The sequence below is a fragment of the Streptomyces sp. NBC_00376 genome, from assembly GCF_036077095.1.
Lineage (GTDB): Bacteria > Actinomycetota > Actinomycetes > Streptomycetales > Streptomycetaceae > Streptomyces.
Genome location: NZ_CP107960.1, coordinates 1,376,561 through 1,434,231, shown reverse-complemented (window position 1 = coordinate 1,434,231; position 57,671 = coordinate 1,376,561). Strand labels below are relative to the sequence as shown.

General features: G+C 71.1%; 49 protein-coding genes and 1 tRNA gene (2 of these 50 running past the window's edge). 39 read left to right on the top strand and 11 right to left on the bottom strand.

Annotated elements, in window-relative coordinates:
* The 10 genes from OG842_RS06525 to OG842_RS06480 all read left to right on the top strand — a co-directional run.
* Positions 1-786 carry the 3' portion of a purine-cytosine permease family protein gene (locus tag OG842_RS06525; RefSeq protein WP_266728307.1) on the top strand. It extends 753 nt beyond the left edge of the window, so the window shows 786 of its 1,539 coding nt (coding positions 754-1,539); its start codon lies off the left edge, out of view; it ends in the stop codon at positions 784-786.
* 32 nt (positions 787-818) lie between these two features.
* Positions 819-1,229 (top strand): YybH family protein, encoded by a 411-nt coding sequence (locus OG842_RS06520; RefSeq protein ID WP_266728305.1) that lies wholly within the window; start codon positions 819-821, stop codon positions 1,227-1,229.
* A 90-nt stretch (positions 1,230-1,319) separates the two neighbouring features.
* Positions 1,320-2,759, top strand: coding sequence for a gamma-aminobutyraldehyde dehydrogenase (locus OG842_RS06515; protein WP_266728303.1), 1,440 nt, complete (start codon positions 1,320-1,322; stop codon positions 2,757-2,759).
* A 140-nt stretch (positions 2,760-2,899) separates the two neighbouring features.
* Positions 2,900-3,313, top strand: a complete 414-nt coding sequence (locus tag OG842_RS06510) for a hypothetical protein (RefSeq protein WP_266728301.1) — start codon at positions 2,900-2,902, stop codon at positions 3,311-3,313.
* A 90-nt stretch (positions 3,314-3,403) separates the two neighbouring features.
* The gene (locus OG842_RS06505; RefSeq protein WP_266728299.1) at positions 3,404-5,503 is read left to right on the top strand and encodes a phage holin family protein; all 2,100 of its coding nucleotides are present in this window, start codon (positions 3,404-3,406) and stop codon (positions 5,501-5,503) included.
* A 27-nt stretch (positions 5,504-5,530) separates the two neighbouring features.
* Positions 5,531-7,639 (top strand): NAD-dependent DNA ligase LigA, encoded by a 2,109-nt coding sequence (gene ligA / locus OG842_RS06500; RefSeq protein WP_266728297.1) that lies wholly within the window; start codon positions 5,531-5,533, stop codon positions 7,637-7,639.
* Between the two features lie 148 nt (positions 7,640-7,787).
* Entirely contained in the window at positions 7,788-8,612 is an 825-nt protein-coding gene (locus tag OG842_RS06495; protein ID WP_266728295.1) for a rod shape-determining protein, read from the top strand.
* Positions 8,613-8,641: 29 nt separating this feature from the next.
* The gene (locus OG842_RS06490) at positions 8,642-9,241 is read left to right on the top strand and encodes a hypothetical protein (RefSeq protein WP_266728293.1); all 600 of its coding nucleotides are present in this window, start codon (positions 8,642-8,644) and stop codon (positions 9,239-9,241) included.
* A 57-nt stretch (positions 9,242-9,298) separates the two neighbouring features.
* Complete coding sequence (gene secD, locus OG842_RS06485; RefSeq protein WP_266728291.1) at positions 9,299-11,635, top strand: protein translocase subunit SecD; 2,337 nt, start codon at positions 9,299-9,301, stop codon at positions 11,633-11,635.
* Between the two features lie 116 nt (positions 11,636-11,751).
* Positions 11,752-12,495, top strand: coding sequence for a DUF1275 family protein (locus tag OG842_RS06480; protein ID WP_266728289.1), 744 nt, complete (start codon positions 11,752-11,754; stop codon positions 12,493-12,495).
* On the opposite strand, the gene OG842_RS06475 is transcribed toward OG842_RS06480, so the two are convergent.
* The gene (locus tag OG842_RS06475; protein ID WP_266728287.1) at positions 12,485-13,288 is read right to left on the bottom strand and encodes a helix-turn-helix domain-containing protein; all 804 of its coding nucleotides are present in this window, start codon (positions 13,286-13,288) and stop codon (positions 12,485-12,487) included. The genes OG842_RS06480 and OG842_RS06475 overlap by 11 nt on opposite strands.
* Before the next feature lie 62 nt (positions 13,289-13,350).
* Between OG842_RS06475 and OG842_RS06470 the strand changes: the two genes are divergently transcribed.
* On the top strand, positions 13,351-13,656 hold the full coding sequence (locus OG842_RS06470; RefSeq protein ID WP_266728285.1) for a 4a-hydroxytetrahydrobiopterin dehydratase: 306 nt from the start codon (positions 13,351-13,353) through the stop codon (positions 13,654-13,656).
* Between the two features lie 30 nt (positions 13,657-13,686).
* Here the strand turns inward: OG842_RS06470 and OG842_RS06465 are convergent, their stop codons facing one another.
* From OG842_RS06465 to OG842_RS06455, 3 genes are all read right to left on the bottom strand, one after another.
* The gene (locus tag OG842_RS06465; RefSeq protein WP_266728283.1) at positions 13,687-14,649 is read right to left on the bottom strand and encodes a LysR family transcriptional regulator; all 963 of its coding nucleotides are present in this window, start codon (positions 14,647-14,649) and stop codon (positions 13,687-13,689) included.
* 102 nt (positions 14,650-14,751) lie between these two features.
* Complete coding sequence (locus tag OG842_RS06460) at positions 14,752-14,892, bottom strand: hypothetical protein (RefSeq protein WP_266728282.1); 141 nt, start codon at positions 14,890-14,892, stop codon at positions 14,752-14,754.
* Positions 14,889-15,233 (bottom strand): hypothetical protein, encoded by a 345-nt coding sequence (locus tag OG842_RS06455; protein ID WP_266728280.1) that lies wholly within the window; start codon positions 15,231-15,233, stop codon positions 14,889-14,891. Before OG842_RS06455 ends, OG842_RS06460 begins: the two co-directional genes overlap by 4 nt.
* A gap of 177 nt (positions 15,234-15,410) precedes the next feature.
* Between OG842_RS06455 and OG842_RS06450 the strand changes: the two genes are divergently transcribed.
* From OG842_RS06450 to OG842_RS06440, 3 genes are all read left to right on the top strand, one after another.
* Entirely contained in the window at positions 15,411-16,361 is a 951-nt protein-coding gene (locus tag OG842_RS06450; RefSeq protein ID WP_266728278.1) for a class I SAM-dependent methyltransferase, read from the top strand.
* Positions 16,362-16,532: 171 nt separating this feature from the next.
* Positions 16,533-17,774 carry a CaiB/BaiF CoA transferase family protein gene (locus OG842_RS06445; RefSeq protein WP_266728277.1) on the top strand — a complete coding sequence of 414 codons (1,242 nt, stop codon included), beginning with the start codon at positions 16,533-16,535 and terminating at the stop codon, positions 17,772-17,774.
* A 303-nt stretch (positions 17,775-18,077) separates the two neighbouring features.
* Positions 18,078-18,632, top strand: coding sequence for a hypothetical protein (locus tag OG842_RS06440; RefSeq protein ID WP_266728276.1), 555 nt, complete (start codon positions 18,078-18,080; stop codon positions 18,630-18,632).
* A 384-nt stretch (positions 18,633-19,016) separates the two neighbouring features.
* On the opposite strand, the gene OG842_RS06435 is transcribed toward OG842_RS06440, so the two are convergent.
* Positions 19,017-19,499: an RICIN domain-containing protein gene (locus OG842_RS06435; RefSeq protein WP_328512114.1), complete on the bottom strand. Its 483-nt coding sequence runs from the start codon at positions 19,497-19,499 to the stop codon at positions 19,017-19,019.
* 86 nt (positions 19,500-19,585) lie between these two features.
* A complete protein-coding gene (locus OG842_RS06430; RefSeq protein ID WP_266728274.1) occupies positions 19,586-20,419 on the bottom strand; it encodes an aldo/keto reductase in 834 nt (277 codons plus the stop codon).
* A 297-nt stretch (positions 20,420-20,716) separates the two neighbouring features.
* Here OG842_RS06430 and OG842_RS06425 point away from each other — a divergent pair, with 297 nt between their 5' ends.
* The 3 genes from OG842_RS06425 (at position 20,717) to OG842_RS06415 (ending at position 24,993) form a co-directional block, all read left to right on the top strand.
* Positions 20,717-21,502: a Tat pathway signal sequence domain protein gene (locus OG842_RS06425; protein WP_328512113.1), complete on the top strand. Its 786-nt coding sequence runs from the start codon at positions 20,717-20,719 to the stop codon at positions 21,500-21,502.
* Between the two features lie 313 nt (positions 21,503-21,815).
* Positions 21,816-22,919 (top strand): glycosyl hydrolase family 8, encoded by a 1,104-nt coding sequence (locus tag OG842_RS06420; protein ID WP_328512112.1) that lies wholly within the window; start codon positions 21,816-21,818, stop codon positions 22,917-22,919.
* Between the two features lie 10 nt (positions 22,920-22,929).
* Positions 22,930-24,993 (top strand): PQQ-dependent sugar dehydrogenase, encoded by a 2,064-nt coding sequence (locus tag OG842_RS06415; RefSeq protein ID WP_328512111.1) that lies wholly within the window; start codon positions 22,930-22,932, stop codon positions 24,991-24,993.
* 43 nt (positions 24,994-25,036) lie between these two features.
* Here the strand turns inward: OG842_RS06415 and OG842_RS06410 are convergent, their stop codons facing one another.
* Positions 25,037-26,836, bottom strand: coding sequence for an AMP-dependent synthetase/ligase (locus OG842_RS06410; protein WP_266728266.1), 1,800 nt, complete (start codon positions 26,834-26,836; stop codon positions 25,037-25,039).
* A 336-nt stretch (positions 26,837-27,172) separates the two neighbouring features.
* Positions 27,173-28,075 carry a LysR substrate-binding domain-containing protein gene (locus OG842_RS06405; protein ID WP_328512110.1) on the bottom strand — a complete coding sequence of 301 codons (903 nt, stop codon included), beginning with the start codon at positions 28,073-28,075 and terminating at the stop codon, positions 27,173-27,175.
* 118 nt (positions 28,076-28,193) lie between these two features.
* Between OG842_RS06405 and OG842_RS06400 the strand changes: the two genes are divergently transcribed.
* Complete coding sequence (locus OG842_RS06400; RefSeq protein ID WP_266728262.1) at positions 28,194-29,222, top strand: bile acid:sodium symporter family protein; 1,029 nt, start codon at positions 28,194-28,196, stop codon at positions 29,220-29,222.
* 45 nt (positions 29,223-29,267) lie between these two features.
* On the opposite strand, the gene fdhD is transcribed toward OG842_RS06400, so the two are convergent.
* Complete coding sequence (gene fdhD, locus OG842_RS06395; protein WP_266728260.1) at positions 29,268-30,116, bottom strand: formate dehydrogenase accessory sulfurtransferase FdhD; 849 nt, start codon at positions 30,114-30,116, stop codon at positions 29,268-29,270.
* 320 nt (positions 30,117-30,436) lie between these two features.
* Between fdhD and OG842_RS06390 the strand changes: the two genes are divergently transcribed.
* From OG842_RS06390 to OG842_RS06290, 21 genes are all read left to right on the top strand, one after another.
* On the top strand, positions 30,437-31,387 hold the full coding sequence (locus tag OG842_RS06390; RefSeq protein ID WP_266728258.1) for a beta-ketoacyl-ACP synthase III: 951 nt from the start codon (positions 30,437-30,439) through the stop codon (positions 31,385-31,387).
* 67 nt (positions 31,388-31,454) lie between these two features.
* Positions 31,455-32,132 (top strand): GntR family transcriptional regulator, encoded by a 678-nt coding sequence (locus OG842_RS06385; protein ID WP_266728256.1) that lies wholly within the window; start codon positions 31,455-31,457, stop codon positions 32,130-32,132.
* A 51-nt stretch (positions 32,133-32,183) separates the two neighbouring features.
* Positions 32,184-33,596, top strand: a complete 1,413-nt coding sequence (locus OG842_RS06380) for a VWA domain-containing protein (RefSeq protein ID WP_328512109.1) — start codon at positions 32,184-32,186, stop codon at positions 33,594-33,596.
* Positions 33,597-33,769: 173 nt separating this feature from the next.
* A complete protein-coding gene (locus OG842_RS06375) occupies positions 33,770-34,951 on the top strand; it encodes an ROK family transcriptional regulator (protein WP_266728252.1) in 1,182 nt (393 codons plus the stop codon).
* Positions 34,952-35,122: 171 nt separating this feature from the next.
* Positions 35,123-36,649 carry a sugar ABC transporter ATP-binding protein gene (locus tag OG842_RS06370; protein WP_266728250.1) on the top strand — a complete coding sequence of 509 codons (1,527 nt, stop codon included), beginning with the start codon at positions 35,123-35,125 and terminating at the stop codon, positions 36,647-36,649.
* The gene (locus OG842_RS06365) at positions 36,646-37,692 is read left to right on the top strand and encodes an ABC transporter permease (RefSeq protein WP_266728248.1); all 1,047 of its coding nucleotides are present in this window, start codon (positions 36,646-36,648) and stop codon (positions 37,690-37,692) included. Before OG842_RS06370 ends, OG842_RS06365 begins: the two co-directional genes overlap by 4 nt.
* A gap of 68 nt (positions 37,693-37,760) precedes the next feature.
* Positions 37,761-38,798, top strand: a complete 1,038-nt coding sequence (locus tag OG842_RS06360) for a substrate-binding domain-containing protein (protein WP_266728246.1) — start codon at positions 37,761-37,763, stop codon at positions 38,796-38,798.
* 72 nt (positions 38,799-38,870) lie between these two features.
* Positions 38,871-40,109: a Gfo/Idh/MocA family protein gene (locus OG842_RS06355; protein WP_266728245.1), complete on the top strand. Its 1,239-nt coding sequence runs from the start codon at positions 38,871-38,873 to the stop codon at positions 40,107-40,109.
* Between the two features lie 11 nt (positions 40,110-40,120).
* The gene (locus tag OG842_RS06350; RefSeq protein ID WP_266728243.1) at positions 40,121-41,125 is read left to right on the top strand and encodes a sugar phosphate isomerase/epimerase family protein; all 1,005 of its coding nucleotides are present in this window, start codon (positions 40,121-40,123) and stop codon (positions 41,123-41,125) included.
* A 299-nt stretch (positions 41,126-41,424) separates the two neighbouring features.
* On the top strand, positions 41,425-45,150 hold the full coding sequence (locus OG842_RS06345) for a ThuA domain-containing protein (RefSeq protein WP_266728241.1): 3,726 nt from the start codon (positions 41,425-41,427) through the stop codon (positions 45,148-45,150).
* Between the two features lie 165 nt (positions 45,151-45,315).
* Positions 45,316-46,434 (top strand): inositol-3-phosphate synthase, encoded by a 1,119-nt coding sequence (locus OG842_RS06340; protein WP_266728239.1) that lies wholly within the window; start codon positions 45,316-45,318, stop codon positions 46,432-46,434.
* Entirely contained in the window at positions 46,431-47,546 is a 1,116-nt protein-coding gene (locus OG842_RS06335; protein ID WP_266728237.1) for an SCO3242 family prenyltransferase, read from the top strand. Before OG842_RS06340 ends, OG842_RS06335 begins: the two co-directional genes overlap by 4 nt.
* A complete protein-coding gene (locus OG842_RS06330; protein ID WP_266728235.1) occupies positions 47,543-48,430 on the top strand; it encodes a sugar phosphate isomerase/epimerase family protein in 888 nt (295 codons plus the stop codon). The genes OG842_RS06335 and OG842_RS06330 overlap by 4 nt, the downstream gene beginning before the upstream one ends.
* Positions 48,431-48,479: 49 nt before the next feature.
* Positions 48,480-49,118 (top strand): EboA domain-containing protein, encoded by a 639-nt coding sequence (locus tag OG842_RS06325; protein WP_266733458.1) that lies wholly within the window; start codon positions 48,480-48,482, stop codon positions 49,116-49,118.
* Positions 49,118-49,966: a TatD family hydrolase gene (locus OG842_RS06320; RefSeq protein WP_266728234.1), complete on the top strand. Its 849-nt coding sequence runs from the start codon at positions 49,118-49,120 to the stop codon at positions 49,964-49,966. The genes OG842_RS06325 and OG842_RS06320 overlap by 1 nt, the downstream gene beginning before the upstream one ends.
* 4 nt (positions 49,967-49,970) lie before the next feature.
* Positions 49,971-51,146, top strand: coding sequence for a metabolite traffic protein EboE (gene eboE, locus OG842_RS06315; protein WP_266728233.1), 1,176 nt, complete (start codon positions 49,971-49,973; stop codon positions 51,144-51,146).
* A complete protein-coding gene (locus tag OG842_RS06310; RefSeq protein ID WP_266728231.1) occupies positions 51,143-52,549 on the top strand; it encodes a nucleotide pyrophosphatase/phosphodiesterase family protein in 1,407 nt (468 codons plus the stop codon). Before eboE ends, OG842_RS06310 begins: the two co-directional genes overlap by 4 nt.
* Before the next feature lie 30 nt (positions 52,550-52,579).
* Positions 52,580-53,611 (top strand): sugar phosphate isomerase/epimerase family protein, encoded by a 1,032-nt coding sequence (locus OG842_RS06305; RefSeq protein WP_266728229.1) that lies wholly within the window; start codon positions 52,580-52,582, stop codon positions 53,609-53,611.
* Between the two features lie 259 nt (positions 53,612-53,870).
* A tRNA-Leu gene (locus OG842_RS06300) sits at positions 53,871-53,958 on the top strand.
* Between the two features lie 325 nt (positions 53,959-54,283).
* Positions 54,284-55,765 carry an HNH endonuclease gene (locus OG842_RS06295; RefSeq protein ID WP_266728227.1) on the top strand — a complete coding sequence of 494 codons (1,482 nt, stop codon included), beginning with the start codon at positions 54,284-54,286 and terminating at the stop codon, positions 55,763-55,765.
* An 82-nt stretch (positions 55,766-55,847) separates the two neighbouring features.
* Positions 55,848-56,171 carry a hypothetical protein gene (locus OG842_RS06290; RefSeq protein ID WP_266728225.1) on the top strand — a complete coding sequence of 108 codons (324 nt, stop codon included), beginning with the start codon at positions 55,848-55,850 and terminating at the stop codon, positions 56,169-56,171.
* A 213-nt stretch (positions 56,172-56,384) separates the two neighbouring features.
* Here the strand turns inward: OG842_RS06290 and OG842_RS06285 are convergent, their stop codons facing one another.
* Both OG842_RS06285 and OG842_RS06280 read right to left on the bottom strand, forming a co-directional pair.
* Positions 56,385-56,777, bottom strand: a complete 393-nt coding sequence (locus tag OG842_RS06285; RefSeq protein ID WP_266728223.1) for a DUF4267 domain-containing protein — start codon at positions 56,775-56,777, stop codon at positions 56,385-56,387.
* Positions 56,778-56,855: 78 nt separating this feature from the next.
* Positions 56,856-57,671: the 3' portion of an NADP-dependent oxidoreductase gene (locus OG842_RS06280; protein ID WP_266728221.1), read on the bottom strand. 102 nt of this gene lie beyond the right edge of the window; only the last 816 of its 918 coding nucleotides appear in the window; the start codon falls outside the window, past its right edge; the stop codon is at positions 56,856-56,858.

The window sequence follows — 57,671 nt, the reverse complement described above, 5'->3', positions numbered from 1 at the left end:
GCCCAGGTCGCCACCCTGCTGCCGTTCCTCTTCGGCCTGGCCACTGCCTCGATCATCGCCACCGAGGCCGCGAAGTACGTCGACCCGGCCGCTCCCAACTACGTCGGTGGCCTGCTCGCCATCTCGCCCGGCTGGTACTTCCTGCCGCTCTGCCTGATCGCCCTGATCGGTGGCCTCTCCACCGGCACGACCGCGCTGTACGGCACCGGGCTCGACGTCTCCAGCGTGTTCACGCGCTTCAGCCGGGTCCAGTCGACGTTCTTCATCGGGGCTCTGTCGATCGCCTTCATCTTCGTCGGCCGGTTCGCACTCAATCTCGCGCAGTCCATCTCCACCTTCGCCACTCTGATCATCACGTGCACGGCCCCGTGGATGATCGTGATGGCCCTCGGCTACTTCACCCGGCGCGGCTGGTACGACGCGGACGCCCTCCAGGTCTTCAACCGCCGCCAGACCGGTGGACGCTACTGGTTCAACCACGGCTGGAACTGGCGCGCCCTGTCCACCTGGGTCATCTCGGCCGTCGTGGCGCTCCTCTTCACCAACCTGCCCGGCCAGTTCGTCGGCCCGCTCGGCGACCTCGCGAACGGCGCGGACATCTCCCTGCCGGTCGGCCTCGTCCTGGCGGCCGTGCTCTACCTCGTCCTGCTCACCGTGTTCCCGGAGCCGCGCGGGGTGTACGGGCCGGACGGACCCCGACTCGTCCGGGCGTCGGACACCGAGGTCCCGCCGATCATCGGCGGTACGGACGAGCCCCTCGTCGCCGAACCCGCCGCCGCTCGCTGAGCGCCCACCCCGCCCGTCACCAGGAGCCACCCATGAGCACGACCGAGAACACCCCCGTCCAGGAGATCCGGGCAGCCGCCGACGCGCTCGTCGCCGCCTTCGCCGAGGGACGCCTCGACGACTACTTCGGCGCCTTCGCGCCGGACGCCACCTTCGTCTTCCACTCCACCCCGCAGCGGCTCGCCTCCACGGCCGAGTACCGAGCGCTGTGGCAGCAGTGGGTGGCCGAGGACGACTTCCGGATCCTGGCCTGCACCTCCACCGGACAGCTGATCCAGCACCTCGGCTCCACCGGGGTCTTCAGCCACGACGTCGAGACCAGGATCGCCACCCGGGCCGGCGAGGAGACCGTCCACGAGCGGGAGACGATCGTCTTCGCCCGCGCCGAGGACGGCAGCTGGCCCGCCGTCCACGAGCACCTCTCCGCCCGCACCGCCGGCTGACGGCACCGCCGCGCCGGACGTTCGCCCGCACCGACGGGTGACGACGAGAACCACCCGTACCGCCGCCCGACCATGAGGAAGACCGGTTCCATGAGCATCACGTTCCGCAACTACATCGACGGCGCCTTCGCGGACGCCACTGACGGCCGCACGCTCGATGTCGTGGACCCCAGCACCGGCGCGGTCTACGCCACCTCCCCGCTCTCCGGCGCCGCGGACGTCGACGCGGCGATGGCGGCCGCCGCTGCCGCGTTCCCCGTCTGGCGCGACACCACCCCGTCCGTGCGCCAGCTGGCCCTGCTGAAGATCGCCGACGCGATGGAGGCGCGCGCCGACGAGATCGTCGCCGCGGAGAGCCGGGACACCGGCAAGCCGCTCCACCTCACCCGCAGCGAGGAACTGGCCCCCGCCATCGACCAGGTCCGCTTCTTCGCGGGTGCGGCGCGGCTGCTCGAAGGCCGCTCGGCCGGTGAGTACATGGAGGGGATGACCTCGATCATCCGCCGCGAGCCGGTCGGCGTCTGCGCCCAGGTAGCACCCTGGAACTACCCGCTCCTCATGGCGGTCTGGAAGTTCGCGCCCGCGCTCGCCGCGGGCAACGCCGTGGTCCTCAAGCCCTCGGACACCACCCCGGCCTCCACCGTGCTCATCGCCGAGATCATCGGGGGCGTCCTGGAGGAGCTGGAGCTGCCCCGCGGCATCTTCAACGTGATCTGCGGCGACCGTGAGACCGGCCGGATGATGGTCGAGCACCCCACCCCGGCGATGGCGTCCATCACCGGTTCGGTCCGGGCCGGCATCCAGGTCGCGCAGAGCGCCGCCAAGGACGTCAAGCGGGTCCACCTGGAGCTCGGCGGCAAGGCCCCGGCCGTCGTCTTCGAGGACGCCGACCTGGAGAAGGCGGTCGAGGACCTGATCGTCGGCGGCTTCTTCAACGCCGGCCAGGACTGCACCGCCGCGACCCGCGTCCTGGTCCACGAGTCCGTCCACGACGAGTTCGTCGCCGCCCTCGCCAAGGCCGCCGCCGACACCAGGACCGGGCAGCCGGACGACGAGGACGTGCTCTACGGCCCGCTCAACAACGCGGGCCAGCTCGCCCAGGTCAGCGGCTTCATCGACCGCCTCCCCGCCCACGCCAGGGTCGAGGCGGGCGGCCACCGGGTCGGCGACAGGGGCTACTTCTACGCCCCGACCGTCGTCTCCGGCCTCGAGCAGGACGACGAGATCGTCCAGAACGAGGTCTTCGGACCCGTCATGACCGTCCAGTCGTTCACGGACGAGGCCCAGGCCGTGGAGTACGCGAACGGCGTCGACTACGCCCTCGCCTCTTCCGTATGGACCAAGGACCACGCACGGGCGATGCGGATGTCCAAGAACCTCGACTTCGGCTGCGTCTGGATCAACACGCACATGGCGCTCGTCGCCGAGATGCCGCACGGCGGCTTCAAGAAGTCCGGCTACGGCAAGGACCTCTCCGCGTACGGCTTCGAGGACTACACACGCATCAAGCACGTCATGACCTCGCTCTGACGCCCGCCCCGCACATGCGCCCCCGGCGCCCGGGGGCGCATTGTGTGCCGACACGTAGTTCCTCCGCCCCGGCATACGCCTTTTTGCACGGGAGCAGGAGGGGTAGGGTCGCCCGTACGCCAAGCACGGGGGGAACGCCCATGGGGGACGTGACGGACGTACGGGTGGCGGCCATCGCCAGCCTCACACCGCTGGAGGAGCTCGACAGCGACCCGTTCCTCGTGGACACCCGCGGTCAGCAGGACATGTGCGCCCGCTGGGCCGCGGACAAGGGCTACGTCGTCACCCGGCAGCTGCGGCTCTACGGACTGCGCCCCGACCACCACGCCCTGTGGACCGACGTCGAGAGCGGCGACGTCGAACTGTTCGTCGCCGCCAACGACCGCGTGCTGGCGCGCGCACTCACCTCGGTGCCGGAGTTCGCCGCGGAGTGCGAGCGGCGCGGCGTACGCCTGGAGCTCGCCGGACTCGACGAGCCGCCGTACAACGCCCGTACGAAGGCGAGCGTGCACCGCAGGCTCTCCATGCCGACCGCCGGCTACGACGGCCGCTGACCCGCCGGCCGCCGTGGCCCGCGGCCCCGCTGTGAAAAGCTGGGGGCCGAGGCCCGGAACGGCGGGGGCCGGACGTGAGGTGGAAACGGCGTGGGTGACGGGCGATGGCGAGCAGCCGGCAACGCCCTGATGCGAGTGGTCGTGGTGTGGGCGGTATCGACGCTCACGATGCTGGCGCTCGCCGGGATTCTGCCGGACTTCCAACTCCAGTCGGAAGACGGCGACAGCATAACCAAGATCGCGTTCACCGCCGCCTGGGGCGCCGGAGCGTTCGGTCTGCTCTCCGCACTGGTCTGGCCGGTCGTGGTCAGGGCGCTGCTCATCGTGCCCGCGCTGGTCCTCGGGCTGCTCGTCTTCTTCCTGAACGGCTCGCTGCTGCTGCTCGCCCTGCGGCTCATCCCGGACGGGCGCGGCGCCGCCAACCCGGAGACGGCCGTCGTCGTCGCGGCCGTGATGTCCGCCGTCGCCTCGGCGACCTCCACGGCGCTCGCCGTCCGCGACGACAACGCCTACCGGCGCAGGCTCTCCCGGCTGGCCGTCCGCCGCCGGCGCCGCACCGGCACGGACAGCGGGCGCAGCGGACCGCCGGGCACCGTCTTCATCCAGCTCGACGGAGTCGGCCACGACGCGCTCGCCCGCGCCGCCGAGGAAGGGCTGATGCCGACCGTCGCGCACTGGCTGGCCGACAAGGAGGGGCACCGGCTCACCCCTTGGCGCACCGACTGGTCCAGCCAGACCGGGGCCAGCCAGCTCGGCATCCTGCACGGCAGCAACCACGACGTCCCCGCCTTCCGCTGGTACGAGAAGGAGACCGGCGACGTCATGGTCTCCAGCAGACCCGCGAGCGCCCTCGAACTCCAGCGCAGGGCCATCGCGCGCACCCACGACGGAGGGCTGCTCACCGTGGACGGCGCCAGCCGCGGCAACCTCTTCAGCGGCGGCGCCGACCAGCTGGCGCTCGTGCTGTCCATGGCGGCCCGGTTCGGCAAGGGCCGCCGCTCACGGGCAGGGTACTTCGCGTACTTCTCCGACCCCGCCAACGCGGTGCGCACCGCACTGTCGTTCGTCGCCGAGGTCTGCCGCGAGGTCGGCCAGTCGACCCGGGCGCGGATGCGGAAGGTGGCGCCCCGGATCAAGCGCGGCGGGCTGTACCCCTTCATCCGGGCCTTCGCGACCGTCGTCGAGCGCGATGTGGTGGTCTCCGCCGTCATCGGGGACATGTTCGCCGGCCGGACCGCCGTCTACGCCGACCTGGTCGCCTACGACGAGGTGGCGCACCACTCCGGACCGAACAGCCGCGACGCGGCGAAGGTGCTCGCGCGCCTGGACCGCTCGCTCGCCCTGATCGTCAAGGTCGCCGAACACACCCCGCGCACGTACCGGATCGTGCTGCTCTCCGACCACGGACAGAGCCCGGGGGAGACCTTCGCGGGGGCGTACGGGCTGACCCTCAAGGACCTGGTGCGGGCCGGCTGCGGGCTGCCCGTGTCCCGGCGGGCGCAGCGCACCCGCAGCGGCTCGGAGGCGCGGGACGCGGTACGGATCGCCCTGCACCGGCCGGTCGGCGAGGGCGCGGCGGAACCTCTCGCCAGGCCGCACGACCCCGTGGTCCTCGCCTCCGGGAACCTCGGCCTGATCTCCTTCCCCGACATCGCGGGACGCGCCTCGCGCGAACAGCTCGACCGCAGCCACCCCGCCCTGCTCGGCACCCTCGCCAACCACCCCGGCATCGGCTTCCTGCTGGTCCGCAGCGAGCGGCACGGATCGGTGGTGCTGGGCCGCGGCGGGGCACAGATCCCGGTGTCGGAGCTGGTGGACGGGGAAGGGCCGCTGGCCCCGTTCGGTCCCGGGGCGGCCGCTGCGGTGCGGCGGACCGACACCTTCCCGCACGTCGCCGACATCATGGTCAACTCGATGTACGACGGCGCCACGGGCTGCGTGCACGCCTTCGAGGAGCAGATCGGCTCGCACGGCGGCCTGGGCGGCGAGCAGTCCAGGCCCTTCCTGCTGTGGCCGGCCGACCTCTCCGCGCCGGTGGCACCGGACACGGAACTGGTCGGCGCCGAACAGGTGCACGAGGTGCTGCGGCGCTGGCTCCGGGAGTGTTCGGGGCCGCAGATCCCGCTGGCCGCGCCGGGCGAGGTGGAGGGCGCCGACGAGGAGGACGGAACGGCTCAGGCGGCGGGCTGAGGGGCGTTGTCAGTGGTGGGCGGCAGGATGGGGGCCATGACGAACTCAGCTGTTGTGCTCGCCGACACCGCCGCCTACGCCGCCGCCGTCGAGGAGGCCTCGCGGGCCGCCGCCGCGTACTACGCCACGGGCGAGAGCACGCTCGACGACGACGCCTACGACCGGCTGGTGCAGGGGATCGCCGCGTACGAGCAGGAGCACCCCCAGGAGGTGCTGGACGCCTCCCCGACCGGCAAGGTGGCGGGTGGCGCCGCGACCGGGGACGTGCCGCACACCGTTCCGATGCTGTCCCTGGACAACGTCTTCTCGGCCGAACAGTTCGTCACCTGGACGGCGTCGCTGGAGCGCCGGATAGGCCGCCCCGTCGCCGCCTGGAGCGTGGAGCCGAAGCTCGACGGACTGGCAGTCGCGGCGCGCTACCGGGCGGGCCGCCTGGAGCAGCTGATCACCCGGGGCGACGGCACCGCGGGCGAGGACGTCTCGCATGCGATCGGCACCGTGGTGGGCCTGCCCGAGCGGCTCGCCGAACCGGTGACGATCGAGATGCGCGGCGAGATCCTCATGACGACCGAGCAGTTCGAGCGGGCCAACGCCGTGCGCACCGAACACGGCGGCGCCCCCTTCGCCAACCCGAGGAACGGCGCGGCGGGCACCCTGAGGGCCAAGGACCGCGCGTACACGGTGGAGATGACGTTCTTCGCCTACGGTGCCCTGCCGCTGCCCGACTCCGGCGAGCTCACCGAGACCCTCGCCGAACTCCCGCACAGCGAGGTCCTCGCCCACGCCGCCCGGCTCGGCGTGCACACCGCGGCGGACACGGACGTGGCGCCGCGCACCGTCACCACCGTCGAGGAGGTGCAGAGCCGGGTCGAGGAAGTCGCGGCCCTGCGCGCCTCGTTGCCGTTCGGCATCGACGGCATCGTCATCAAGGCCGATCTCGCCGCCGACCAGCGCGAGGCCGGATCCGGGAGCAGGGCGCCGCGCTGGGCCATCGCGTACAAGCTCCCGGCCGTCGAGAAGGTCACCCGGCTCCTGGCCGTCGAGTGGAACGTGGGCCGGACCGGCATCATCGCGCCGCGCGCCGTGCTGGAGCCGGTCGAGATCGACGGCTCGACCGTCAGCTACGCCACGCTGCACAACCCCGCCGACATCACCCGCCGCGATCTGCGCCTGGGCGACCGGGTGATGGTCTACAAGGCGGGCGACATCATCCCCCGGATCGAGGCCCCCGTCGCCCATCTGCGCACCGGCGACGAGAAGCCCATCGAATTCCCCGAGTCGTGCCCGCAGTGCGGCTCCGAGATAGACACCAGCGAGCAGCGCTGGCGTTGTGTCCGGGGCCGCGACTGCCGACTCGTCGCCTCCGTCTCGTACGCGGCGGGCCGCGACCAGCTCGACATCGAGGGCCTCGGCGCGACCCGCGTCGTCCAGCTCGTCGACGCCGGTCTGGTGGCCGACTTCGCCGACCTGTTCACACTCGACCGCGAACAGCTGCTGGGCCTGGAACGGATGGGCGAGACCAGCACCGACAACCTCCTGGCCGCCATCGAGACGGCCCGTACCCAGCCGCTCTCCCGGGTCTTCTGCGCGCTGGGCGTCCGTGGCACCGGGCGCTCCATGTCGCGGCGCATCGCGCGGTACTTCGCGGACATGGACCGGATCAGGGCGGCCGATGCCGAAGAGCTCCAGCGGGTCGACGGCATCGGCAAGGAGAAGGCCGCGGGCGTCGTCGCGGAGCTGGTGGAGCTGGCCCCGCTGATCGAGAAGCTGGTGGCCGCCGGGGTCAACATGACGGAGCCCGGCGCGACGCCGCCGCCCGCGCCGGGGGAGGAGAGCGCGGAAGCGGACGCCGCCGGGGACGGGGAGGGCACGGGTCTACCGCTGGCGGGGATGACCGTGGTGGTCACCGGGGCCATGACCGGCGCGCTGGAGAAGCTCTCCCGCAACGAGATGAACGAGCTGATCGAGCGGGCCGGCGGGAAGTCCTCGTCCAGCGTCTCCAAGCGCACCTCGCTCCTGGTCGCCGGGGAGAAGGCCGGATCCAAGCGCACCAAGGCCGAGGACCTCGGTGTCCGAATCGCCGCGCCGGACGAGTTCGCCGAACTGGTCGCCGTCTTCCTGCCGTCGGAGGTGTGACACACGACAGACTCCGGCCCTTGGATTTTGCTGGGGAGTGGCTTTCTTTGCCTCCCTATTGCATAGTGAGGGCTCGGCCATGCCTCGCTATCAGCGGGTCCATGGATGGTCTGCGTGGCTGTGGTGCCAGGGTGGCGGAGGAGAGGCGATGCGTTCTCTGCACGACGGGCGGCGTCCCGTCCCGTCCGCCCGCCGGGGCCACCGGGGTGTCACCCGTGGCCTCGCCCTCGATCTCGGCAGCTCCCGCACCCGCGTCTGGGTGCCCGGACACGGCGTCCTGGCCGACACCGACGTCCGCGACGGCTCCGGTACGGAGTCGGGGCACGGCAGCCCGGTCCGGCGGGGGCGCATCGTCGACCCCGAGTCCTGCGGCCGGCTGCTCGGCCGTATCGCCGACACGGCACTGGGCACGGACCGCACCGGCTCCGTGATCGTGGTCAGCCACCCCGTCCTCGCCGGCGCACGGCACCGCGCCGAGGCGGCGGAACTGATCGCGGCCCTGGGGCCGACGACCGTCATCGCCCTGGACAGCGCGCGGGCCGCCGCCGCATGCGCCGGACCACGGACCGGCGGGCCGCTGCTCGTCGTCGACATCGGCGCCGGGCTGACCGAGGCGACCGTGCTCGTCGACGGACAGGTCCGCGACGCCCGCCAGGCCGAGACCGGGCTGGACGACCTCGACCCGGCACAGCCGCCCACCGCGGTCGTCCGCACCGTCCTGGACATGGTCATGGAGATGTGGAAGCAGGACCGGCACGGCGCCGTCCTCGGGGCTCTGCGCAAGGGCCCGTTGCTCGCCGGGGGCGGGGCCGCCCGGCCCGACATCACCAACCGGATCGCGGTCCGCCTCGGCGTACCGGTCCGTCTCGCCGACGACCCGGCGACCGCGGTCGTACGCGGAGCGGGTCTGGTACTCAGCTCCGTACTCCGCCAGGCCGGCGCGGCACCGGCCCTGACCGGCCGAACCGGGTGACCCCCCTCCCTGGGCCGCCCCCGGGGAGTGTGCCCCCGAGGGCATGCCCGACCCTGATCCGCCGGACAGGCCCGAGGGCACGGCCGGGCGCCCCGGCACGCCTCGGCACCGCGCAGACGGCCCGGCTGCTCCTCGCCGCCCTCCTGCTCTCAGTCCTCACTGTCGTCGTCGGCACCCCCGCAGCCGCCGGATCCGCACTCCCCGCCCGGCCGTTCGCGGGGGTGCCGCCCTCCGCCGCGTACACGCCCGGCGCCCATCAGCCCACCCAGCACACCGACCGGACCGCCCGCACCGGCACCGGCGCGGCCGGCACCGTCCACGACACCCGGCGCAGCCGCACGGCCACGGCGACCGACCACCACCGCTCCCAGCCGCCGCCCGAACCCCGGCCCCAGCCCCGGGCAGGCAGCGACCAGGCCCGCACCGCACACCACCTCCCGCCGCCCGGCCCCGACCTCCTGCTCCCCGGCGCCTACGGCGTCCGAGCACCGCTCCGCGCCCACCGCCCGGCCCCCGCCGCGCCCCCACATGCCACCGACCGCTCCCGTGTCACGCTCCCCGGCGTACGCGGGCCTCCGTGGACGGCCGTTCACCGGCCACCGGTCCTGCCACCGGTCCCGTCCCGCTGAACCGCCGTCCCGTCCTCGCCGAGGTGAGGGCGCCCGGCGCCCCCTCGGAGGAAACCCATGACTCGCGCCACCACGGTGCGAGCGGTTCTGGCTGCGGCCGTACTGCTCGTCTCCGTGCTCATCACGCTGACCATGTCACCCAGACTCGGCCTCGATCTTCAGGGCGGCACCAGAATGGTGCTCCAGGCCAAGGACTCGGACACCGCGAAGGCGGACCGGGACAGCACCGACCGCACCCTGGAGGTACTTCGCCAGCGCATCGACTCCCTCGGCGTCGCCGAACCCACGCTGACCCGCTCCGGCGAGGACCGGATCATCGTCGAACTCCCGGACGTCCAGGACCCCCGCAAGGCCGCCGAGGTCATCGGCAGAACCGCCCAGCTCAGCTTCCACGCGGTCCAGGGGCAGGGCACACCGACCGAGAAGAAGCCCGGCGCGCCCGGCACGCCGAGCGGCGAGAAGTCCGGCGACGGGCCGACGCTCCCCGACGAGCAGGGCCGCGCCCTCGACCTCGGCCCGGCCAGGCTCTCCGGCGCGGGTGTCAAGGACGCCACCGCCGCCTTCGACGCCCAGCAGGGCGCGGGCTGGACCGTCTCCCTCGACTTCCACAAGGACGCGGGCCGGGACTGGACCCGGCTGACCGGCGAAGCCGCCTGCCACCCGGTCCAGGACGACCGGCGCCGCGTCGCCATCGTCCTCGACGAGCAGATCATCTCCTCGCCGCAGGTCTCGCCCTCCGTCGCCTGCAACGCCGGACTGCCCTCCGGATCCACCCAGATCACCGGATCGTTCAGCGCGGACGAGGCCCGCGAACTGGCGCTGCTGATCAAGGGCGGTGCCCTGCCGCTCCCCGTCGAGATCGTCGAGCAGCGGACCGTCGGCCCGACGCTCGGCGCCGCCGCCATCGACGCCAGCGCACGGGCCGCCCTCATCGGCGCCGCCGCCACCGCGCTCTTCATCACCATCGTGTACCGGCTCTTCGGCGCACTGGCCGCCGTCGCACTCGGCGCCTACGGACTGATCTCCTACGCGGCCCTGGTGGCCCTCGGCGTCACCCTCACCCTTCCGGGCCTTGCCGGATTCGTCCTGGCCATCGGGATGGCGGTCGACGCCAATGTGCTGGTCTTCGAGCGGGCCAGGGAGGAACACACCCAGCACCCGGGCCGCTCGCTGCGCTCCTCGCTGACCGCCGGTTTCCGTGGCGCCTGGAGCGCCGTCGCCGACTCCAACGTGACGACGCTGATCGCGGCCGGGCTGCTCTTCTTCCTCGGCTCGGGACCGGTGAAGGGCTTCGGAGTCACCCTCGCCATCGGCGTGCTGGCCTCCATGTTCTCCGCGCTCGTCATCGCCCGCGCACTCACCGAGATCGCCGCCGGCTCCCGGTTCGTCGGCGACTACCGGGGCGTCAACGGCATCTCCGGCCCCGGCCGGGTGCGCACCTGGCTGAACCGCCGCGACCCCCAGCTGATGCGGTCCCCGCGCCGCTGGCTGCTGATCTCCTCGGCACTGGTCGTCGTCGCCGTCATCGGCATCTTCGTACGCGGCGTCAACCTGGGCGTCGAATTCACCGGCGGCCGGCTCGTCGAGTACTCGACGAGCCGGCCCGTCGACGTGGAGCAGGCCCGCACCGCACTGGCCGGCGCCGGCTTCGGCGACGCCGAGGTCACCACGGCGGGCGCGGGCGACATCTCCGTACGGACCGGGAAACTCGACAACGACGGCGAACACGCCCTGCGCGCCGCCCTTGAGGAAGAGGGCGGCAAGACCACCAAGGTCCGCGACGAACTCATCGGCCCCAGCCTCGGCGACGAACTGCGGCGCAACGCCCTGATCGCGCTCGGCATCGCCGTCCTCGTCCAGCTGGCGTATCTGGCGATCAGATTCCGCTGGACGTTCGCGGTGGGCTCGGTCGCGGCGCTGGTCCACGACGTCATCATCCTGGTCGGCGCCTTCGCCTGGCTGGGGCGCACCGTCGACGGCATCTTCCTGGCGGCGCTCCTCACCGTCATCGGGTACTCCGTCAACGACTCGGTGGTGGTCTTCGACCGGGTGCGGGAACTGTGGGCGAAGGCCCGCCGCGCACCCGTCGCCGAGGTCGCCAACCGGGCCGTCCTCCAGACCGTCCCGAGAACGCTCAACACCGGAATGGGGGCCCTCTTCATCCTCACCGCACTTGCCGTACTGGGCGGTGACTCGCTGGCCGACTTCGCGCTCGCCCTGCTGATCGGCATCTGCGTCGGCACGTACTCCTCGGTGATGACCGCCGTCCCGGCCGCCCTGGTCCTGGAACGGAGCAGCAAGGCACCGCCGCCCGCCCGGAAGCGGGCCCCAGGCCGCCGCTCCGGCACGAGAACGGCGCGTCGCGACCCGCTCGACAACGGAGCACGCGTCTAGCAACAGGTGCGCCGCCCCGCCTGCCGGGCCGGGCGGCGCACCTGTGCCGGTCGTGGTGTTCCACGGGGCCGGGGCGGAGAATTCCGAGCAGTCGCCCCAGTGATCGGAGTGTGCCCGTGCCCGGCCTGCTGCGTGAGGCATGGTCCACCGTCGTTCCGGACCTGAACGACCGTCATGGACCGCTGCCGCCCCTGATGCTCGCCCTGACCGTCGTCACCGGCCTGGTCGACGCCGTCAGCTATCTGGAACTGGGCCGGGTGTTCGTGGCCAACATGACCGGGAACGTGGTCTTCTCCGGTTTCGCCATCGCCGGAGCACCGGGGTTCTCGCTCGCCGCGTCGCTCGTCGCGCTCGCCGCGTTCGCGGTCGGTGCACTGCTCGGCGGCCTGATCGTGCACCGCACCCTGACGCACCGCGGCCGGATGCTGCTGTACGCGCTCCTCGTGGAGACCGCCTGCGTCCTGGCCGCACTGATCGTCACCGTGGCCTCCGGCCACCCCTTCACCGGCGGGGTCCGCTTCGCGCTCGTCGTGCTGCTCGGTCTGGGACTCGGCGTGCAGAACGCGGTCTCCAGGGCGCTGGCGGTACCCGATCTCACCACGACCGTGCTGACCCTGACCATCACCGGCATCCTCTCCGACAGCCGGTTCGCCGGCGGAGGCGGCAGCCGGGCGGGACGGCGGGTCCTCTCGGCCGCCGCGATGATGCTCGGTGCGGTCGCCGGCGCCGCGGCCGTACTGCACGGACACCCGAGACTTCCGCTGCTGCTCGCCGTGGCCGTCCTGGCCTGCGTGACCGTCGCCGCGATCGCGCCGGCGCGCTCCGGGGCACCGTGGACCGCTCCGGTCGTCAGGAAGTGAGCGAGCGCAGGTGGTCGGCGGTGGCCCGGTCGGCGGGCAGGAACGTTTCGATCGCCAGCTCGGCCACCGTCACATCCATCGGTGTGTTGAACGTCGCGATGGAGCAGACGAAGGAGAGCACTTCGCCGTCGTGCTCGATCAGCAACGGCAGCGCGAAGGGCAGCGACGGAGCGGGCACGTAGCCGGTGGAGCCGGTGCTCTCCGGTACGGGATAGCCCGCGACCTCCTCGTACAGCTCACGCAGCTGCGCCGAACGGGCCAGGGCGATCTGACGTTCCATCTGGGACAGCAGATCGGCCCGCCATTCCCGCAGATTGAGGATGCGCGGGGCCAGACCCTCCGGGTGCAGGGTGAGCCGCATGGCGTTCAGCGGCGGTACGAGCAGGTGCTCGGCCACCGGGTCCATCAGCATCGCCATACCCCGATTGGCCGCCACCACGTCGTACGTACCGTCGACGACCAGCGCCGGATACGGTTCGTATGCCTGGAGCAGCCGGTCCATCCCCTCGCGCAGCGCGTCCAGAGCCGGGTCGTCGAACGCGGTCTGTGCGTAGCGGGGCGCGTAACCACCCACCAGCAGAAGGGCGTTGCGCTCCCTGACCGGGATGTCGAGATGCTCGGCCAGCCGCAGGATCATCTCCTCGCTGGGGCGGGAACGGCCCGTCTCGATGAAGGAGATGTGCCGGGCCGAGGAATCGGCACGGAGCGCCAGCTCCAGTTGGCTGATCCGGCGCTGCTCCCGCCAACTGCGCAGCAGCGGCCCTACCCCCGTGTCAATCGCCACAGTCGTCATACCGAGACCGTAACGTCACCGGCACCGCCGACCGGCACCGATCGTCGATGAGGAGTCGCCGTATGCCCGCCGCACCGCTGTCGCAGCAGGAGATCGAGGACCGACTGGGTGAACTGCCCGGCTGGTCGCTGGAAGGGGACCGGATCACCTGCACCTACCGGCTCCACAGCCACTTCGCCGCCCTCGGGCTTACCGCGCACGTCGCCGCGATCCAGGACGAGATGAACCACCACTCCGATCTGACCCTCGGCTACAACACCGTCTCCCTCTCCGTGAACACGCACGACGCGGGCGGTGTGGTCACCGAATCCGATCTGAAGCTGGCCGCGCGGGTAGCGGCGATCGCCGACGGGCACGGGGTGCGGTAGCCGCGGCGGCCCGCGGCACCCGGCCCGCCGTCACATCGCCGCGCCGAACCGTGGGTGCGCGGCGAGCCAGCGCGTGCAGCTCTCGCTGCGCTTCACCGCCTCCGCGTACGCCGCCCGGGTGTGCCCGTTCACCGCGCCCGCCGCCGCGTCGGCCGCCGCCGACCGAGGATGCCAGCCCAGCAGATGGCGCCAGCTGAGCGGCGAGCCGGTGATCGGCCGTGTCACCACCCCGGGCGTCGGTGGGAACGTCGCCCGGCACAGCCCGACCGCCCGGCCCACCTGCACGAGGTGGACGACGGACGCCGTGTCCGTCTCGTACACCGAGACCGGACTGAACCCGGCCCGCGCGCAGGCGCTGACGAAACAGTCGGCGAAGCAGCCCTCGCCCGGCACGTCCACCCAGCACTCGTCCGCAAGGGCGGAGAGGCTGAGCTCCTGCTCACCGGCCAGCCGATGGGTGTCCGGCAGCATCACGAAGACCGGGTCGATGCCGATGACCTGCCAGGTCAACCGGTCGTGCGCCGGCGGCGGGCTCTCCCCGCAGGTCCCGATGAGCGCGAAGTCGAGCCTGCCGTCGATGAGTTGGGAGGCGATCTCGCCGACCGACCAGGAGGTGTACGTCGACACGGGCGCGGCCGGGTGCGCGGCGACCAGCCGGTCCACCAGGCCGCCGAGCAGCGGTCCGTGCGTGCCGCCCAGCCGGAAGCGCTCCATGGTTCCCCAGGCGTTGGCGAACCGCACCGCCTCCTCCTGGAGTTCGCTCACGGCGGGCAGCACCACCCGGGCCCGTTCCAGCACCAGCTCGCCCAGGAGCGTGGGCCGGGCGCCGGTGTGGTCCCGGTCGAAGAGCGGGCCGCCGAGCGCCTTCTCGATCCTCCGCAACTGTGCGCTCAGCGCGGGCTGGGCGAGCCCGAGGGCCGCGGCCGCCTTGGTCAGGCTGCCGGTGTCGGCGATGGCACGTACGGTTCGCAGATGGCGCAACTCCAGCTCCATAAACGCAAGTTATGGGCCAGGGGGCCCACCGGCAATATGCCGGTGTCCATTCGGTGGAGGTCTGTCCGAAACGGCGACTGACAGACCCTGGTCCGCGCCCGGTCACCCGTCGGTGAGCTCGACCAGCCGCACGCCGCTGTATGCCGGTATATCGTCCCGGGTGACGACCGCGCGGACCGTGACCCACCCGGTGGCACCGCCGGGGCCGGGGGTGAGCCACACACTGCCGTCGGCGTCGGTCACGAGGTGCGCGATCGGCCGGCCGTGGCCTCGTCGGAGAAGGCGCCGGTGCCGTTGTCGTAGTACACGGTGAGCGGCAACACACCGGGGGACTGGACCCGGCCGCCGGACGTCCAGTCGAGCAGCAGGCCGCGACCGTCGATGAGGACCCGGTCCGCGCCGCTGGTCAGTTCCAGTGCGCCGGCCCGGCTCCAGCCGGCCACCGGCCCGCCGTCGCCGGCCACCTCCACACGGTCCACGTCGAGCACGAGCGGATCGGGCGACTGCTTGTCGTCGGGGAAGAACACGAGCACGAGCCGGCGCAGCGGGTGGGTGAGCCGGCCGTCGCCTCCTGCCCCGCCCATCAGGGGAAACCTCTCCTCGGCCGAAAGGCCGTCGCGCCTCGGGGGGGGCCTGGCCCCCGAGGCGAATGACGCGTGAAGGAGGTGTTGCGCGGGAGAGCCGTGACGCGTCATGCATGCGACTTGCTGAACCGGCAACGAAACTTGCCAGGCGATCCGGCCCGGGGTGAGGCTGTCCCCATGAGTCAGCACACCGATCACGCGAGTCAGCCCACCGGTCACGGCCATCACCAGCACGCCTCCCACGGCCACCGCCACGGCGCTCCGCAGGGAGACCACCACGACCACGGCGACCTCGACTGGGACGTCATGGGGCCGATGCTGGAGCAGGAGGCCGAGATCAGCCGGCCGCAGTACGAGGAGGCCGCCCGCTGGATCGCCGGGCTTCCCACGGCACCGAAGGTGCGCAGGGTGCTCGACATCGGCAGCGGACCGGGCGTCATCGCCTGCCTGCTCGCCGAGGTGTTCCCCGAGGCGGAGGTCGTCGCCGTCGACGGCACCGCGGCACTCCTGGAACGCACCCGCGCCCGCGCCGAACGGCTCGGCCTCGGCGACCGGGTCGGCACCCGGCACGCCGACATCCCCGACGACCTCGAAGGGCTCGGCGAGGCGGACCTCATCTGGGTCGGCAACGCCCTGCACCACATGGGAGACCAACGCGCCGTCCTCGCCGGATTCGCCGCACTGCTGCGCCCCGGCGGAACGGTCGCCCTGGCCGAGGGCGGTCTGCAGCCCCGCCGCCTCCCGCGCGACATCGGCATGGGGCGGCCCGGTCTGGAGGCCAGGCTCGAAGCGATCAACGCGGACCGGTTCGAGAACATGCGGGCCGCACTGCCCGGCACCAAGCGGGAGACCGAGGACTGGAGCGCCCTGTTCACCGCCGTGGGGCTGGAGCCGCAGGGCACCCGCAGCTTCCTGCTCGACCTTCCGGCACCGCTCCCCGACCGGGCCCGCGACCATGTCGTCGCCGAACTCACCCGTCGCCGCGAGATGTTCGAGGACGACCTCTCGGCCGAGGACATCGCCGTACTCGACCGGCTGCTCGACCCCGAGGACCCGGCCGGACTGCGTCGGCGCCCCGATGTCTTCCTGCTCTCGGCGCGGACCGTGCACCTGGGCCGCCGGAGCTGACGCCGACCGGATCCCCGGCCCACGGCCCATCGACGGATTGGAGTGGTACGCGGGGTCCGGACAGGACATCTCGTCCACTGGCACGGGGTGTGCGGCATGCCCAGGATGAGGCTTCGCGAGCGCGGCCGTCAGCGGCCCGGCGCGTGACAGGCCTTGTCGAGAGGGAGCCGAATGCAGAACACCCCAGCCACCCCGGACACCGGAGCGACCCCGGCGGCCGCCCCGTCGCAGACGCGCATTCCGGACGGTCGCCCGGTGAGAACGCCCGTTCCCGGCCCCCTTTCGGGTGTCGTGGTCGCCGACTTCGGGCGGGTGCTGGCCGCTCCGTACGCCACGATGCTCCTCGCCGACCTCGGCGCCGACGTCATCAAGGTGGAGCGTCCCGGCGCGGGCGACGACACCCGGGCCTGGGGGCCGCCCCACGCCCATGGGGAGTCGACGTACTTCCTGTCCGTGAACCGCAACAAACGGTCCTTCGCCATCGATCTCGGCACACCGGAAGGGCGCCGCGACGCCCATGCGCTGGTGCGCCGGGCCGATGTGCTCTTCGAGAACTTCCGTCCCGGCACGATGGACAAGTACGGACTCTCCTACGCGCAGGCCGAGGCGCTCAACCCCGGCATCGTCTACTGCTCGGTGACCGGATTCGGATCCGGCGAAGGCGCCGGGCTGCCCGGCTACGACTTGCTGCTGCAAGCGGTCGGCGGGCTGATGAGCGTCACCGGTCCCGCGCCGGGACAGCCCGTCAAGACGGGTGTGGCGCTCGTCGACGTGCTCACCGGACTGCACGCGGCCGTGGGCGTCATGGCGGCGCTGCGCCACCGCGACGCGACCGGTGAGGGTCAGCACGTCGAGGTCGATCTGCTGTCCTCGCTGCTGTCGAGCATGGTGAACCAGGCGGGTGGCTACACCCTGGCCGGTCAGGTGCCGGGCATCCTCGGCAACCGTCACCCGTCCATCGCCCCGTACGAGGTCTACCGGGCGGCGGACCGGCCGCTGGTCGTCGCCGTCGGGAACGACCGGCAGTTCCAGGCACTGTGCCGGGGCCTGGGTGCCGAGGAGCTGGCCACCGATCCCCGGTTCGTCTCGAACGCGGACCGGGTGGCACACGTCGACGCGCTGGCCGAGGAGGTATCCACGCGGCTCGCAGCGCGCACCGCGGCCGAGTGGTTCGCCACGCTCACCCCGCTCGGGGTGCCCTGCGGCCCGGTCAACGACCTCGCGGGCGCCTTCGATCTCGCCGAGCGCCTGGGCCTGTCGCCGCAGGTCACACCGGCCGACGCGGACCCCGACGACCCCATGCGCCTGGTGGCCAACCCCATCGGGCTGTCCCGCACCCCGCCGCGCTACGAACGGCGGCCGCCGCGTGTCGGTGAGCACACCGAGGACCTCAGGCGCTGGCTGGATGGCTGACCTGGGCTTTTGCGGCACCAGTGTCTTGCCCGGCCCGTGTCAAGGCAAGACACACTGCCGCCAGGGTGAGTGGGCATCAGAAAGTCCCCTGTGCAGCCTAATGGCGAGTCAACCGAACTGCGAACAGGGGCAGTTGGAACTCATCTAATGATGTGAAAATCGCATATCGCGTATTTCGTGTAACCCGACTGGCGCTCGGGCGCCGACCTTCGACGTGTCTGAAATGACACGTATTCGGATCGTCAGTAATTTCATCCGCAGATCGACCGCATCGGTCGGTCTCTCTGAGACAGGAGAAGCGAAATGATTACGCGTTCCACGATCGTTACGGCTGCCGTAGCGGCCGCCGCGGCCCTGGCCGCCACCGGCATCACCTACGCTTCGGCTGCCACCTCCGAGCCGGCTCAGGCGGCTGCCCCGGCCGTCCAGCAGGCTGCTCCCGTTTCGGCTCTCGGCGGCGGCGACGTCGGCAAGGGCAACGAGGGCAAGGGTGGCAACGAGCGAGGTGGTGGTGGCGGCGGCGGCGGCTACGGTGGGGGCCGGGACCACTACGAGGGCCGCATCCACATCAACGAGCGGACGTACAGTGACGAGCGCGGCGGCTGCGTGACCGTGGTCAGCGGCCTCGGCTCCAAGACCCTCAACATCCGCAACGACAGCCGCCACACCGTCGAGGTCTTCCGCGGGGTCACCTGCGACAACGGCGCCCCCATCGCCACCGTCGGACCGCACAGCGACAGCAACGGGGTGCACCCGGGCCACGTCGAGGGCGGTGTGTGGGTCAAGAACGGCGTCGTGGGCAGCTTCCGGGTGATCGAGCGTCACTACGACGACGACCGCGGTGGCAGGGACTGGTAAAACCGAGTCACTCAGGTGACGTAGAACCCCGGCCCGCCGTAATCGGGCCGGGGCTCCATTCAGGCTATCCGACCGGGGCGACCCGGTCGGATAGCCTCACCTGAACGACCACCACAGGTTCGAACACCTGCCAGGCCATATTAAAGCCGGACGGCGAGGCTCTGCCAGCCGACCGGTACGGCCCTTGGCAGGGCCCGGCGACCGGGCGGCAGAACGTGGCGTCGGCGCGGCAGACGCCGCCCACGTCCCAGCCGCCAGGGGGTCGGCGGGTCGTCTTGACCCAGGCGAGTGACGGCCCGGGGCGGGACGGCCCCGAAGGGCCGCCGGAACGGCGGTCCGCACTACGCACAGCCGCACATGTCCCCGTGCGGGCCTGTATCCGGCCTATGCGCCGGTGGCGTCCCGCACCGGCTCCAACCGCCACCACTGGCCGGGGGAGTCGGTGTCCTCCCACTGCTGGACACGCGCGCCGTCGGCCTTGCTGCCGTCGGCCACTTCGAGGACGAGCCCGCTGATGAAGCTGACCAGGGTCACCACCCCCGGCGCCTCCAGATGCCGCTCGATCAGCCATTCCTGGGCGCCGTAGTTGTTGGCCCGCCACTGCTGGATCACGGCGCCGTTCTCGGTGGAGGCGTTGGCGACATCCAGACGCTTTCCGCTGTGGACATTGACCAGATAGTGGAGCGCGGCGCCCTCGTGCACGGGCGAGAGCTGCCACTGCTGGGCCGCCGAACCGCTCTCCGAGCCCTGCTGGACCGGGGCGCCGCCGCCCTTGGCGGAGCCGCGCACCTCCAGCAGCAGCCCGCTGGCCACATTGCGCAGCAGGTAGCGGCCCGCCGCGACGGCGGGCGCGGTGTCCCCGCTCATGTTCCGGTCCCTTCGGTCCCAGGGCTGTCCAGTGGCGGACCGCCGCCCGGCTCGGCAGCCGGGCGGCGGTTCGTTTCGCCGGTGGTTCAGGCGACGTTGAACTCGCCGGGGTTCGGGCCGAGGCGCTTGCCCTCGTCCAGTGCGGCGAACGCGGCCAGGTCGTCGGCGTCCAGCTCGAAGCCGAACACATCGATGTTCTCCGCGATCCGGGACGGCGTCACGGACTTCGGGATCACCACATTGCCGGTCTGGAGGTGCCAGCGGAGCACCACCTGGGCGGGCGTGCGGTCGTGTTTCCGGGCGATCGCGACGACCGTCGGGACCTCCAGGAGGCCCTTGCCCTGGCCCAGCGGCGACCACGCCTCGGTCACGATGGCGTGCTTGGCGTGGAAGGCGCGCGACTCGGCCTGCTGGAGCTGCGGGTGGAGCTCGATCTGGTTGATCACCGGGACCACGGACGTCTCGCCGAGCAGCCGCTCCAGGTGCTCGGGAAGGAAGTTCGAGACACCGATGGCCTTCGCACGTCCGTCGGCGTGGATCCGCTCGAACGCCTTGTACGTGTCGACGTACGCGTCCTTGGCCGGCACCGGCCAGTGGATCAGGTACAGATCCACGTAGTCCAGCCCCAGCTTGTCGAGCGAGGCGTCGAAGGCGCGCAGGGTCGAGTCGTGGCCCTGCTCGCTGTTCCACAGCTTCGTGGTGACGAACAGCTCTTCGCGTGCGACGCCGGAGGCCGCGATCGCCCGACCGGTGCCCCGCTCGTTCTCGTAGATCGCGGCGGTGTCGATGCTCCGGTACCCGGACTCGATGGCGGTGGTGACCGCCTTCGTGGCCTCGTCGTCCGGCACCTGCCAGACACCGAAACCGAGCTGCGGCATCTCGACGCCATTGTTGAGAGTGATGGAGGGGACCTGGCTCACGTGCGGTCGATCCTTACGTCGTCGGTTGGTACTCCCTTGCTCAACGATCACCGGCCGCCAGGCATTCCCCCGCCGCCCGGACTTCCGCGGCCCGCGTCATCGCCCCTTCGGCGCCCTGCTGTCGCTCCGGCCTCTTCCGTGCGGGCCATTGACCGGGACCCGCCGGCACGCAACGCTTGAGCACGTCACTGAACAACGGACACTCCTGTGAACGCGGCACCTCCGAGATCCTGCGGTACCTCCGAGATCCTGCGACGACTCCGAGATCCCGAACGAACGACTCCGAGCGAGGTCGAAGTGACGAACCCTTCCAGGCGAGCCCTGCTCGGCGCGGCCGTCGGCGGCGCCGTCGCCGCCACCGCCGGGCTTTCCGCCACCGCGCACGCGGCGAGCTGGAAACTGCGCTGGTCGCCCTCGGCGAGCAGCGGCGGTCTCGGCGCCTTCGAGACCGTCGAGGACGACCGGGCCGACTCCCATCCGGCCGGGCAGCCGCACATCCTCACCGAGGGCGACAACTTCCGGTTCAACATGCACACCGTCGACCGCGACACCTCGACGGACCGTCAGCGCCAGGAGGTGACCGGACTGCGCACCGGCGGGAGTTCGTACCTCAAGTGGCTCCCCGGGGAGACCTGGAGGGTCACTTACCGCATGTGCATCCCCGGCTCGCTGAAGGCCACCACCAGCTTCACCCACATCATGCAGATGAAGCAGCCGGGCACCGGCACCTCGCCGATCGTCGTGCAGTCCCTGCGCCGGGTGAACGGCGTGCAGACCATCGAGCTGAAGCTGACCGTCGCCGACATCCTCGTCGGCCGCACCGACCTCGTGCCGCTCCAGGACAAGTGGATCGACGTCGACTTCCGGATCACGATCGGTGACGGGGCGGCGGGCTCGGTCCGCTGGATCCTCAAGGACGGGGCGACCACGGTCATCGACAGGTCGAAGTCCGGCGTCGACACGCTCCTCGCCGACCGGGTACGGCCCAAATGGGGCATCTACCGGTCGCTCGGCGACACCTCGGGATCCTTGCAGGACACCCATCTCCTGCTCACCCGAATGCGCGGCTACCAACTGCTCTGACCGGCCCGTTCCGGCCGCAGGGCCCGCCCGTGCCCGGTCCAACCGGATTGCCCCGCAGGAGATTTGGGCCCACGCGGGGCATTGACAGAAAGCTTCGCAGGGAATCCTATGCAGTGTCGGTTAGGAACCTTTCCTAACACCGAACCGGAAGGGATCACCCGTGCACCCTGCCGCACCCCCACGCCGCTTGGTCGCCGCCCTCACAGGCCTCAGCTGTCTGCTCCTGCCCCTGCTGGGCCATCTTCCGAAGGCCACCGCCGCCGACGCCCCCGCAGTGCCCTTCGGCAGCCACCGGCTCCCTTACGCCACAGGGATGCTGAAACCATCGGGCACGCAGACGTCGCTCGACCAGGCCGTGATCAAGACGTACAACGCCTGGAAGTCCGCGTTCGTGAAGAAGAACTGCGGAAACGGCTGGTACGAGGTCATCTCGCCGGACGCCGACCACCCCTACGTCGCCGAGGCCCAGGGCTACGGGATGGTCGTCACCGCGACGATGGCGGGCGCCGACCCGGAGGCGAGGACCGTCTTCGACGGCATGGTGAAGTACATGCTCGCGCACCCCTCGGTGAACAACGCCAACCTCCTCGCCGCCGAACAGAACGCCTCCTGCAAGAGCGTCGACGGCTCCGACTCGGCGACCGACGGGGACCTCGACGTCGCCTACGGGCTGCTCCTCGCCGACAAGCAGTGGGGATCCACCGGCACGTACGACTACAAGGGCCTCGCGGTCAAACACATCAACGCCATCAAGAAGAGCGAGGTCAACCCTACCACGCACCTGATGCTGCTCGGTGACTGGTCGGACTCGGGGGAGTCCCACTACTGGATGACCCGCTCCTCGGACTGGATGATCGACCACTTCCGCGCATTCAAGTCCGCCACCGGTGACAGCACCTGGGACACCGTGCGCACCGCGCACCAGGACCTGATCACCACCCAGCAGTCCAAGTACGCTGCCGCGACCGGCCTGTTGGCCGACTTCGTCGTCAACACCCAAGCCACCGCCAAGCCCGCACCGGGCGAGGTGCTGGAAGGCCCCAACGACGGCGACTACTCCTGGAACGCCTGCCGCGACCCGTGGCGCATCGGCGCCGACGCCGTCACCAGCGGGGACAGCGCCTCGCTCGCCTCGGCCCGCAAGCTCAACTCCTGGATCAAGGCCAAGACGGGCGGGAACCCGGACAAGATCGCCAGCGGCTACCACCTCAACGGTTCGGTGTTCGACAGCGGCAACGACATGGCGTTCACCGCCCCGTTCGTCGTGACCGCGCTGACCGACTCCGGCTCCCAGGCCTGGCTCGACGCGCTCTGGAGCAAGCTCGCCGCCACCTCGATCGACCCGGATCTCTACTACGGCGGCAGCGTCCAGCTCCAGTCGATGATCGTGGCATCCGGCAACTACTGGGTCCCGTAGGGAGGTTCGGATGCAGATAGCGACGCTCACCACGTCACGACGAGCAGCGGCCGCCCTCACGGCCGTACTGCTCTGCACAGCCCTGGTGCAGGCGGTTCCGCAGCAGGCCGCCGCGGCCGCCACCCGGTACGAGGCGGAGTCCGCGACGATCGTCGAGGGCGCCGCCGAGTCCAACCACTCCGGCTACTCGGGCACCGGATTCGTCAACGGCGACAACGTCGTCGGCAGCTATGTGGAGTTCACCGTCACCGCGGCCTCAGCCGGCACCGGCAAGATCGCCGTCCGCTACTCCAACGGCACCGCGGACGCCCGGCCCGCCGATGTAGCCGTGGGCGGCACGGTCGTCTCGGCGGCCCGCGCCTTCAACGCCACCACCGACTGGAACACCTGGGCCACCTCCACCCTGAACACCCCTCTCAAGGCGGGCAGCAACAAGATCCGGCTGACGTCCACGACCGCCAACGGGCTGCCCAACCTCGACTACCTGGACGTCACGGTCACCCCGTCGGACACCGAGGCACCCACCGCACCCACGGCGCCCAGCTGCTCGGACATCACCGAGAACAGCCTCACCCTCACCTGGGGAGCCGCCACGGACGACGTGGGTGTCGTCGCGTACGACATCTACGAACACGGCAACAAGTTCGGCGAGGCACCGGGCACCGCCACCACGAAGAGCCTGACCGGGCTCAGCGCCGACACCACGTACAACCTCACACTGTTCGCGCGTGACGCGGCCGGCAACGTGTCGTCGGTCAGCCCCGTCGTGGACTGCACCACCCCGAAGAGCGACGACACCACCGCACCCTCGGCACCTGGCACCCTGTCCGCCTCGGGCCTCACCGTGAACAGCGTCGCCCTGAGCTGGGGAGCGTCGACGGACGACAAGGCCGTCACCGCCTACGAGGTACGCAGCGGCAGCACCGTCTACAAGACCGTGACCGGCACACCGCCCGCCACCACGACCACGCTCACCGGGCTCGCCTGCGCCAGCCCGTACAGCCTGGACGTCGTCGCCAAGGACGCGGCGGGCAACGCCTCACCGCCGAGCAACACGGTCGCCTTCACCACCCCGGCCTGCGCCACCGACGGCGGGGTGCCCTCCGGCATCACCACCGTCTCCAGCGGCTGGTCCATCCCCTGGGGCATCCACTGGATGCCCGACGGCAAGACCGCGCTGGTGACCGAACGGGACAGCTTCAAGGTCCTCAAGGCCACCCCAGACGGCACCCGGACCCAGGTCGGCACCGTACCCGAGGCGGTCACCACCGACGGCGAGGGCGGACTGCTCGGCGTCGCCGTCGACCCGAAGTGGTCCGCCAACCACTACGTGTACTTCATGCACACCGCCGCCGAGGGCAACCGCGTCGCCCGGATGACCTACGACGGCAGCTCGCTCAGCGGGTACAAGGTCCTGCTCCAGGGGATCAAGAAGAGCAGGTACCACAACGGCGGACGGCTCGCCTTCGGCCCCGACGGCTATCTGTACGCGTCGACCGGTGAGGCGCAGACACCCGACCTGGCCCAGGACAAGAACTCGCTGAACGGCAAGATCCTGCGGATGACCACGGACGGCAAGGCCGCCCCCGGCAACCCGTTCGGCAACTACGTCTACAGCTACGGACACCGCAATCCGCAGGGCCTCGCCTTCGACCGCAACGGCCGTCTGTGGGAGGCGGAGTTCGGCGACAGCAAGAAGGACGAGCTCAACCTGATCAAGCCGGGCAAGAACTACGGCTGGCCCGTCTGCGAGGGCACCTGCACCACCACCGGCATGACCAACCCGAAGAAGACCTGGAACATCTCCGAGGCCTCGCCCAGCGGGATCGCCATCGTCCGCAACGTCATCTACATGGCCGCGCTGAAGGGCGAACGGCTGTGGCGGGTGCCGATCACCGGTGACACCGAGGAGCTGGGCACACCGAGCGCGTACTACGTCGGTACGTACGGCAGGCTGCGCACCGTCACCGAGGTGCCCGGCCAGGACCAGCTCTGGCTCTCCACCACCAACTGCGACAACAAGGGGAACGAACCCGACGGCTCGGACAAGCTGTTCCGCGTCTCGATCACGTAGCACGGGGCGCCGTACGCGCTGTACCGCCGGGGCCCGCCGGGTCTCAGCGGTACAGCGCGTCGACCTCCGCCGCGTACGCCGTCTCGATCGCCCGGCGCTTCAGCTTCAGCGACGGGGTGAGCAGACCGTGCTCCTCGCTGAAGGGGTGCGCCAGGATCCGGAACGTACGGATCGACTCGGCCTGCGAGACCGCCGTGTTGGCGGCCACCACCGCCCGCCGGACCTCCGTCTCCAGATCCGGATCGCGCACCAGTTCCTCCGGCTTCAGCGGCGCCCGCCCCTGCATCGTGAGCCAGTGGTCGACCGCCTCCTGGTCGACCGTGACCAGGGCCGCGATGTACGGCCGGTCGTTGCCGACCACGATGCACTGCGCGACCAGCGGATGCGCCCGCACCCGCTCCTCCAGACCGGTCGGCGACACGCTCTTGCCGCCCGACGTCACCAGGATCTCCTTCTTCCGTCCGGTGATCGTCAGATAGCCGTCCTCGTCGAGCGAGCCGAGATCCCCGGTGGCCAGCCACCCCTCGCGCAGCACCGCGTCGGTGGCCTTCGGATCGCCGAGATAGCCCCCGAACACATTGCCGCCGTGCAGCCACACCTCGCCGTCCTCGGCGATGTGCACGGTCGTCCCCGGGATCGGCAGCCCGACCGTGCCGTACCTGGTGCGCTCCGGCGGATTGGCCGTGGCCGCGGCGGTCGACTCGGTCAGCCCGTAGCCCTCGTACACCGTGACGCCGGCGCCCCCGAAGAACAGGCCGAGCTGCCGCTCCATCCCCGAACCGCCGGACATGGCGTGCCGTATCCGGCCGCCCATCGCGTCGCGAACCTTCCTGTACACGACCTTGTCGAAGAACTGGTGCTGCATCCGCAGCCCGGCGGACGGCCCCGGACCGGTGCCGAACGCCCGCGCCTCCAGCGCCTCCGCGTACTTCACCGCGATGTCCACGGCCTTGTCGAACGGCCCGATCCGGCCCTCCGCCTCGGCCTTGCGCCGGGCGGCGTTGAACACCTTCTCGAAGATGTACGGGACCGCCAGGATGAACGTCGGCCGGAACGACATCAGGTCCGGCATCAGCGCCCTGGCCGACATCTCCGGCTGGTGGCCCAGCCGCACCCGGCCGCGGATCGCCGCGACCTCGACCATCCGGCCGAAGACGTGTGCCAGCGGCAGGAAGAGCAGCGTCGCCGCCTCGTCACCCGGCCTGGAGCGGAAGACGGACTTCCAGCGGGCGACCATGGTGTCCGTCTCGAACATGAAATTGGCGTGCGTGAGCACGCAGCCCTTGGGGCGTCCCGTCGTCCCCGAGGTGTAGATGACGGTCGCCACCGAATCGGGCGTCACCGCGCGGCGGTGGCGGTGCACCACCTCGTCCTCGACGTCCGCCCCCGCGTCGACCAGCTCGGACACGGCGCCGGCGTCCAGCTGCCAGAGCCGCTTGAGTCCGGGCAGCCGGTCGATCACCGAGGCGATCGTCATGGCGTGGTCCTCGTGCTCGACCAGGACGGCCGACACCTCGGAGTCGTGCAGCATCCACAGCACCTGCTCGGCCGAGGACGTCGGATAGACGGGTACGGACTGGGCGCCGACCGTCCACAGCGCGAGATCGAAGAGCGTCCACTCGTAGCGCGTGCGCGACATCAGCGCCACCCGGTCGCCGAACCTGACGCCGTGCGCGATCAGCCCCTTGGCCAGCGCCAGCACCTCGTCACGGAACGCCGCAGCAGTGACATCCCGCCATTGTCCGCTCGCGTCTTTCCGACCGAGCGCGACCCGGTCCGGGTCCTCTTCGGCATGGTCGAACACCACATCGGCCAGGCCGCCCACGAGGGGCGCGGCCGCCATGGGTGGGACAGTGAACTCGCGCAATGACCTGCTCCTTGTGGCGCTCCGCACAGCGCCGTGACGCTACCCCACCGGGCGGCGCGGCGGGAGGGCCCCGAATCGGTGGACAACCTGTCATATGCACAGGCCAGTCACCGAAATCCGGCCAGATGGGCAAGGCTCGGGCGTGGCCGGACACGTAGGGTGAGCGGCAGGCACTGGAATCTCCACCGAATCTGTACGCCGCTACCACTCCCGTTCCGGACGCATACGCGGTGTTCTGCCCTCATCCGTCCCGGATCGGGTGGACCGGTTCCGTGACCTCTGCCGTCCATTGCTTCCCGTGCGCGCAGGCGGTCATGCGCTCTCCCGGCCGTTGACCGAACCGAGCGTGCCGACGCCCCGGATCAGCCGGTCGCCGCCCGCCAGGATCGCCGCCGCCAGGGCGTCCGCGGCCTCGTGCGCCCCGTCGCGCCGGCGGCCGTGCGACAGGACGAAGTCCACCCCGCCCAGCTCCGGCAGGCCCGCCCTGGCCGGCACCTGCGCAAGGCCCGGCGGGATCAGCCCCCGGCTGTGGGCCATCACGCCCAGCCCCGCGTGGGCCGCCGCGATCAGCCCGCTCAGGCTGGTGCTGGTGCAGGCGACCCGCCAGGACCGGCCGTGCTCCTCCAGCACCTCCAGGGCGCGGGCCCGGGTGATGCCCGGCGGCGGGAAGAGGATCAGCGGAACCGGACGGTCCGGGTCGATCCGCAGCTGCGGTGCGCCGATCCAGGTCAGCGCGTCCTGCCAGACCAGTTCGCCGTGCGTGTCACCTGCGCGCCGCTTGGCGAGGACCAGATCGAGCCGGCCGGCCGCGAGCCGCTGATGCAGCGTCCCGGAGAGCTCCACCGTCAGCTCCAGCTCGACCTCCGGGTGGTCGCGGCGGAACGACTCCAGGATCTCCGGCAGCCGGGTCTGCACGAAGTCCTCGGAGGCCCCGAACCGCAGCCGCCCCCGCAGCCGGGTGCCGGTGAAGAACGCCGCGGCCCGCTCATGGGCCTCCAATATCGTCCGGGCGAAGCCGAGCATCGCCTCGCCGTCCACGGTGAGGTCGACCCGGTGGGTGTCCCGGGTGAACAACTGCCGCCCCGCCGCATCCTCCAGGCGCCGCACGTGCTGGCTCACCGTGGACTGCCGTACCCCCAGACGGCGGGCGGCCCGGGTGAAGCTCAGCGTCTGGGCGACGGCGAGAAAGGTACGGAGCTGTGCCGGTTCGTACATGAAACCAGGCTATCGCGCAACGTGATGACAGTGAGAGCGGTGTGCGGGATTCCCGATCGCCCCGATCGGGAGCAGCATGGAGCGGGCACGACCGGAACCAAGAGAACATGTGGAGCACATGAGCCGCCGCACCCTGAAGCTGCCGTCCTGGCTGCCGCTCGACCCGTACATCCTGGCGCTGATCGGCGCCGTCGTGCTCGCGGCGATACTGCCCGCGTCGGGGACCGCCGCCGACGTGGCGGGCGGTGCCTCGACCGGGGCGGTCGCCTTTCTCTTCTTCCTGTACGGCGCCCGGCTCTCCACCGCTGAGGCGCTCGACGGACTGAAGCACTGGCGACTCCATCTCACGGTGCTGATCTGCACCTTCGTGGCGTTCCCGCTGCTCGGACTGGCGGGCCGGGGGCTCGTTCCGCACGTCCTGACGCCGCAGCTCTACAGCGGCTTCCTCTTCCTCTGCCTGGTCCCGTCGACCATCCAGTCGTCGATCGCCTTCACCTCGATCGCCCGGGGCAACGTGCCCGCGGCGATCTGCGCGGGCTCCTTCTCCTCGATCGCCGGGATCTTCCTCACCCCGCTGCTCGCGGCCGCCCTGCTCGGCAACGACGGCGGCGGATTCTCGGCGGACGCGCTGCTGAAGATCGGGGTCCAGCTGCTGCTGCCGTTCGTCGCCGGGCAGTTGCTGCGCCGCTGGATCGGCGGCTTCATCACCCGCCACAAGAAGGTCCTCGGCCATGTCGACCGCGGCTCGATCCTGCTCGTCGTCTACACGGCCTTCAGCGAGGGCATGGTCGCGGGCATCTGGCACCAGGTCACGCCGGCCCGGCTCGCGGCGCTGCTCGGCGCCGAGGTGCTGCTGCTCGCGCTGATGCTCGCGCTGACCTGGCACGGGGCGAAGCGGCTCGGCTTCGACCGGGAGGACCGGATCGCCATCCAGTTCGCCGGTTCGAAGAAGAGCCTGGCCTCGGGGCTGCCGATGGCGAGCGTGCTGTTCGGGGCGCAGGCGTCCCTCGCCGTGCTGCCGCTGATGCTCTTCCACCAGATGCAGCTGATGGTGTGCGCGGTGATCGCCAAGCGCCGCTCGCGCGATGCGCGCGAGGAGCAGCCGGTGAGCGGACCGGTGTCGCCCCGGCCCGCCGTGGCGAGCTGACGGCGAGGCCCGCCCGGGGATGCTCCGCCGGGCGGGCCGGTCGCCTCAGTCCTGGGCCACTGTCGCCTCCAGGGCGATGCGGTGCTCGCCCGCGTACACGTTCATCGACGGACCCCGCAGGAAGCCGACCAGGGTCAGTCCGGTCTCGGCCGCCAGGTCGACGGCGAGGGACGACGGCGCCGAGACCGACGCGAGCATCGGGATCCCGGCCATCACCGCCTTCTGGGCCAGCTCGAACGAGGCCCGCCCCGACACCAGCAGAATCGCCCGGGACAGCGGCAGCCGCTGGTCGGTCAGTGCCCGGCCGACCAGTTTGTCGACCGCGTTGTGCCGGCCGACGTCCTCCCGGATGTCGAGCAGTTCGCCCGTCTCGGAGAACAGTGCCGCCGCGTGCAGGCCCCCGGTCCGGTCGAAGACCCGCTGGGCGGCGCGCAGCCGGTCGGGGAGGGCGGAGAGCAGTGCCGGTTCGACCCGGAGCGGGGGAGTGTCGGCGACCGGGTGCCGGGTCGTGGTGCGTACCGCATCGAGACTCGCCTTGCCGCAGAGCCCGCAGGACGAGGTGGTGTACACATTGCGTTCGAGCGTGATGTCGGGGACCGCGACGCCGGGGGCGAGCTTCACGTCCACCACGTTGTACGTGTTGACGCCGTCGGCCGTCGCACCGGCGCAGTAGACGATCGACTGCACCTCGGAGCCGTCACCGATGACGCCCTCGCTCACCAGGAACCCCGCCGCCAGCGCGAAGTCGTCGCCCGGCGTGCGCATCGTGATGGCGAGCGGCCTTCCGTTCAGCCGGATCTCCAGGGGCTCCTCGGCGACGAGGGTGTCGGGGCGGGTGGAGACGGCCCCGTCCCGGATGCGGATGGTGCGGCGACGCTCGGTGACCCGTCCCATGGCGGTTGAACCCGATTCTGTACGTGATGGAAGCCGGGACGGGCTGGAAGCCGAGCCGGACCTGTTCTTGCTGTTCCTGCTGTCCTGTACATGGAGTGTGACATCGCAGCCGGTGCCGCAGCATGCGCAGAGAGCGGCGGTCACCGCCCGACCCTGCCGGTCGACAGAATATTGTCTGCAATATCCCTTCCGGGAGATCGAGGCTGTTGTCAACTCTCCAACGGTCGGGCGCTATTCCTGTGGGAACACGTGCACGTGTACCGAGCGGTAGCGACCAAGACTGGATGGTTCCTGCCATACGTAGCGAGGGGACCCCGTACATGACCGGCTCACGTGTCGTGGCGCTCGGCCACTATCAGCCCGCCAAGGTGCTCACCAACGACGATCTGGCGGCCATGGTCGACACCAGCGACGAGTGGATCACCAGTCGCGTCGGCATCAAGACCCGCCACGTCGGTGGACCGGACGAGCCGGTGGACGAGATGGCCGCGCACGCGGGGGCCAAGGCGCTGGCCGCGGCGGGGCTCCAGCCGGCCGAGGTCGATCTGGTCCTGGTCGCCACCTCGACCGCGATCGACCGCTCGCCGAGCATGTCGGCGCGCGTCGCCGCCCGGCTCGGGATGGGCTCGCCCGCGGTGATGGACATCAACGTGGTCTGCTCCGGCTTCACCCACGCCCTCGCCACCGCCGACCACGCGATCCGGGCCGGGGCCGCCGAACGAGTCCTGGTCATCGGCGCCGACAAGATGGCGGACATCGCCGACTGGACCGACCGCAGCACCTGCGTCCTGCTCGGCGACGGTGCCGGCGCGGCGGTCGTCGTCGCGGAGCCGGGCGCGGAGGGCCGGCCCGGGATCGGGCCCGTGCTGTGGGGTTCGGTGCCGGGGATGGGGAACGCGGTACGGATCGAGGGGACGCCGCCGCGGTTCGCGCAGGAAGGGCAGTCCGTCTACCGCTGGGCCACCACGCAGCTGCCGCCGATCGCCCGCAAGGTGTGCGAGAAGGCCGGTGTGGCGCCCGAGGAGCTGGGGGCGGTGGTGCTGCACCAGGCCAACCTGAGGATCATCGAACCGGTCGCCAGGAAGATCGGCGCGGTCAACGCGGTCATCGCCAGGGATGTCGTGGATTCCGGCAACACGTCCGCGGCCTCGATCCCGATGGCCCTGTCCAAGCTGGTGGAACGCGGCGAGGTCGACAGCGGCGCGCCGGTTCTGCTCTTCGGCTTCGGCGGGAATCTCTCGTACGCGGGTCAGGTGATCCGCTGTCCCTGAGGGGCATTGCGCTCGGTAGTCTGTAGACGATATGCAATGGGTGCTTATCGGCTGGAGGGGGACCGGGATGTTGTCCGCAGGGCTGCCGCAGGGGGCCGTGCCGAAGCTGGAACGGCCCGGTCCATTGCGCGAACGCGTGTATGAGGCGCTGCTCGAACTCATGACGACGCGTGTGCTCCGCCCCGGCCAGCACCTGGTCGAGAGCGAGTTGGCAGGCCATCTCGGGGTGTCCCGCCAGCCGGTGCGCGAGGCGTTGCAGCGGCTGAACACCGAGGGCTGGGTCGATCTCCGGCCCGCCCAGGGTGCGTTCGTGCACGAACCCACGGAGGAGGAGGCGGACCAGTTGCTCTCGGTCCGCACCGTTCTGGAGGCCGAGGCCGCGCGCCTCGCCGCGGCCGACTCCGACGCGGCCGGCATCGCGGCCCTGGAGGAGCTCTGCGCCAAGGGCGAGCAGGCCGTCGCCGACGGCGACGTGGACCTGGCGGTCGCCACCGACGCGGCCTTCCACGCCAAGGTCATGGAGCTGGCGGGCAACGTCGTCCTGGCCGGGCTCGCCGGCCAGGTGGACCGCCGCGTCCGCTGGTACTGCACCCCGGTGGCCGCCCGGCGCGGCACCCGGTCCTGGCTGGAGCACCGCTCGCTCATCGAGGCGATCTCCTCGCGCGACGGACAGCGGGCCACGGAGATCATGCGCTCCCACACGGAACACACGCGCGCGGCGTACCACCGGCGCGACGAGAGCTGAGGGCTGTCCCGCGCGGGCCGTGTGCGCGGGGCGGCAGGCAGACTTGCCGGTGTGAAGATACTGAGCAAAGGCGCCAACGTGCCGGTCGTGGCCTCCGCGGTCAGGGCCGTACTCGACTGGTCGGCGGGGCCGGGAGTCCCGGACGTGGATGCTTCCGCCCTGCTGCTGACCCGCGGCGGGCGGGTGCGGTCCGATGACGACTTCGTCTTCTACAACCAGCCGCAACACGCGTCGGGCGCCGTGAGCCACCTCGGCAAACGGCCCGGCAGCGAATCGCTGGACGTCCGGCTGGGTGCGCTGGGGCCGGACGTCGAACGTGTCGCGCTCTGCGCCTCCGCCGACGGCGGCACGTTCGGTAAGGTGCCGGGGCTGTGTCTGCGGCTGCTCGATGCGGCGTCCGGTGCCGAGCTGGCACGCTTCGACATCGCCGCCGGTACGGAGACCGCGTTGGTCGGCGGCGAGCTATACCGCCGCGACGGTGGCTGGAAGTTCCGCGCGATCGGCCAGGGGTACGCCGACGGACTGGCCGGACTGGCGACCGACTTCGGGATCAGCGTCGACGAGGAACCGCCCGCGGCCGGGCCGGGCCCGCACCCCGCGACGACTCCGCCCCCCACCCCCGCCCCGTTGTTCCCCCCTCCCGCACCGCCTTCGTGGCCCGCGCCGGAGCGCACCGGGGGCGGCGGGCCCGGCCCCCGGCTCACCAAGGGCGAGGAGCGGCTGCCGGTGGACATGCGCGAGCGCCTGTCGCTGCGCAGGGAACAGGTCCTGGTCAGCCTGAGCAAACACGGCGTACCGGAGCTGCGGGCACGCGTCGTCCTCGTCCTCGACGCATCGGGTTCGATGGGCGGTCTCTACCGGCGGGGCACGGTGGCGGGTGTCGCCGAGCGGATGGTGGCCGTCGCGGCGCAGCTCGACGACGACGGTCGGATGCAGGCGTGGACGTTCGCCACCAACCCGGCCCGCCTCCCCGACCTCGCCGTGGGTGATCTGCCCGAGTGGCTCGGGCTGCACGTACGCGTGGGCCAGATCTTCGGTTTCGGCCGCAGGAAGCCGCCCAGGGGACTGGTGCCCGGTCAGATCGACATGCGTACGGTCGGCATCCAGAACGAGGAACAGAAGGTCATCGCCGAGGTGCGGGCCTTCGTGCGGGACCGTCCGGTGCCCGACCCGACGCTGGTCCTGTTCTTCTCGGACGGCGGTGTCCACCGCAACCGGGAGATCGAGCAGGAGCTGCGGGCGGCCGCCGAGGAGCCGGTGTTCTGGCAGTTCGTCGGGCTCGGCAGCTCTCAGTACGGTGTGCTGGAACGGTTCGACACCATGCCGGGCCGCCGGGTCGACAACGTCGGCTTCTTCGCCGTCGACGACATCGAGCAGATCTCCGACCAGGAGCTGTACGACCGGGTCCTGTCGGAGTTCCCGTCCTGGCTTCGGGCCGCCCGGCAGGCCGGAATCCTGCGCTGAGACGGCCGGTCGGCCGGTGGGGCGGCGACCCCACCGCCCGTCTTTGTCCTCGGTGTGGAGAAAGTTGTGGTGGATTCCTGCGCAACTTCTTCCCACTCCCGGCAACCGCTGCTACGTTCCCCTCGAAAGCCCGACGGACAGGCCGATGTGGCGGGGAGGGGCGCGTGAGACGTATGACTGCACGACCCGCGAATGCACATCAGGCGCGACTGCTGCGGCTGTTGCGCGACGGCGGGCCCAACTCCCGGGCACAGCTGGGGGATCAGGTGGATCTCTCCCGCTCCAAGCTCGCCGTCGAGGTCGACAGGCTGCTGGACACCGGACTTGTCGTGGCCGACGGCCTCGCCGCATCCCGCGGCGGGCGCCGCTCGCACAACATCCGGCTCGCTCCGCAACTGCGCTTCCTCGGCGTGGACATCGGAGCCACATCCGTCGATGTGGCCGTCACCAACGCCGAGTTGGAGGTACTGGGCCACCTCAACCATCCGATGGACGTACGCGAGGGCCCCGTCGCCATCTTCGAGCAGGTGCTGTCCATGGCGGCCAAGCTCCGGGCCTCGGGGGTCGCCGAGGGTTTCGACGGCGCCGGCATCGGCGTACCCGGCCCGGTCCGCTTCCCCGAAGGCGTACCGGTCGCACCGCCGATCATGCCCGGCTGGGACGGCTTCCCGGTCCGCGAGGCGCTCAGCCAGGAACTGGGCTGCCCCGTCATGGTCGACAACGATGTGAACCTGATGGCGATGGGGGAGCAGCACGCGGGTGTCGCGCGCTCCGTGGGCGACTTCCTCTGCGTCAAGATCGGCACCGGCATCGGCTGCGGCATCGTCGTAGGCGGCGATGTCCACCGCGGTACGACGGGCAGCGCCGGAGACATCGGCCACATCCAGGTGGAACCCGAGGGGCGCGCATGCGCCTGCGGCAACCGGGGCTGCCTGGAGGCCCACTTCAGCGGTGCCGCGCTCGCCCGCGACGCCGAGGACGCGGCCCGTACCGGGCGGTCGGCGGAGCTCGCCGGCCGTCTCGAAGCGGCCGGGAAACTCACCGCCGCCGATGTGGCGGCCGCCGCGGCCGCCGGTGACGCCACCTCGCTCGACCTGATCCGCGAAGGCGGCAACCGGGTCGGCCAGGTCATCGCGGGACTCGTCAGCTTCTTCAACCCCGGTCTGGTGGTGATCGGCGGCGGTGTGACCGGCCTCGGCCACACCCTCCTCGCCAGCGTCCGGACCCAGGTCTACCGGCAGTCGCTGCCGCTGGCCACCGGCAATCTCCCTATCGTGCTGGGCGAGTTGGGGCCGGCCGCCGGAGTGATCGGCGCCGCCCGGCTCATCAGCGACCACCTCTTCTCACCGGCCTGACCCCGGGCCGGCCACGCACGGGCGCGCCCCGGAAACACCGGGAGCGCCGGAACACCCGCACCACCGCACCTGGTACAGCCCTGCCCGCTCATCGGCCTTCCCCGAGCTCCCGGACACGTCCCGACAGACGTGTCCGAACAGGGGAGACCCCATTCGCCGAGGGGATTCGTCATGGCACCAGAACCACCCCTGCTCACCATGTCCGGCATCACCAAGTCGTTCCCCGGAGTGCGCGCCCTCGACGGCGTGGACCTGGAGGTCCAGGCCGGCGAAGTCCACTGTCTCCTCGGGCAGAACGGCGCCGGCAAATCCACCCTGATCAAGGTGCTCGCCGGGGCTCACCAGCCCGACGACGGCGAGATCACCTGGCGCGGCGAACCGGTCGCGCTGAAGTCGCCCATCGCCGCGATGCGGCTGGGCATCGCCACCATCTACCAGGAACTCGACCTGGTCGAAGGGCTGTCCGTGGCCGAGAACGTCTTCCTCGGCCATGAACCCACCACCGCCCGCTTCGTCGTCCGCACCCGCGAGGGCCGCACGGCCGCCGCCGCTCTGCTGAAGCGGCTCGGCCACCCGGAGATCGACCCGGCCCGCCCGGTCGGCGAACTGTCCGCCGCCCAGCAGCAGATCGTCTCGATGGCGAGGGCGCTCTCGCACGACGTCCGGCTCATCGTCATGGACGAGCCGTCCGCCGCACTCGATCCGGACGAGGTCGACAACCTCTTCCGCACCGTCGCCTCGCTCACCGCCGACGGCGTCGCCGTCGTCTACATCTCGCACCGCCTGGAGGAGATCCGCCGGATCGGCGACCGGGTAACCGTGCTCAAGGACGGCCGGGCCGTGGCCGTCGGACTGCCCGCCGAGACCACCCCGACACGCGACATCGTTGCCATGATGACCGGCCGCAATGTCGAGTACGTCTTCCCGCCGCGCACCACGGACCGCGCGGGCACGGCCGGGACGGAGCCCGTACTGAAGGTCGAGGGGCTGACGAGGAAGGGCGAATTCGCCCCGGTGGACCTGGAGTTGATGCCGGGCGAGATCGTGGGACTGGCCGGACTCGTGGGCTCGGGGCGCTCCGAGATCCTGGAGACCGTCTACGGCGCCCGCAGGCCGAGCGCCGGACGGGTGACCGTGGCCGGCAAGCAGCTGAGGACCGGCAGCGTCCGCGCGGCCGTCGCCGCCGGAATCGGCCTCGCCCCCGAGGAACGCAAGGCGCAGGCCCTGCTGATGCTCGAATCCGTCACCCGCAACGTCTCCGTCTCCGCGATGTCCCGCTTCTCCAGGGCGGGCTGGATCGACCGCGGGGCCGAACGCCGGGCGGCCCGCGAAGCCACCCGCGAACTCTCCCTGCGCCCCGACAACCCGGACACCCCCGTCCGCACGCTCTCCGGCGGCAACCAGCAGAAGGCGGTCCTGGCCCGCTGGCTGCTGCGCGGCTGCCGGGTGCTGCTGCTCGACGAACCGACCCGCGGTGTGGACGTCGGCGCCCGCGCCGAGCTGTACGCCGTGATCCGCCGGCTGGCCGACGAGGGCCTCGCCGTCCTGCTCGTCTCCAGCGAGGTGCCCGAAGTGCTGGGCCTCGCCGACCGGGTGCTGGTGCTCCGCGAGGGCCGCGTCGTGCACACGGCCGACGCCCGGGAGCTCGACGAGCACCGCGTACTCGACCTAGTGATGGAAGGGAGCCCGACGTCATGACGCAGCCCGTTTCCCCGACGCAGCAGGGCGGGCCGGACAAGGGGGCCGTCGCCCCGGTACCCGGACCCCGGGAGAAGGACGGCCCCGCACGCAGCAGTGGCCGGCGCCTGGATGTCCGTAACCTCTCGCTCCTCGGCGTCCTCGCCGCGCTGGTCGTCGTCGGTGGGTTCACCGAGCCCGACGCCTTCCTGGACACCGGGAACCTCCAGCTGATCCTGACCCAGTCCTCCGTCATCGGCGTCGTCACCGTCGGGATGACCTTCGTCATCACCAGCGGCGGCATCGATCTGTCGGTAGGCGCGATGGTCGCACTCGCCTCCGTCTGGGCGACCACGGTCGCCACCCAGGAGTACGGCTTCGCGGGCATCCTGTTCACCGCGGTGATCGTCGGACTCGGTGCCGGGCTGGTGAACGGGCTGCTCATCGCGTACGGGCGGATGGTGCCGTTCATCGCGACGCTGGCCATGCTCGCCTCGGCCCGCGGGCTCGCCCTGCAGATCACCGACGGGAAGACCCAGATCGTCACCGTCAAATCGGTCCTCGACCTGGGCCTGCCCGACTCGTACTTCCTCGGCATCCCGCCGCTGGTGATGATGTTCGCCGCGGTGACCGTCGTCGGCTGGCTGGTTCTGAACCGTACGACCTTCGGACGGCGCACGGTCGCGGTCGGCGGCAACGCGGAGGCCGCCAGGCTGGCCGGCATCGACGTACGGCGCCAGCGGCTCTTCCTCTATCTGCTCTCCGGGCTGTGCTGCGGCATCGCCGCCTTCATGCTGATCATCCTGTCCGGCTCGGGCCAGAACACCAACGGAAATCTGTACGAGCTCGACGCCATCGCGGCCGCGATCATCGGCGGCACCCTGCTCAGCGGCGGGCGCGGCACCATCGTCGGCTCCGTGCTCGGTGTCCTGGTCTTCACCACGATCACCAACATCTTCGCGCTCAACAACCTGCAGAGCGACGTCCAGCAGATCGCCAAGGGCGCGATCATCGTCGCCGCCGTCCTGGTCCAGCGCCGCACATCGGCGCACGGCGAGACCTGACCCGTCACCGCCCCACAGCCCCTCCCGCCACGCCAGATGCCACGCACCGGATGAAGGGTTCGACAGCCATGCCAGAAACCAGCCGCAGACGACTGCTCTTCGGCACCGCAGCCGTCTCCGCGGGCGCCCTGCTCACCGCCTGCACCAGCAACGACCCCAAGACCGAGGACACCGCCAAGAACACCGGCCCCGCAGCCGACGACAAGCCCGGCAAGCCCGTCACCATCGGCTTCGCCGGTCCCCAGGCCGATCACGGCTGGCTCAACGCGATCAATGAGAACGCCAAGTCGCGGGCGGCGAAGTACTCCGAGGTGACACTGGAGTCCACCGAGGGCTCCAACGACACCGCCGCCCAGATCGGCCAGGTCAAGACCCTCATCAACAAGAAGGTCGACGTCCTCGTCATCCTCCCCGCCGACGGCAAGGCGCTCACCCAGGTCGGCCTGGAGGCCATGCGGGCAGGCATCCCCGTCGTCAACCTGGACCGGATCTTCGCCTCCCCGCAGGCCTACCGCTGCTGGGTCGGCGGCGACAACTACGGCATGGGCCTCAACGCCGGCACGTACATCGGTGAACAGCTCAAGGACAAGGCGGACGCCAAGGTCGTCGAGCTGGCGGGGATCGACAACCTGGAGCTCACCAAGCAGCGCAGCCAGGGCTTCGCCGACGCGCTGAAGAACTACCCCAACATCAAGCTGGTGGCCCGTCAGGCAGCCGACTTCACCGTCGAGTCGGGCCAGGCGAAGATGGCCCAGCTCCTCCAGGCGCAGAAGAAGTTCGACGCGCTGTGGAACCACGACGACGACCAGGGCGTGGGCGCGCTGCGCGCCATCCAGCAGGCGGGCCGCGACGAGTTCCTGATGGTCGGCGGCGCCGGGGCCAAGTCCGCGATGGACGCCATCAAGGCCGGCGACAGCGTCCTGAAGGCCACGGTGCTCTACCCGCCGACGATGGCCGCGTCCGCCATCGACCTGGCCCGTGCGCTGGCCCAGGGCAAGGGCGTCGGCGGCCTGGCCGAGCTGGAGATCCCGACCAGCCTCACCCTCTACTCGGCAGTGGTCACCAAGGAGAACATCGACCAGTACCTGCCGACGGGCTTCAGCTGATCCGCCCCGCAGGAGGGCGCTGACCAGCTCTCCTGCCGTATTCATCGAACGACCGACGAGGAGGAGGCCCCGATGGCCCGTAGGGAAGAGACGGATCAGGAGGCCGCAGCGCCACCGACGCGGCGGCCGGCGACGAGTGCGCCGGTGCTCGGCGTCGGCATGGTGGGATACGCGTTCATGGGCGCCGCCCACTCACAGGGCTGGCGCACCGCGGGACACGTCTTCGACCTGCCGATGAGGCCGGCTCTCGCCGCGATCTGCGGACGCGACCGGGCCGCGGTCGACGCGGCCGCCGCCCGCCACGGCTGGGCGGCGGCGGAGACCGACTGGCGCGCCCTCATCGCCCGGGACGATGTGCAACTCGTCGACATCTGCACCCCCGGCGACAGCCACGCCGAGATCGCCATCGCCGCCCTGGAGGCGGGCAAGCACGTGCTGTGCGAGAAGCCGCTCGCCAACACGGTCGCCGAGGCCGAGGCGATGACCGAGGCCGCGGAGCGCGCCGCCGCCCGCGGCCAGGTCGCGATGGTGGGCTTCAACTACCGCCGGGTGCCGGCGATCACGTACGCCCGGCAGCTGATCGCCGAGGGGCGGCTCGGCACCCTGCGGCACGTCCGCGCCGCCTACCTCCAGGACTGGCTCGTAGACCCCGAATCACCGCTCACCTGGCGGCTGGAGCGGGAACGCGCCGGCTCGGGCGCGCTCGGCGACCTGGGCGCCCACATCGTCGACCTGGCCCAGTATCTGGCGGGGGAGCCGCTGGTCGGGGTGTCGGCGGTCAGCGAGACCTTCGTACGCGAACGGCCCCGGCTCGCGGGCCCGTCGGCCGGGCTCTCCGGGGCGGCGGACACCGGTGTGCTGGGGGCGGTGACCGTCGACGACGCGGCGCTGTTCACCGGCCGGCTCGCCTCCGGGGCGCTGGCCTCCTTCGAGGCGACCCGGATGGCGGCCGGGCGGAAGAACGCACTGCGGCTGGAGATCAACGGGGAGCGCGGCTCGCTCGCCTTCGATCTGGAACGGCTCAACGAGCTGTCCTTCCACGACCACACCGAACCCGCCGCCACGGCGGGGTTCCGGCGCATCCTGGTCACCGAACCCCGACACCCCTACCTGGAGGCGTGGTGGCCGCCGGGCCACGCCCTCGGCTACGAGCACACCTTCGTGCACCAGGCCCGCGACCTGGTGCGCACGATCGCCGAAGGGACCGCCCCCGCACCGTCGTTCGCGGACGGACTCCAGGTGCAGCGGGTGCTCGCAGCCGTCGAGGAGAGCGCCGAGAAGAACTCCGTACACACACCCGTGGTTCTCTAGGAGGCCGGCCCATGCCCCGTCCCTTCACACTCTTCACCGGCCAGTGGGCCGACCTTCCGTTGGAGGAGGTCTGCCGGCACGCCCGGGACTTCGGCTACGACGGCCTCGAACTCGCCTGCTGGGGCGACCACTTCGAGGTCGACAAGGCGCTGACCGACCCCGGCTATCTGGACGGCCGGCGGCAGCTGCTCGACAAGTACGGACTGAAGTGCTGGGCGATCTCCAACCACCTGGTCGGCCAGGCCGTCTGCGACGACCCGATCGACGAGCGGCACCGGGGGATCCTGCCCGCGCGGATCTGGGGCGACGGCGAGCCCGAAGGGGTCCGCCGCCGGGCCGCCGAGGAGATCAAGGACACCGCGCGGGCGGCCGCGGCTTTCGGGGTGCGTACCGTCGTCGGCTTCACCGGCTCGTCGATCTGGCACCTGGTCGCGATGTTCCCGCCCGTTCCGCCGCACATGATCGAGCGGGGGTACGAGGACTTCGCCGAGCGGTGGAACCCGATCCTGGACGTCTTCGACGCGGAGGGCGTGCGGTTCGCCCACGAGGTGCACCCCAGTGAGATCGCGTACGACTACTGGACCACGCACCGCGCACTGGAGGCCGTCGGCCACCGGGCGGCGTTCGGGCTGAACTTCGACCCCAGCCACTTCGTCTGGCAGGACCTGGACCCGGTCAACTTCCTTTACGACTTCCGGGACCGGATCTACCACGTGGACTGCAAGGAGGCACGCAAGCGCCTCGACGGCCGCAACGGCAGGCTCGGCTCGCATCTGCCCTGGGGCGATCCCCGGCGCGGCTGGGACTTCGTCTCGGCCGGACACGGCGACGTGCCTTGGGAGGACGTCTTCCGGATGCTCCGGTCCATCGACTACGACGGGCCGGTCTCCGTGGAGTGGGAGGACGCCGGGATGGACCGGCTGGCCGGTGCGCCGGAAGCGCTGGCCACGCTGAAGCGGTACGACTTCGATCCGCCGGCGGCGTCGTTCGACGCGGCCTTCGGGGGCGGCGACTGACCAGCCCCCGGTCAGGGCGGTGGTGCCGGGGCGGGGCGGGCCGGGAGGGGAGCTCCGTGGCCGTCCCGCGCCCACCCCTGCCCTCACCCCGCTTTGTCCTGACGCGGGAAAAAGTTCGACCGGATCGCTGCTCAAGGGCTTTCCGTCCCGGACGAACAGGTCTACGGTCCACATCGTGTACATGACATGACTCGGGTCGCAGGTGTCCCGCACACCCCCAACGACCCGCGCGGCAGTCCCCGCGCAGAACGGCACGGCAGCACCCCGCCCGTACAACCGGCACACTCCGGAGGACACTCGTGCACCGAACCACCAGAAACAGGAGCAGAACCCGGCTCCGCGTCCGCAAATCTCTCGCCCTGTTCACCGGCGGTCTGCTCGCCGCGGCCACCCTGACCCTGGGAGCCACGCCCGGTGCAGCCGCGACGGGGCCGTCCTCGCCGGCCGCCACCGACGCGGCGGCCGAGGAATTCCAGCAGGTCACCCTCGCCAAGGGGGTGGCGGAGACCGGCGAGCCCATGACGCTGGCGGTGCTCCCCGACCGCAGCGTCCTGCACACCGCGCGCGGCGGCGAACTCTGGCTCACCGACAGTGGCGGCGACACCACGCTCGCCGGTGTCCTGCCCGTCTACTCCCATGACGAGGAGGGCCTCCAGGGCGTCGGCGTCGACCCGGACTTCAGCAGGAACCGGGCGATCTACCTCTACTACGCGCCCCCGCTGGACACCCCCTCGGGCGACGCCCCCGAGAACGGCACCGCCGCCGACTTCGCCAAGTTCGACGGAGTGAACCGGCTCTCGCGCTTCGTCCTCAAGGAGGACGGCACGCTCGACACCGCCAGCGAGAAGAAGGTCCTCGACATCCCGGCCTCGCGCGGCATCTGCTGCCACGTCGGCGGCGACATCGACTTCGACGCGCAGGGCAACCTGTACCTGTCGACCGGCGACGACTCCAACCCGTTCGCCTCCGACGGCTACACCCCGATCGACGACCGGCCGGACCGCAACCCCGTGTTCGACGCCCGCCGCAGCGCCGGGAACACCAACGACCTGCGCGGCAAGATCCTCCGCATCAAGGTCGCCGACGACGGCACGTACACCGTCCCCGACGGCAACCTCTTCGCCCCGGGCACCGACAAGACCCGGCCCGAGATCTACGCGATGGGCTTCCGCAACCCCTTCCGCTTCACCGTCGACAAGCCCACCGGCATCGTGTACGTCGGTGACTACGGGCCCGACGCCGGCGCCGCCGACCCCAAGCGCGGACCGGGCGGCCAGGTCGAATTCGCCCGCGTCACCAAGGCCGGGAACTTCGGCTGGCCGTTCTGCACCGGCAAGAACGACCCGTTCGTCGACTACGACTTCGCGACCAAGACCTCCGGCGAGGCCTTCGACTGCGCCGCACCCAAGAACACCTCCCGGTACAACACCGGTCTGGTCGACCTGCCGCCGGCCCAGCCCGCCTGGATCCCGTACGACGGCGCGTCCGTGCCCGAGTTCGGCACCGGCTCGGAGTCCCCGATGGGCGGACCGGTCTACCACTACGACGCCGACCTCGACTCGCCGGTGAAATTCCCCGAGGCGTACGACGGCAACTTCTTCGCCGGTGAGTTCGGCCGGCGCTGGATCAAGCGCATCGACCAGGACACCGACGGCACGGTCAAGTCCATCAACGCCTTCCCGTGGTCGGGAACCCAGGTGATGGACATGACGTTCGGTCCCGACGGCGCGCTGTACGTACTCGACTACGGCACCGGCTACTTCGGCGGCGACCAGAACTCGGCGCTCTACCGCATCGAGAACGCCACCGGCGGACGCTCGCCGATCGCCGAGGCGTCCGCCAACAAGACCTCCGGAACCGCTCCGCTCAAGGTCGCGTTCTCCTCGGCCGGAACCACCGACGCCGACGGCGACACGCTCAGCTACAGCTGGGACTTCGGCGACGGCGGCACATCGACCGCCGCCGACCCCACGTACACGTACAAGAAGAACGGCAGCTACACCGCCACCGTCACCGCGACGGACCCCACCGGCCGCACCGGCTCGGCCAACGTCCATGTCACGGTCGGCAACACCGCTCCCAAGGTGAAGCTGGAACTCCCCGGTGACGGGCAGCTGTTCTCCTTCGGCGACGAGATCCCGTTCAAGGTGACCGTCACCGATCCCGAGGACGGGACCATCGACTGCTCGAAGATCGAGGTCCGCTTCATCCTCGGCCACGACAGCCACGGCCACCCCATCACCTCGGCGCACGGCTGCACCGGAACCATCAAGACGGAGATGGACGGCGGGCACGACCCCAACGCCAACATCTTCGGCGTCATCGACGCCTCGTACACCGACGGCGGCGGAGGCGGCCAGGCCCCCCTGTCCGGCCACGACCAGTCCGAGCTCCAGCCCCGCCACCGGCAGGCCGAGCACTACAGCGCCTCCCAGGGCGTCGCCCCGCAGAACAAGGCGACCGCCCACGGCGGCAAGACGGTCGGTGACATCCACAACGACGACTGGATCTCCTTCAAGCCGTACCTCCTGACCGGATCCACCAAGCTGACCGCGCGGATCTCCTCCGGCGGCGCCGGCGGCTTCCTCGAAGTCCGGACCGGCTCGCCGACCGGCAAGATCCTCGGCTCCGCACCCGTCCCGGTGACCGGTGCCTGGGACAACTTCCAGGACATCGACGTACCGCTGCGCGGCGTCCCGACGACCTCCACCGAACTCTTCCTGGTCTTCAAGGGCGGCGCCGGGGCGCTCTACGACATCGACGACTTCGAGCTCTCCAACAGCGCCCCCGACAAGACCGCCAAGCGTGTGCTGGTCTTCTCGAAGACGGCCGGATTCCGCCACGACGCGATCCCCGACGGCATCGCGGCGCTGAAGGAACTCGGCAAGGACAGCAACATCACCGTCGACGCCACGGAGACGGCAGGCCAGTTCACCACCAGCAACCTGGCCCGCTACGACGCCGTCGTCTTCCTCTCGACCACAGGGGACGTGCTCAACACCGACCAGCAGAAGGCCTTCGAGAACTACGTGGCCACCGGCGGCGGTTACATGGGCGTCCACGCGGCGGCGGACACCGAGTACGACTGGGCCTTCTACGGCGGACTCGTCGGGGCGTACTTCTCCTCGCACCCCGCCATCCAGCCCGCCACCGTCCGCGTCGAGGACCACAGCCACCCGGCCACCGCGCACCTCGGCGACGAGTGGAACCGCACCGACGAGTGGTACAACTACCGCACCAATCCGCGTAGTCAGGCCAAGGTCCTCGCCACCCTCGACGAGACCACCTACACCGGCGGCACCATGAAGGGCGACCACCCCATCACCTGGTGCCAGACCTACCAGGGCGGCCGCTCCTTCTACACCGGCCTCGGCCACACCAAGGAGTCCTACGCCGAACCGGAGTTCCGCAAGCTGCTCCTCGGCGGCATGCGGTACGCGGCCGGCCAGGTGAAGGCCGACTGCAAGCCCGACACCGGCTACCGGTCGATCTTCAACGGCAAGACGCTCGAAGGCTGGAAGCAGGCGGGCCCGGGCAAGTTCGACATCGTCGACGGTGAACTGCGCTCCGAGGGCGGCATGGGCCTGCTCACCTACCAGGCCAAGGAGCTCGGCTCGTACTCGCTCAAGCTCGACTGGAAGATGCAGGGCGACGACAACTCCGGTGTCTTCGTCGGCTTCCCGGAGTCCGACGACCCCTGGTCCGCGGTGAACAACGGGTACGAGGTCCAGATCGACGCCACGGACGCGGCCGACCGCACCACGGGCTCGATCTACACCTTCAAGGCGGCGAACGCCAAGGCCCGCGACCAGGTCCTGCGGCCGCCCGGCCAGTGGAACAGCTACGAGATCAAGGTCCAGGGCGAACGTCTCCAGGTCTTCCTCAACGGAGTGAAGATCAACGACTTCACCAACACCGATCCGGTCCGGAGCCTGAAGAGCGGCTACATCGGCATCCAGAACCACGGTGCCAATGACCATGTGTCGTTCCGCAACATCCAGCTGAAGGAACTGCCCTCGGCGTAGGGCACCCACCCCGGCGACGGCGGGCGGGGAAGGGACCACCCCTCCCCGCCCGGAGGGACCCCCTCCCCGCCCGCCGTCACCGCCCCACCGGCCCCGCCCTTCCGTCTCCGTCGCACAGCGCCACCCGCTCTGCCCAGCCAGCACCCCCAGCCAGGGAGGCAGCCCGTGTCAGCACCCGCCGTACGTACCGGAGTCTGGTTCATCGGAGCACGCGGCTCCGTCGCCACCACCGCCACCGCGGGGTGCGCGGCGGTCGCGGCAGGGCTCCACCCGGCGGCAGGCATGGTCACCGAGACCCCACCTTTCACCGACAGCGGGCTGCCCCCACTCACCTCACTCGTCTTCGGCGGACACGACACGGTCGGCTGCCCACTGCCCAAACGGGCCGAGGCACTGGCCGCCGGGGGAGTGCTGCCGCACGGACTCCCGTCGGCGGTGCGCGCCGAACTCGCTGCCGCGGACGCCGGGATCCGGCCCGGCGGACCACTGCCCGGCGACACCCGCGGCGACGAGGAACTCATCACCGCCTTCGCCGCCGACCTCACCGATTTCACCCGCGGCAACGACCTGGCCAGGACGGTCGTCATCAACGTGGCGTCCACCGAACCCCTCCCGGACCCCGGCGCACAACGACTGCCGGCCAGCTCGCTCTACGCGGCCGCGGCGCTGCGGGCCGGCTGCCCCTACATCAACTTCACCCCCTCCACCGGGCTGCGCACCCCCGCCCTCCAGGACGCCGTCGCGGACTGCGGACTTCCTCACGCGGGCCGCGACGGCAAGACCGGCCAGACGCTGCTCCGCTCCGTACTCGCCCCGATGTTCGTGCAACGCGCCCTGCCCGTACGGGCCTGGTCGGGCACCAACCTGCTGGGCGGCGGAGACGGAGCGGCGCTGGCCGACCCGGGCGCGGCGGCCGCCAAGAACGCGGGCAAGGAACGCGTCCTCGCCGACACCCTGGGAACCGCCCCCGAGGGCGAGGTCCACATCGACGACGTGCCGGCCCTCGGCGACTGGAAGACCGCCTGGGACCACATCGCGTTCGACGGATTCCTCGGTGCGCGGATGGTGCTCCAGACCACCTGGCAGGGCTGTGACTCGGCACTGGCCGCACCTCTGGTCCTGGACCTCGCCAGGCTGGTGGCCCGCGCCCACGAGCGCGGGCTGAGCGGCCCGCTGCCCCAGCTCGGCTTCTACTTCAAGGACCCGGACGGCGGGCCGGCCGCGCTCTTCGAGCAGTATCAGGCGCTGCTCGCCTTCGCCGGGACGCTGCGGGGGGAACGATGACGGCACGTGCCTGGGCCGAACTGCTACGGGTGTCCGCGCTGTTCACCGTCCCCGGCGACGCGCTGGCCGGGGCGGCGGCGAGCGGCCGGCGTCCCGACCGCGGAACCGTGCTCGCCGTCGGAGCCTCGCTCTGCCTGTACGAGGCGGGCATGGCGCTCAACGACTGGGCCGACCGCGAGGAGGACGCCGTCGACCGCCCGCACCGGCCGATCCCCTCGGGCCGGATCGCACCCGCTGCGGCGCTCGCGGCGGCGGGCGCGCTGACCGCCGCAGGGCTGGGGCTCGCCGGCCGGGCCGGCCGCCCGGCCCTCGCGGTGGCCACCGGACTCGCGGCGACCGTGTGGGCGTACGACCTCCGGCTGAAGCACACTCCGGCCGGGCCCGCGGCGATGGCCGCCGCACGCGGACTGGACCTGCTGCTCGGGGCCACCGCCACCGGAGGGGCCGGGCGCACGACGGGGGCGGTGGCTCCGGGCGTGGGTGCGGGGACGGGTTCGATTTCAGGTGCGAGTGCGGGGGCGGGGGCAGGCCCGGGGCCGGGATCCGCCGGTGGTGCGGCGACGGCTCCGGGATCGGCCCGTGGTGCGGCTCCGGTCGCGCGCGGCTCCGTTCTCGGCGCGCTTCCGGCCGCCGGTCTGCTCGGTGCGCACACCTACGCCGTCACCGCCGTCTCCCGGCACGAGGCACACGGCGGATCGACCACCGCACCCCTCGCCGCGCTCGCGGCCGTCGCCGCACTGGGCGCGGCGGCGCTGCACACGCGGCGCGAGGACCAGGAGCCGGGCGCGCACAAGGGATTCGGCGGGCAGGACGAGTCGCCCCGACCGCGTCTCTCGGATCGCTCACCCGCAACCCCCGCCCGCACCGCTTCCGGCCTCGTGCGCACCGCGCTCACCGGCTCCTACGTCCGGACCGCCGCGGTTCCGCTCCTGCACGCCGCGCTCAACCCCTCCCCGCCGCTCACCCAGCGCGCCGTCGGCGGCGGCATCCGGGCGATGATCCCGCTCCAGGCCGCCCTCGCCGCCCGCACCGGAGCGGTCGGCACGGCGCTCGCCGTCATGGGACTCGTACCGATCGCCCGCACCCTCGCCCGGAAGGTGAGCCCGACATGACGATCCGCCTCGGCTACGGCACCAACGGGCTCACCGACCTCCGCCTGGACGACGCCCTCGGACTCCTCGCCGACCTCGGGTACGACGGGGTCGGCCTGACCCTCGACCACATGCACCTCGACCCTCTCGCCCCGGACCTCGCCGCCCGCACCCGCCACGCGGCGTCCCGGCTCCAGGAGCTGGGGCTCGGTGTCACCGTCGAGACCGGCGCCCGCTATGTCCTCGACCCACGCCGCAAGCACGGCCCCTCCCTCCTCGACCCGGACCCGGAGGCCCGCGCCGCCCGCACCCGGCTGCTCGTCCGGGCCGTCCACGTCGCCGCCGACCTCGGCGCCCACGCCGTGCACTGCTTCAGCGGCATCACTCCACCGGACACCGCCCCCGACACCGCCTGGCAGCGGCTCACCGACTCCCTCGCCCCGGTCCTCGAAGCCGCCGACCGCTCCGGCATTCCGCTGGCCGTCGAACCCGAGCCCGGACACCTCCTCGCCACGCTCGCCGACTTCCACCATCTGCGCGTCCTCAGCGGAGACCCGCCACCGCTCGGGCTCACCCTCGACATCGGCCACTGCCAGTGCCTGGAACCCGCCATGCCCGTCGACTGCATCCGCGAGGCCGCGCCCTGGCTGCGCCATGTCCAGATCGAGGACATGCGCCGCGGAGTCCACGAACACCTCCCCTTCGGTGAGGGCGAGATCGACTTCCCGCCCGTACTCGAAGCACTCGACACCCTCTCGGACACCGGCTACCAGGGCCTGACCGTCGTCGAACTGCCCCGCCACTCCCATGCCGGCCCCGAACTCGCCCGCAACTCGATCGACTTCCTCCGCAAACACAGCCCGTCGAGTCACAGTCCGTCGAAGCACAGCCCATCGAGCCGCTGAAACCGCCGAAGGGAGCGACGCCATGCCGATATCCCCGACGAACCCCCCGATGCTGACCCGCAAGGACCTCGACGCACAGCTCGGTGGAGCCGCGCGCGCCTGGCTCGACGAGGCGCTCGCCGAGGCCGAACACGCAGCCTCCCACCAGGACACCGAGCAGCCCGGCAGCCCCTACGCCGCCCCACCGTGGGAACTGCGCTATGCCGCGGCCGGCCGGCAGTGCGGACTCGAACACGCCGACTCCGTACGCGCCCTCCTGCTCGTCGAAGCCCGTGCCACGCTGCCCGCTCTGACCAGGCTCTACGAACAGGGCACCGCCGCCGAACGGCGCGCCGTCCTGCTCACCCTGCACCGGCTGGACCTCGGCCCCACCGCCCTTCCGCTCGTCGAGGACGCCCTGCGCACCAATGACACCCGGCTGATCGCCGCGGCCGTCGGCCCGTACGCCGCCACCCATCTCGATGCGCACAACTGGCGCCACGCCGTTCTCAAATGCCTCTTCACCGGGGTCGATGTCGAAGCCGTCGGCGGACTGGCCCGACGCGCCCGGGGCGACGCCGAACTCGCCCGCATGCTGGGCGACTTCGCCGCCGAACGCATCGCGGCGGGCCGCAGTGTCCCCGCCGGCCTCACCCGCGTCCTCGAACTCACCACCCCCGGTGCCGCCGCCCCCACGGAGGAGTCCTGATGCGCATCTTCGACCCGCACATCCACATGACCTCCCGCACCACGGACGACTACCAGGCGATGTACGACGCGGGGGTCCGCGCCCTCGTGGAACCCTCCTTCTGGCTCGGCCAGCCCCGTACCTCGCCCGCCAGCTTCTTCGACTACTTCGACGCCCTGCTCGGCTGGGAGCCCTTCCGCGCCGCCCAGTACGGCATCGCCCACCACTGCACGCTCGCCCTCAACCCCAAGGAGGCGAACGACCCGCGCTGCGTCCCCGTCCTGGACGCCCTGCCCCGCTATCTCGTCAAGGACTCCGTCGTCGCCGTCGGCGAGATCGGCTACGACTCCATGACCCCGGCCGAGGACACCGCCCTGGCCGCCCAGCTCCAGCTCGCCGCCGACCATGGCCTGCCCGCCCTCGTGCACACCCCGCACCGGGACAAGCTCGCCGGGCTGCACCGCACCATCGACGTCATCCGCGAGTCCCGCCTTCCCCCGGAGCGGGTGCTGCTCGACCACCTCAACGAGACGACCGTGAAGGACGCCAGGGACAGCGGCTGCTGGGCCGGCTTCTCCATCTATCCCGACACCAAGATGGACGAGGAACGCATGGTCGCGATCCTCAGGACCCACGGCACCGAGAAGGTGCTGGTCAACTCGGCCGCCGACTGGGGCCGGAGCGATCCGCTCAAGACCCGCAAGGTGGGCGACGCGATGCTCGCCGCCGGGTTCGACGACGACGACGTCGACAAGGTGCTCTGGCGCAACCCCGTCGAGTTCTACGGGCAGAGCGGCCGGCTCCAGCTCGGCACCGCCACGCCACAACCGCTCCACGAAGGCAACTCCATCCTGCGCGGCGGGGAGTGAGGCGATGCGCTTCCGCCATCCCGACGGCTCCACCGTCCACCTCTCGTACTGCACCAATGTCCACCCCGCCGAGACGCTCGACGGCGTCCGCGCCCAACTGCGCGACCACTGCGAACCCGTCCGCAGACGCCTCGGCCGGGACCGGCTCGGCATCGGCCTCTGGCTCGCCAGGGACGCCGCCCGCACCCTGATCAACGACCCGGCCGAGCTGCGGTCCCTGCGCGCCGAACTGGACCGCCGCGGCCTGGAGGTCGTCACCCTCAACGGCTTCCCGTACGAGGGGTTCGGCGCCGACGAGGTCAAGTACCGGGTGTACAAGCCGGACTGGACGGACCCGGAGCGGCTCGCCCACACCACCGACCTCGCCCGGCTCCTGGCCGGCCTGCTCCCGGACGACGCCACCGAAGGAACCATCTCCACCCTCCCGATCGCCTGGCGCACCCCCTTCGCCTCGGACCCGGAAGCGGCCCGCACGGCACACACCGCGCTCACCACCCTCGGCGAACGCCTCGACGCACTCGCCGAACTCACCGGCAAATCCATCCGCATCGGCCTCGAACCCGAGCCGGGCTGCACCGTCGAGACCACCGCCGACGCCATCGCCCCGCTCACCGCCGTCGGACACCCACGCATCGGCATCTGCATCGACACCTGCCACCTCGCCACCTCCTTCGAGGACCCCGGCACCGCCGTCGACGCGCTCGGCGCGGCGGGCATCCCGATCGCCAAGGCACAGCTCTCCGCGGCACTGCACGCCGAACACCCCCACCTCCCCGAGGTACGCACCGCACTCGCCGCCTTCGCCGAACCCCGCTTCCTGCACCAGACCCGCACCCGTACCGCCGCCGGACTGCGCGGCACCGACGACCTCGACGAGGCCGTCACCGGCCGGGCCCTGCCGGACGGGGCCCCCTGGCGCGCCCACTTCCACGTCCCCCTGCACACACCACCCGCACCACCGCTCACCTCCACCCTTCCCGTACTCCGATCCGCACTGACCCGCCTGGTGGGCGGCGGACACCCCCTCACCAGGCACCTGGAGGTCGAGACGTACACCTGGCAGGCGCTCCCGGCCGCGCTTCGCCCCCGTACCCGCACCCAGCTCGCCGACGGCATCGCCGCCGAACTCACCCTCGCCCGCGACCTCCTGGTCGACCTCGGCCTCAAGGAGCTCCCATGACCACAGCCGAGCAGCCCGCCGGGACCGTCACACCCACCCCTCTCCTCGTCGTAGACGTCGTCGGCCTCACCCCGCAGCTCCTCGACCACATGCCGCACCTCAAGGCCCTGGGGCAGTCGGGCACCCGTGCCCCCCTCGGCACCGTCCTCCCTGCCGTCACCTGTGCCGCCCAGTCCACCTTCCTCACCGGCAGCACCCCCGCCGAGCACGGCATCGTCGCCAACGGCTGGTACTTCCGCGAGCTCGGCGACGTCCTGCTCTGGCGCCAGCACAACGGCCTGGTCGCGGGCGACAAGCTCTGGGACGCCGCCCGTCGCGCCCACCCCGGCTACACCGTCGCCAACATCTGCTGGTGGTACGCGATGGGCGCCGACACCGACATCACCGTCACCCCGCGCCCCGTCTACTACGCCGACGGCCGCAAGGAACCCGACTGCTACACCCGGCCGCCCGCCCTGCACGACGAACTCACCGAGAAATTCGGCACATTCCCCCTCTTCCACTTCTGGGGCCCCGGCGCCGACCTCGTCTCCTCGCAGTGGATCATCGACGCGACGCGGCACATCCTCGACACCCGCCGCCCCGATCTGGCCCTGTGCTACCTCCCGCACCTCGACTACGACCTCCAGCGCTACGGCCCCGACGACCCGCGCTCCTACCGGGCCGCGGCCGAACTCGACCGCGCCATGGCCCCCCTCCTGGACGACGCCCGCCGCGAAGGCCGCACCGTCGTCGCCCTCTCCGAATACGGCATCACCCGCGTGGACCGGCCCGTCGACATCAACCGGGCCCTGCGCCGCGCCGGCCTCCTGGAGGTCCACACCCAGGACGGCATGGAGTACCTGGACCCGATGGCTTCCCGGGCCTTCGCCGTCGCCGACCACCAGATCGCACACATCTACGTACGCCGCGCCGAGGACCTCGAAGCCACCCGCGAAGCCCTCCGGGACGTCCAGGGCATCGAGCAGCTCCTCGACGACGAGGGCAAGAAGGCACACGGCCTGGACCACCCGCGCTCGGGCGAGCTGGTCGCCATCGCGGAGCCGGATGCCTGGTTCACGTACTACTACTGGCTCGACGACGCCCGCGCGCCCGACTTCGCCCGGCTCGTCGAGATCCACCGCAAACCCGGCTACGACCCGGTCGAACTCTTCCTGGACCCCCAGGACCCGTACGTCAAGGTCAAGGCGGCAACGGCCGTCGCCCGCAAGAAGCTGGGCATGCGCTATCGCATGGCGGTCGTGCCGCTGGACCCGTCACCTATTCGCGGCAGCCACGGCCGCCTTCCGCGGAGCGACGAAGAAGGTCCGCTCATCCTGTGCTCCACCCCCCACGCGTTCACCGGCCCCGTCCGGGCCACCGAAGTGAAGTCCTTGCTTCTCGAGCTTGCCGGACTGCACTGACAACGTCCCGCCCCCAGAAGGAGTTCCTCCATGAGTCGCCCCACCCCCGTCGACGCCGAGCTCGCCCACAAGCTCAGCCGGCGCTCCATGCTCGGCGTGGCAGCCGGAGCCACCGCAGCCGCCCTTCTCGGCGCCGCCGCCCCGGCCGCCACCGCCCAGGGCAAGCCCCAGGGCGACCCCCTGCTGCCGCCCGGCCGTCTCGGGATCCAGCTCTACACCCTCCGCGACAAGGTCTCGACCCTCGGCTTCGACAAGGTCTTCGCCGAACTCGAGGCGTACGGCTACGACGAGGTCGAGTACGCCGGCTACACCCAGGGCTCGGCCGGGGCCATCACCCTCGCCCAGCTCAAGCAGCTCACCCGCGACCACGGACTCAAGGGCATCGGCAGCCACGTCGGCTACTACGACAACAACAACCCGAACGCCTACACCTTCGCGCAGAACCTCACCAAGGTCCTCGACGACGCCCAGGCCCTCGGCCTCAAGCACATCGGCACCGCCTCGGGGCCGTTCCGCTACGGATCGACGGTCGACGCCTGGAAGCGCGCCGCAGCCGACTTCAACGCCTACGGGGCCGCGGCCAGGGAGCGCGGCATGAAGTTCTACCAGCACAACCACGCCGAGGAGTTCTCCTTCGCCACCGACCGGCCCGACGTCCGCCTCTACGACGTACTGCTCGCCGAGACCGATCCCGACCTCGTCTTCCTCGAGATGGACATCTACTGGGCCTACGTCGGCCAGTTCCGGTTCGGCAAGCGGGCCGACGGCACCCCCGACACCTTCGACCCGCTGCACTACGTACTGAAACAGCCCGGCCGGTACCCGCTCTTCCACGTCAAGGACGGCGAGCACGACATCGCGGCCCGCGACGGCTACCGCATGGTGGACGTCGGGGACGGCGACATCGATTACAAGAAGTTCCTCTCCGCCGTCACCAGGACCCACGGCGGCCGCCGAGACCACCACTGGCAGGTGGAGCACGACCAGCCGATAGTCGACTCCTTCACCACGGCCCGCCGCTCGGCTGCCTACCTCCACACCCTGCGCCGGAAGGGCTGCTAGGACCCGCGCGTACGACGGTCCTCCTCGCAAAGGGCGGGAGGACCGTCGTCGTACGTTTCTGATGCCGCGATTGCCGGGCGGTCTTGCACCAAGCGTACGGGTGTGACTACGGATCGTGGGTGGAGCGGGCGAGATGCCGCGGGATCACGTCGACCGGATCCGCTGCACCGCACTGACCACCGGAAATGCAGGTGAGAGCCACCCTGAACCCCTGGTATTGTTTTCCATGTCGCCGCGGGAAACCGGGGCCGACCACCTGGTCCGGGTGGCGGAATGGCAGACGCGCTAGCTTGAGGTGCTAGTGCCCTTTATCGGGCGTGGGGGTTCAAGTCCCCCCTCGGACACCAGTAGAAACCCCAGCTCACCTGGGGTTTTTCTGTTTCTCCGGCTGTGGCGCGACCAGCCGCGTGACCAGCAGCCGAGCGAACTTCCTGGTCGGACCAGGAGTGACAGGCCGATCCGGCCGTCACGACGTGCGTGCGGTGCGTCACCTGGTCCCGTTCATGCGAGGTTGCGGCTATGCGCGTTGTGGCATGAAGGCATGAAGCCGCTCCGCCGAGCACGCTGAAGCAGTGACCGACGGGTGACCAGGAGTGCCCTGGTGCGCGCCGTTCGGGCCCGGGGCAGTCGCCGTGAACCCCGACTGTCAGAGGCAGCGGCTAGCGTGCGCCCATGAGCGATGACCAGCAGAAGCCGATGGCGGCTCAGTCGTCTCGCCCCGAGGTCATGCAGAACGTAGGCCCTGCTGGGCGGCCGGGAGACGGTGCGAAGCCGAAGGGCATCGCGATGTATCACGACATGCGGGTCGAAGAGGACTTCACCAAGTGCGCCACCCGCCTCTTCTCGATCCTCCAAAAAGCCGCAGCGACAAGCCCTGGCGCCCCGCGTTACGTCTACCTCGACATCCAGGGGCACCGCAACGCCGCCGGTGACTACGACGCCGATGCCCTGGAGATCATCAACGAGTTCCTGCCGGGGTTCCTCGGCCCGTATCTCACGGAGATCAGCACACCGATCTACCACGTGAGGAACCCCGAGCCGCAACGCGAGGACATCCCTGACCTCCTCGGCATACGAGACCCCGACCGTGAACACTCCTACGACCACCGAGAGCTGCGCGTACGCAACCGGGACAACAGCCCTGACGGGCGCCGGTCCAGACCCCCGGTCCGGGCCATCGCCGACTACCTCGGTCTCGATGAGCCGATCTGCCTGATCTGCTGGCAGGCGCCGGTGGAGAGGGCCCATGTAGTCCCGGAGTCGCTCGGCGGTTCCAACGATGTGCGCAACTTCGCCCTCCTCTGCCCGCGCCATCACCGCGATGCACCCGATGTCGCGGACGCCGAGGCGTTCTGGTCCTGGGTCGACTATGCCTGTGAACGCGACGGCCATATGAAGTGGGAAGGCGTGGACCCGGAGATGCTGGCGAAGGCGGAACGCGTCGGCCTCCACATCGAGACGCGCGGACCGGTGCGGAAGAGCCTGCGTCATTTCGACCGGGTCCGTGACGAACTCGTGCGTCACTACGGCTGGTGCCCGGAGGACTTCGCCGGCGGCTACCACTGGGGAGCGCTGATGGAAGAGTTCCACACGGTGATGGACTCGGCCACCAGCACTCACTTCAACGTTTCCAAGAAGGCATCCACCGAGGCATGGGCCTTCGAAGTGGCCCGCAGACGCCTGAGGGACGGAGTTGCGGAGCACGAGGCCGGCAACGACCGGTCGGCGGTGTCGAGCCGTCCGTCGGTTGAACTGGCGGAACGGGCGGTGCGCAAGTCACCCGACAGCGATGGTGCGCAGAGCCTGGTCGATGCCGCACGGCGGGCCGACATCGCGATCGAGGCTGCGGCACTGGTGCGCGACATCATCAGGTCGGCGGGGGTGTCCAGTGCCGAGGAAGTACTGCGGGGCATCAAAGAGGAGGTGGCGGACCGCACCGCGCAATTCGAGCGGCTGAATGATGAGTTGATGGGGCATACGGCCTGCCGGCACTGTGGCCACGCCATAGCCCGGATCGGGGACGCTCCCTGGCGCCACAGCGCTGCGGCGCCCATGTCCCGTGGCTGCCGTGCCGCGAGTTTCGACCGGGACGGCACCTGGGACGATTCCCTCGACCGGGCGTGGAAGGCGAGTCCGCCGAAGACCTATCGGTGAGCTGTTGCTGGTGCTGTGACCGCATGGGTTCGCCGGGGCAATTCGGTCGAGACAGGTCCAGCGGTCTGAGTAGCCTCGTCCTGTGGTGGATGAAGAGGTGTACGTCCGGTATCGGGAAGACGCGAAAGTGCTGGCCGCGATCGGGGAGCATGTCGACGCCCAGGTCGGCCGTGTCACGGTGCGACTGCCCAGGGCTGTGGCCGAGGCCGCGGTGGACGCCTGGGAGCGTGACGAGTCGGGTGACCTCGGTGAGGAGACCCATGAGCAGTACGCGCTGCGGGACCAGGCTGGTGATTTGGCGCTGATCGGCCTGGTGATCTCGGAGCGCGGCCGATGGGAGGGTGAGGAGGTCGTGATCGACCTGGATGTCGTCTCCGCGGGGGCAGCCGTGCGGGCATCGCTCTAGTCAGGCCGCGGCGGCCACCGGTCTGCCGCCCCAGGTGAGGGCCTTCTCGCTGCGGATGTGGATGTGGATGTGGATGCGGATGCGCGCGCGGTCGGCCGGCCGCGTTTGTGCGCGGCCGGCAACAACGGCTCCAGCACGGCCCGTCGACCCTCGGTCAGGATTCCCGTCCCGCACGACGGCCACCCCGGATCGAGATCCACTTTCGTGCGGACCTCAGGCGGCTGCCGGCCGTTCGCGCAGCAGCAGTCCCGCGGTCACGGCGACCGTCGCCGCAGCCAGTCCGTGGACGCCGTACGCGGTCGCCGCCGGGCCGCCTGCGTTCAGCACGATCAGCATGTCGCCGACCGGGACGACGGCCATTGCCGCCATCGCCACCCCGAGCGCCTTGCGCTGCCCGGCCGGCAGCAGCGCGAGTATCACCAGTCCGAAGCCGATGTCCCGCATGCCCTTGACCGCCAGGAAGCCCTCCCCCTGGTCCTGCGGCCAGGTCGGCAGCCCGAACCCTTCGGCCGTCGGCTGCGGTGCGAGCAGGAAGCTGATCCCGGTGTAGAGGAGGAACAGGCCGCCGAGGACGGCGAGGACGGTGGCGAGGCGCTTCATGGTCATGGCAGGTCTCCTGAGGGTGTTGTACGGCGGGGCGGGGCGGAACGGAACGGATCGACGGCGCACTCGGCGTCGGGCCGGTCAGGGGCAGATGATGTAGCGGCCGCGGAGGCCGCCCTTGGCGGTGGCCCGGTGGGCTTGGGCGGCCCGGTCCAGGGGGACGACCGCGTGGACGCGGGCCGGGAGTTCGCCCGAGGCGGCGCGGGTGAGGAGGCCGGCCAGTCGCGCGCCGTCGAAGGCGGTGAACACGGAGGCGACCGAGATCCCGCGCTCGGCGGGCGGTTCGAGGCCCGGCCGCAGCCCGACGTAGGCCCCGCCGTCGCGGACCAGCTCGAGCGCTTCTTCATTCAGCTGGGCGGGGTCGACGACTGCGTCCCATTCCGGCTCGGCGTGCGTGGTGAAGTCGGCGCCGAGGCCGCGGACGAATTCCTCGTCGCCGGTGCGGGCGAGCCCGGTCACCCGCCAGCCGCGCTCCCGGGCCAGGACGGCGACGTTCGCTCCGACCGCCCCCGCGGCGCCGGTCACCAGCAGCCGGGCGGCCCCGGCGGGCGTGTCGCCGAGCAGGTCGACGGCCTGCGCGGCGGCCAGCCCGTTGAGGGGGACCGTGGTCGCGGACAGCAGGTCCAGCTCGTCGGGGACCGGGACGACGTCGGCCGCCGAGACCACGATCTGCTCGGCGTAGGTGCCGTAGTCGCGGTCGAAGCCGACCACCAGGCCGGCCACCCGGGTGCCGACGGCCAGGTCGACGCCCGGCCCGGCCGCGTCCAGGATGCCGGCGAACTCCCATCCCAGGCCCGTGTGTTCGGGCTGATCGACCAGCCCCATCGAGTGGAAGAAGCCCGCCGCGACGCCGAGATCGGTGGGGTTGACCGTCGCGGCGGCGATCGCGACGCGGAT

Coding starts and splice junctions, on each gene's coding strand:
- OG842_RS06520 (WP_266728305.1), top strand. CDS start 819: ATGAGCACGACCGAGAACACCCCCGTCCAGGAGATCCGGGCAGCCGCC.
- OG842_RS06515 (WP_266728303.1), top strand. CDS start 1,320: ATGAGCATCACGTTCCGCAACTACATCGACGGCGCCTTCGCGGACGCC.
- OG842_RS06510 (WP_266728301.1), top strand. CDS start 2,900: ATGGGGGACGTGACGGACGTACGGGTGGCGGCCATCGCCAGCCTCACA.
- ligA (WP_266728297.1), top strand. CDS start 5,531: ATGGGGGCCATGACGAACTCAGCTGTTGTGCTCGCCGACACCGCCGCC.
- OG842_RS06495 (WP_266728295.1), top strand. CDS start 7,788: ATGCGTTCTCTGCACGACGGGCGGCGTCCCGTCCCGTCCGCCCGCCGG.
- secD (WP_266728291.1), top strand. CDS start 9,299: ATGACTCGCGCCACCACGGTGCGAGCGGTTCTGGCTGCGGCCGTACTG.
- OG842_RS06475 (WP_266728287.1), bottom strand. CDS start 13,288: ATGACGACTGTGGCGATTGACACGGGGGTAGGGCCGCTGCTGCGCAGT.
- OG842_RS06470 (WP_266728285.1), top strand. CDS start 13,351: ATGCCCGCCGCACCGCTGTCGCAGCAGGAGATCGAGGACCGACTGGGT.
- OG842_RS06465 (WP_266728283.1), bottom strand. CDS start 14,649: ATGGAGCTGGAGTTGCGCCATCTGCGAACCGTACGTGCCATCGCCGAC.
- OG842_RS06455 (WP_266728280.1), bottom strand. CDS start 15,233: ATGGGCGGGGCAGGAGGCGACGGCCGGCTCACCCACCCGCTGCGCCGG.
- OG842_RS06450 (WP_266728278.1), top strand. CDS start 15,411: ATGAGTCAGCACACCGATCACGCGAGTCAGCCCACCGGTCACGGCCAT.
- OG842_RS06445 (WP_266728277.1), top strand. CDS start 16,533: ATGCAGAACACCCCAGCCACCCCGGACACCGGAGCGACCCCGGCGGCC.
- OG842_RS06440 (WP_266728276.1), top strand. CDS start 18,078: ATGATTACGCGTTCCACGATCGTTACGGCTGCCGTAGCGGCCGCCGCG.
- OG842_RS06435 (WP_328512114.1), bottom strand. CDS start 19,499: ATGAGCGGGGACACCGCGCCCGCCGTCGCGGCGGGCCGCTACCTGCTG.
- OG842_RS06420 (WP_328512112.1), top strand. CDS start 21,816: ATGCTGAAACCATCGGGCACGCAGACGTCGCTCGACCAGGCCGTGATC.
- OG842_RS06415 (WP_328512111.1), top strand. CDS start 22,930: ATGCAGATAGCGACGCTCACCACGTCACGACGAGCAGCGGCCGCCCTC.
- OG842_RS06410 (WP_266728266.1), bottom strand. CDS start 26,836: ATGGCGGCCGCGCCCCTCGTGGGCGGCCTGGCCGATGTGGTGTTCGAC.
- OG842_RS06405 (WP_328512110.1), bottom strand. CDS start 28,075: ATGTACGAACCGGCACAGCTCCGTACCTTTCTCGCCGTCGCCCAGACG.
- OG842_RS06400 (WP_266728262.1), top strand. CDS start 28,194: ATGAGCCGCCGCACCCTGAAGCTGCCGTCCTGGCTGCCGCTCGACCCG.
- fdhD (WP_266728260.1), bottom strand. CDS start 30,116: ATGGGACGGGTCACCGAGCGTCGCCGCACCATCCGCATCCGGGACGGG.
- OG842_RS06390 (WP_266728258.1), top strand. CDS start 30,437: ATGACCGGCTCACGTGTCGTGGCGCTCGGCCACTATCAGCCCGCCAAG.
- OG842_RS06385 (WP_266728256.1), top strand. CDS start 31,455: ATGTTGTCCGCAGGGCTGCCGCAGGGGGCCGTGCCGAAGCTGGAACGG.
- OG842_RS06375 (WP_266728252.1), top strand. CDS start 33,770: ATGACTGCACGACCCGCGAATGCACATCAGGCGCGACTGCTGCGGCTG.
- OG842_RS06370 (WP_266728250.1), top strand. CDS start 35,123: ATGGCACCAGAACCACCCCTGCTCACCATGTCCGGCATCACCAAGTCG.
- OG842_RS06365 (WP_266728248.1), top strand. CDS start 36,646: ATGACGCAGCCCGTTTCCCCGACGCAGCAGGGCGGGCCGGACAAGGGG.
- OG842_RS06360 (WP_266728246.1), top strand. CDS start 37,761: ATGCCAGAAACCAGCCGCAGACGACTGCTCTTCGGCACCGCAGCCGTC.
- OG842_RS06355 (WP_266728245.1), top strand. CDS start 38,871: ATGGCCCGTAGGGAAGAGACGGATCAGGAGGCCGCAGCGCCACCGACG.
- OG842_RS06350 (WP_266728243.1), top strand. CDS start 40,121: ATGCCCCGTCCCTTCACACTCTTCACCGGCCAGTGGGCCGACCTTCCG.
- OG842_RS06335 (WP_266728237.1), top strand. CDS start 46,431: ATGACGGCACGTGCCTGGGCCGAACTGCTACGGGTGTCCGCGCTGTTC.
- OG842_RS06330 (WP_266728235.1), top strand. CDS start 47,543: ATGACGATCCGCCTCGGCTACGGCACCAACGGGCTCACCGACCTCCGC.
- OG842_RS06325 (WP_266733458.1), top strand. CDS start 48,480: ATGCTGACCCGCAAGGACCTCGACGCACAGCTCGGTGGAGCCGCGCGC.
- OG842_RS06320 (WP_266728234.1), top strand. CDS start 49,118: ATGCGCATCTTCGACCCGCACATCCACATGACCTCCCGCACCACGGAC.
- eboE (WP_266728233.1), top strand. CDS start 49,971: ATGCGCTTCCGCCATCCCGACGGCTCCACCGTCCACCTCTCGTACTGC.
- OG842_RS06310 (WP_266728231.1), top strand. CDS start 51,143: ATGACCACAGCCGAGCAGCCCGCCGGGACCGTCACACCCACCCCTCTC.
- OG842_RS06305 (WP_266728229.1), top strand. CDS start 52,580: ATGAGTCGCCCCACCCCCGTCGACGCCGAGCTCGCCCACAAGCTCAGC.
- OG842_RS06295 (WP_266728227.1), top strand. CDS start 54,284: ATGAGCGATGACCAGCAGAAGCCGATGGCGGCTCAGTCGTCTCGCCCC.
- OG842_RS06285 (WP_266728223.1), bottom strand. CDS start 56,777: ATGACCATGAAGCGCCTCGCCACCGTCCTCGCCGTCCTCGGCGGCCTG.